Source organism: Streptomyces chattanoogensis, assembly GCF_001294335.1.
Classification (GTDB): domain Bacteria; phylum Actinomycetota; class Actinomycetes; order Streptomycetales; family Streptomycetaceae; genus Streptomyces; species Streptomyces chattanoogensis.
This window is the reverse complement of sequence record NZ_LGKG01000013.1, coordinates 1-57671: the sequence shown is the minus strand read 5'-3', so window position 1 is coordinate 57671 and position 57671 is coordinate 1. Positions and strand designations below refer to the sequence as shown.

General features: G+C 72.2%; 50 protein-coding genes and 1 pseudogene. 29 read left to right on the top strand and 22 right to left on the bottom strand.

The annotated features are described in order from the left end of the window. Positions 1-590 precede the first annotated feature (590 nt). Positions 591-791, top strand: coding sequence for an EF-hand domain-containing protein (locus tag ADL29_RS04445; RefSeq protein WP_053922440.1), 201 nt, complete (start codon positions 591-593; stop codon positions 789-791). 251 nt (positions 792-1042) lie between these two features. On the opposite strand, the gene ADL29_RS04440 is transcribed toward ADL29_RS04445, so the two are convergent. Both ADL29_RS04440 and ADL29_RS04435 read right to left on the bottom strand, forming a co-directional pair. Further along, entirely contained in the window at positions 1043-1261 is a 219-nt protein-coding gene (locus tag ADL29_RS04440; protein ID WP_157878387.1) for a hypothetical protein, read from the bottom strand. 225 nt (positions 1262-1486) lie between these two features. Beyond that, positions 1487-2362 (bottom strand): LysR family transcriptional regulator, encoded by an 876-nt coding sequence (locus tag ADL29_RS04435; RefSeq protein ID WP_053922438.1) that lies wholly within the window; start codon positions 2360-2362, stop codon positions 1487-1489. Between the two features lie 195 nt (positions 2363-2557). On the opposite strand from ADL29_RS04435, the gene ADL29_RS04430 reads away from it, so the two are divergent. Further along, positions 2558-3469, top strand: a complete 912-nt coding sequence (locus ADL29_RS04430; RefSeq protein ID WP_425424197.1) for an EamA family transporter — start codon at positions 2558-2560, stop codon at positions 3467-3469. A 79-nt stretch (positions 3470-3548) separates the two neighbouring features. Here ADL29_RS04430 and ADL29_RS04425 read toward each other — a convergent pair whose 3' ends face one another. Further along, complete coding sequence (locus ADL29_RS04425) at positions 3549-4088, bottom strand: hypothetical protein (protein ID WP_245689135.1); 540 nt, start codon at positions 4086-4088, stop codon at positions 3549-3551. Next, positions 4085-4330 carry a helix-turn-helix transcriptional regulator gene (locus ADL29_RS04420; protein ID WP_053922437.1) on the bottom strand — a complete coding sequence of 82 codons (246 nt, stop codon included), beginning with the start codon at positions 4328-4330 and terminating at the stop codon, positions 4085-4087. The genes ADL29_RS04425 and ADL29_RS04420 overlap by 4 nt, the downstream gene beginning before the upstream one ends. Positions 4331-4585: 255 nt before the next feature. On the opposite strand from ADL29_RS04420, the gene ADL29_RS04415 reads away from it, so the two are divergent. From ADL29_RS04415 to ADL29_RS04375, 9 genes are all read left to right on the top strand, one after another. Continuing rightward, entirely contained in the window at positions 4586-5395 is an 810-nt protein-coding gene (locus ADL29_RS04415; protein WP_053922436.1) for a TIGR03084 family metal-binding protein, read from the top strand. Next, on the top strand, positions 5392-7176 hold the full coding sequence (locus tag ADL29_RS04410; RefSeq protein WP_425424196.1) for an acyclic terpene utilization AtuA family protein: 1785 nt from the start codon (positions 5392-5394) through the stop codon (positions 7174-7176). The genes ADL29_RS04415 and ADL29_RS04410 overlap by 4 nt, the downstream gene beginning before the upstream one ends. Beyond that, the gene (locus ADL29_RS04405) at positions 7173-8771 is read left to right on the top strand and encodes an acyl-CoA carboxylase subunit beta (protein WP_053922435.1); all 1599 of its coding nucleotides are present in this window, start codon (positions 7173-7175) and stop codon (positions 8769-8771) included. The genes ADL29_RS04410 and ADL29_RS04405 overlap by 4 nt, the downstream gene beginning before the upstream one ends. Positions 8772-8867: 96 nt before the next feature. Next, on the top strand, positions 8868-10787 hold the full coding sequence (locus ADL29_RS04400; RefSeq protein ID WP_053922434.1) for an acetyl/propionyl/methylcrotonyl-CoA carboxylase subunit alpha: 1920 nt from the start codon (positions 8868-8870) through the stop codon (positions 10785-10787). Positions 10788-10857: 70 nt separating this feature from the next. After that, positions 10858-12021 (top strand): acyl-CoA dehydrogenase family protein, encoded by a 1164-nt coding sequence (locus ADL29_RS04395; protein ID WP_046926481.1) that lies wholly within the window; start codon positions 10858-10860, stop codon positions 12019-12021. A gap of 128 nt (positions 12022-12149) precedes the next feature. Next, entirely contained in the window at positions 12150-12941 is a 792-nt protein-coding gene (locus tag ADL29_RS04390) for an enoyl-CoA hydratase family protein (RefSeq protein ID WP_053922433.1), read from the top strand. Then, positions 12929-13552, top strand: coding sequence for a TetR/AcrR family transcriptional regulator (locus ADL29_RS04385; RefSeq protein ID WP_053922432.1), 624 nt, complete (start codon positions 12929-12931; stop codon positions 13550-13552). Before ADL29_RS04390 ends, ADL29_RS04385 begins: the two co-directional genes overlap by 13 nt. A 156-nt stretch (positions 13553-13708) precedes the next feature. Further along, positions 13709-14293 (top strand): hypothetical protein, encoded by a 585-nt coding sequence (locus tag ADL29_RS04380; protein WP_052687105.1) that lies wholly within the window; start codon positions 13709-13711, stop codon positions 14291-14293. Positions 14294-14470: 177 nt separating this feature from the next. Beyond that, the gene (locus tag ADL29_RS04375; protein WP_053922431.1) at positions 14471-15049 is read left to right on the top strand and encodes a hypothetical protein; all 579 of its coding nucleotides are present in this window, start codon (positions 14471-14473) and stop codon (positions 15047-15049) included. A gap of 28 nt (positions 15050-15077) precedes the next feature. Here the strand turns inward: ADL29_RS04375 and ADL29_RS04370 are convergent, their stop codons facing one another. Further along, entirely contained in the window at positions 15078-16187 is a 1110-nt protein-coding gene (locus tag ADL29_RS04370; RefSeq protein WP_046926477.1) for a citrate synthase 2, read from the bottom strand. 461 nt (positions 16188-16648) lie between these two features. Here ADL29_RS04370 and pdxH point away from each other — a divergent pair, with 461 nt between their 5' ends. After that, positions 16649-17344, top strand: a complete 696-nt coding sequence (gene pdxH, locus ADL29_RS04365; RefSeq protein WP_211274249.1) for a pyridoxamine 5'-phosphate oxidase — start codon at positions 16649-16651, stop codon at positions 17342-17344. 567 nt (positions 17345-17911) lie between these two features. Continuing rightward, on the top strand, positions 17912-19294 hold the full coding sequence (locus ADL29_RS04360) for a PAS domain-containing protein (protein WP_425424203.1): 1383 nt from the start codon (positions 17912-17914) through the stop codon (positions 19292-19294). Positions 19295-19309: 15 nt separating this feature from the next. On the opposite strand, the gene ADL29_RS04355 is transcribed toward ADL29_RS04360, so the two are convergent. After that, a complete protein-coding gene (locus ADL29_RS04355; protein WP_053922429.1) occupies positions 19310-20077 on the bottom strand; it encodes an SIS domain-containing protein in 768 nt (255 codons plus the stop codon). A 287-nt stretch (positions 20078-20364) separates the two neighbouring features. On the opposite strand from ADL29_RS04355, the gene ADL29_RS04350 reads away from it, so the two are divergent. The 3 genes from ADL29_RS04350 (at position 20365) to ADL29_RS04340 (ending at position 25015) form a co-directional block, all read left to right on the top strand. After that, positions 20365-21057: an iron-dependent transcriptional repressor DtxR gene (locus ADL29_RS04350; RefSeq protein WP_046926474.1), complete on the top strand. Its 693-nt coding sequence runs from the start codon at positions 20365-20367 to the stop codon at positions 21055-21057. Between the two features lie 575 nt (positions 21058-21632). Then, complete coding sequence (locus ADL29_RS04345; RefSeq protein ID WP_053922608.1) at positions 21633-22517, top strand: alpha/beta fold hydrolase; 885 nt, start codon at positions 21633-21635, stop codon at positions 22515-22517. A 173-nt stretch (positions 22518-22690) separates the two neighbouring features. Next, a complete protein-coding gene (locus ADL29_RS04340) occupies positions 22691-25015 on the top strand; it encodes a serine/threonine-protein kinase (protein ID WP_245689134.1) in 2325 nt (774 codons plus the stop codon). A gap of 57 nt (positions 25016-25072) precedes the next feature. Here ADL29_RS04340 and ADL29_RS04335 read toward each other — a convergent pair whose 3' ends face one another. Continuing rightward, positions 25073-25801, bottom strand: a complete 729-nt coding sequence (locus tag ADL29_RS04335; protein WP_245689133.1) for a hypothetical protein — start codon at positions 25799-25801, stop codon at positions 25073-25075. Positions 25802-26019: 218 nt separating this feature from the next. Between ADL29_RS04335 and ADL29_RS04330 the strand changes: the two genes are divergently transcribed. Further along, entirely contained in the window at positions 26020-26547 is a 528-nt protein-coding gene (locus tag ADL29_RS04330) for an LppU/SCO3897 family protein (RefSeq protein ID WP_053922428.1), read from the top strand. Positions 26548-26603: 56 nt separating this feature from the next. Here the strand turns inward: ADL29_RS04330 and ADL29_RS04325 are convergent, their stop codons facing one another. The 3 genes from ADL29_RS04325 to ADL29_RS04315 form a co-directional block, all read right to left on the bottom strand. Then, on the bottom strand, positions 26604-28220 hold the full coding sequence (locus tag ADL29_RS04325) for a GumC domain-containing protein (protein WP_053922427.1): 1617 nt from the start codon (positions 28218-28220) through the stop codon (positions 26604-26606). Continuing rightward, positions 28217-29080, bottom strand: coding sequence for an ABC transporter ATP-binding protein (locus tag ADL29_RS04320; protein ID WP_107094890.1), 864 nt, complete (start codon positions 29078-29080; stop codon positions 28217-28219). Before ADL29_RS04320 ends, ADL29_RS04325 begins: the two co-directional genes overlap by 4 nt. A 136-nt stretch (positions 29081-29216) precedes the next feature. Next, positions 29217-29885 (bottom strand): bifunctional DNA primase/polymerase, encoded by a 669-nt coding sequence (locus ADL29_RS04315; protein ID WP_078970730.1) that lies wholly within the window; start codon positions 29883-29885, stop codon positions 29217-29219. Positions 29886-30376: 491 nt separating this feature from the next. On the opposite strand from ADL29_RS04315, the gene ADL29_RS04310 reads away from it, so the two are divergent. After that, entirely contained in the window at positions 30377-31771 is a 1395-nt protein-coding gene (locus tag ADL29_RS04310) for an NsdA family TPR-like regulatory protein (RefSeq protein ID WP_053922425.1), read from the top strand. Positions 31772-31917: 146 nt separating this feature from the next. Next, the gene (locus ADL29_RS04305; protein ID WP_078970729.1) at positions 31918-33690 is read left to right on the top strand and encodes a hypothetical protein; all 1773 of its coding nucleotides are present in this window, start codon (positions 31918-31920) and stop codon (positions 33688-33690) included. 79 nt (positions 33691-33769) lie between these two features. Here the strand turns inward: ADL29_RS04305 and ADL29_RS04300 are convergent, their stop codons facing one another. After that, complete coding sequence (locus ADL29_RS04300; RefSeq protein WP_053922423.1) at positions 33770-35125, bottom strand: ABC transporter substrate-binding protein; 1356 nt, start codon at positions 35123-35125, stop codon at positions 33770-33772. 171 nt (positions 35126-35296) lie between these two features. Here ADL29_RS04300 and ADL29_RS04295 point away from each other — a divergent pair, with 171 nt between their 5' ends. Continuing rightward, complete coding sequence (locus ADL29_RS04295; protein ID WP_053922422.1) at positions 35297-35755, top strand: SCO4402 family protein; 459 nt, start codon at positions 35297-35299, stop codon at positions 35753-35755. Between the two features lie 32 nt (positions 35756-35787). After that, positions 35788-36681 (top strand): formyltetrahydrofolate deformylase, encoded by an 894-nt coding sequence (gene purU, locus ADL29_RS04290; protein WP_046926465.1) that lies wholly within the window; start codon positions 35788-35790, stop codon positions 36679-36681. Positions 36682-36737: 56 nt separating this feature from the next. Here purU and ADL29_RS04285 read toward each other — a convergent pair. Both ADL29_RS04285 and ADL29_RS04280 read right to left on the bottom strand, forming a co-directional pair. Next, a pseudogene (locus ADL29_RS04285) lies at positions 36738-38072 on the bottom strand (MDMPI N domain containing protein). Continuing rightward, positions 38069-38794: a sigma-70 family RNA polymerase sigma factor gene (locus tag ADL29_RS04280; protein ID WP_053922421.1), complete on the bottom strand. Its 726-nt coding sequence runs from the start codon at positions 38792-38794 to the stop codon at positions 38069-38071. Before ADL29_RS04280 ends, ADL29_RS04285 begins: the two are co-directional and overlap by 4 nt. A 470-nt stretch (positions 38795-39264) precedes the next feature. On the opposite strand from ADL29_RS04280, the gene ADL29_RS04275 reads away from it, so the two are divergent. Next, the gene (locus ADL29_RS04275; RefSeq protein WP_030067429.1) at positions 39265-39639 is read left to right on the top strand and encodes an STAS domain-containing protein; all 375 of its coding nucleotides are present in this window, start codon (positions 39265-39267) and stop codon (positions 39637-39639) included. A 75-nt stretch (positions 39640-39714) separates the two neighbouring features. Here the strand turns inward: ADL29_RS04275 and ADL29_RS04270 are convergent, their stop codons facing one another. The 4 genes from ADL29_RS04270 to ADL29_RS04255 all read right to left on the bottom strand — a co-directional run bounded on the left by ADL29_RS04270 (position 39715) and on the right by ADL29_RS04255 (position 43719). Then, entirely contained in the window at positions 39715-40851 is a 1137-nt protein-coding gene (locus ADL29_RS04270) for a sensor histidine kinase (protein ID WP_425424202.1), read from the bottom strand. Between the two features lie 83 nt (positions 40852-40934). Continuing rightward, on the bottom strand, positions 40935-41597 hold the full coding sequence (locus tag ADL29_RS04265) for a response regulator (protein WP_053922605.1): 663 nt from the start codon (positions 41595-41597) through the stop codon (positions 40935-40937). A gap of 462 nt (positions 41598-42059) precedes the next feature. Further along, positions 42060-43076, bottom strand: a complete 1017-nt coding sequence (locus tag ADL29_RS04260) for a hypothetical protein (RefSeq protein WP_053922420.1) — start codon at positions 43074-43076, stop codon at positions 42060-42062. A gap of 172 nt (positions 43077-43248) precedes the next feature. After that, positions 43249-43719: a hypothetical protein gene (locus tag ADL29_RS04255; protein WP_053922419.1), complete on the bottom strand. Its 471-nt coding sequence runs from the start codon at positions 43717-43719 to the stop codon at positions 43249-43251. A 111-nt stretch (positions 43720-43830) separates the two neighbouring features. On the opposite strand from ADL29_RS04255, the gene ADL29_RS04250 reads away from it, so the two are divergent. The 3 genes from ADL29_RS04250 (at position 43831) to ADL29_RS04240 (ending at position 49380) form a co-directional block, all read left to right on the top strand. Beyond that, entirely contained in the window at positions 43831-45711 is a 1881-nt protein-coding gene (locus ADL29_RS04250) for a serine/threonine-protein kinase (RefSeq protein ID WP_053922418.1), read from the top strand. A gap of 123 nt (positions 45712-45834) precedes the next feature. Continuing rightward, a complete protein-coding gene (locus tag ADL29_RS04245) occupies positions 45835-47490 on the top strand; it encodes a succinic semialdehyde dehydrogenase (RefSeq protein WP_245689132.1) in 1656 nt (551 codons plus the stop codon). Positions 47491-47514: 24 nt separating this feature from the next. Next, positions 47515-49380 carry a GMC family oxidoreductase gene (locus ADL29_RS04240; RefSeq protein WP_053922417.1) on the top strand — a complete coding sequence of 622 codons (1866 nt, stop codon included), beginning with the start codon at positions 47515-47517 and terminating at the stop codon, positions 49378-49380. Between the two features lie 71 nt (positions 49381-49451). Here the strand turns inward: ADL29_RS04240 and ADL29_RS04235 are convergent, their stop codons facing one another. Beyond that, positions 49452-50492, bottom strand: coding sequence for an LAETG motif-containing sortase-dependent surface protein (locus ADL29_RS04235; protein WP_053922416.1), 1041 nt, complete (start codon positions 50490-50492; stop codon positions 49452-49454). Positions 50493-51365: 873 nt separating this feature from the next. Next, positions 51366-51662, bottom strand: coding sequence for a chorismate mutase (locus tag ADL29_RS04230; RefSeq protein WP_053922415.1), 297 nt, complete (start codon positions 51660-51662; stop codon positions 51366-51368). Between the two features lie 251 nt (positions 51663-51913). Between ADL29_RS04230 and guaA the strand changes: the two genes are divergently transcribed. The 3 genes from guaA (at position 51914) to ADL29_RS04215 (ending at position 55180) form a co-directional block, all read left to right on the top strand. After that, positions 51914-53497, top strand: coding sequence for a glutamine-hydrolyzing GMP synthase (gene guaA / locus ADL29_RS04225; protein ID WP_053922414.1), 1584 nt, complete (start codon positions 51914-51916; stop codon positions 53495-53497). A 126-nt stretch (positions 53498-53623) separates the two neighbouring features. After that, positions 53624-54208 carry a Uma2 family endonuclease gene (locus ADL29_RS04220; RefSeq protein ID WP_053922413.1) on the top strand — a complete coding sequence of 195 codons (585 nt, stop codon included), beginning with the start codon at positions 53624-53626 and terminating at the stop codon, positions 54206-54208. Between the two features lie 87 nt (positions 54209-54295). Next, the gene (locus ADL29_RS04215; protein WP_078970727.1) at positions 54296-55180 is read left to right on the top strand and encodes a 2-hydroxy-3-oxopropionate reductase; all 885 of its coding nucleotides are present in this window, start codon (positions 54296-54298) and stop codon (positions 55178-55180) included. Between the two features lie 72 nt (positions 55181-55252). On the opposite strand, the gene ADL29_RS04210 is transcribed toward ADL29_RS04215, so the two are convergent. After that, a complete protein-coding gene (locus ADL29_RS04210) occupies positions 55253-55714 on the bottom strand; it encodes an SRPBCC family protein (RefSeq protein ID WP_053922412.1) in 462 nt (153 codons plus the stop codon). Positions 55715-55854: 140 nt separating this feature from the next. Between ADL29_RS04210 and ADL29_RS04205 the strand changes: the two genes are divergently transcribed. Beyond that, positions 55855-56640 carry a class II aldolase/adducin family protein gene (locus ADL29_RS04205; RefSeq protein WP_053922411.1) on the top strand — a complete coding sequence of 262 codons (786 nt, stop codon included), beginning with the start codon at positions 55855-55857 and terminating at the stop codon, positions 56638-56640. Positions 56641-56713: 73 nt separating this feature from the next. Here ADL29_RS04205 and ADL29_RS04200 read toward each other — a convergent pair whose 3' ends face one another. Continuing rightward, positions 56714-57472, bottom strand: coding sequence for a bestrophin-like domain (locus ADL29_RS04200; RefSeq protein WP_053922410.1), 759 nt, complete (start codon positions 57470-57472; stop codon positions 56714-56716). Between the two features lie 9 nt (positions 57473-57481). Further along, positions 57482-57671, bottom strand: a 190-nt coding sequence (locus ADL29_RS44420; protein ID WP_053922409.1) for a hypothetical protein, incomplete at its 5' end; no start/stop codon positions are given.

The window sequence follows — 57671 nt, the reverse complement described above, 5'->3', positions numbered from 1 at the left end:
GACGCGCCGGCTGAGGGGCGGCGAGCTACAACACCTCAGCCTGTCGGCTGGACGCTGGTAGGTGCGTCCTCAAAGCTCACCCCCCCCGCGAATGGGGTTGTGCTTTGGCCTCACCGGCTCCCCTTCCTTGCCGGTAGGGCTCCCCTCCATTTGACGCGGACCTGTCGTCGTAGATGCGGGACACGCGTGCAGAGCAGGGAGTGAAATGACACGACCCCACCACCACGCCTACGTCTGGCTCGGTCATGGTGATGTCCTCGTGAAACCGGGCGATGCTCATCGGCGGTCAGGGCACCCGGAGTTCCGCTCCGCGCAGGTGATGCCGCTGGAATGCGCGGACTGGCTGCTGAAGCCGGCCGTTCGGATCGCGGGGACCGCGCGGCGGCGTACCTGGAGGGGGGTACTTCTCGTTCTGACCCGCCGGGATCCTCAGGTCGGTGGCCGCTTATATGGCCAACTGGAACACCTATATGGCCAACTGGCACACCACGTTTCACGGCTCACCCAAACGCCGATTCGGCCGCCCGTGCCTGCCACGTGCGGTTGGTCGTTAACCGACGACGAGATCTACGGCTTGAGGGAGACCCCAGGTGAGTGACGACAAGCGCGCAGCCTTCGACAAGATCGACACCGACAGGGACGGATACATCACCGCCGACGAATTCAAGGCGTCTCTCCAGACCAGCGGCGGGAAGGTTTCGGATGATAATGCCAAGATGATCGTGCGGATGGCCGACGAGAACGGCGACAAGAAGATCGACTACGACGAGTACGCCAAGTTCGTTCGCTGAGTCGGCATGACGAGGGTGGCCCCGGTCTCATCGGACCGTGGCCACCCTTTGTGCTGCTGTGTGCCACCGGCAAGTAGCTCAACGGCAATGAAGGTCGCGATCTGCGGCTGGAGTATTGGGTGAGGAATTCTGGCATTCGCGGGTGCTGAATTCGCGTGCCGGCAATTCAGATACCGGCCGGGCGGAGGAGGTATTACCTGGGCGTATTTCCCGCCTCCTCCGCCCGGCTCGTGCCTATGCGGGATCAACCGTCACAGGCAGATGATGTTGATGACGGCGCTGCAGTCGTCACCGCCGCCACCGCCTCCGTAGCCAGCGGTTTTGGCGTAGTGGGGGGTGGTGGGCGGCTCGGCCGCGGCGGATGCGGCTGTCGCCGTGCCGGCCGCAAGGGCGAAGCCCAGGGCCGCGCTCACCGCGAGTATTCGGGAAACGGATTTCTTCTGGCGCTTGTGCTGTGTGGTGGTGTTCATGGAATCACCATGCATGCCCGGGTGGCCCATTTCGCCTCGGGTGGAGCCGTTCGGGTGAACGGTGAATCGAGCGGAATCGGGCGTCCCGGGTTTTGGGCGCCGGGGGTGTCTCCCTTTTGCGGCATCGGTATTGCGGGATCGCGATATTGCGGGATCGCGATATCACGGCATCGCGGGATCGCGGCATCGCGGGATTAATTCGGCTTGATATGGCGGGGACGTGCTTCAGCGCGGAGGCTCGTCGTCCGGCCCGCCCAGGGCCTCACGGGCCAGCCTGATCAGATCAGGGATCCGTGGATGCCCGGGGCCGTCGCGCCAGGCGATGACCACCGGGACGGGCGGGGTGTCGGCGAGAGGGACGTAGGCCATGGCGGGGTGGGGGTGCATTCCGGCGGTAGCGGAGGTGGTGACGCCGACCGCGCGGCCGCCGGTGATGGCGGCGATCCAGTCGTCGGTGTTGCCGATGGTGATGGTGGAGGCTGGGCGGGCGGCGGTGGGCCAGAGGTCCAGGGTGGTGATGCCGGAGACGGAGTTGAGGGCGAGGGTGCGGTCGGCCAGGTCGGCGAGAGAGAGGACGGAGCGCCGGGCGAGGGGGTCGTCGGCGGGGAGGCCGACGACCCGGGGTTCTGTGGTCAGCCGCTCGGTGAGCAGGCCCGGGGTCCGTACCTCGCCGCGGAGCAGGGCCGCGTCCACGTCGCCGCGGGCCAGGCCGGCCGTGCGGTCGTCGATGCGGAGGAGTTCGAGCGGGGTGTCGGGGTGCTCCTCGTGCCAGCGGCGGAGCAGGGCGGTGGTGTACGTACCGGCGGCGGACCAGGCGTGGCCCAGGCGCAGCGGCCAGGCGGCGCGCCGGGCCTGGCCGAGGGCGCGGTCGAAGGCGGTGACCGCGATGGCCGCCTGGTCGCGGAAGCTGAGGCCGTCCGGGGTGAGCGCGAGGTGGTGGGTGGAGCGGTCGACGAGGCGCACGCCCAGCTCCTGTTCCAGCTGACGGAGCGTACGGGAGACGGCGGGCTGGGTCAGATGCAGGCGTTCGGCGGCGCGGGTCACGCTGAGGGTGTCGGCGATGGCGAGAAAGCAGCGGAAGTGACGCAGCTCGACGGTCATGCGTGGGGAGCATAACAACGGGGGAAACCGCATTTCACGGAGCGGAAGGGTGGGTCTTAGCGTGGGGGTGTGCATCATGAGCCTGCCCCTTCCGAAGGTCGTATACCGGCCGGTCCCGTCTCCTCCGTCACCCCGCCCACGGGCGCCACTGCCGCCTCGTCCCCCCTCCCCGGCGACGGCGGAATCCCGCATCCCGTGCCGGCGTCCCCGGAGGTGCTGACGGCGGAGGCCGCGGCCGGCGCCGGCGGGGCGGCCGGAGCGCGCGGGCGGGTCGCGGCGGTGGCGCTGGTGATCGGCGGCATCGTCTCGCTGCAGTTCGGCGCGTCGGTGGCGGTGATGCTCTTCCCGCGGGCCGGTGCGCTCGGGGTCGTCACGCTGCGGCTGGCCGTGGCGTCGCTGGTGCTGATGCTCGTCTGCCGGCCGAAGCTGCGGGGATACACGCGGGGCGACTGGGGCACGGTCGTGGCCTTCGGTGTCGCCCTGGTCGTGATGAACTCCCTCTTCTACCAGGCGATCGACCGTATTCCGCTGGGCGCGGCGGTCACCCTGGAGTTCCTCGGGCCGCTGATCCTTTCGGTGGCCACCTCGCGGCGGCTGCTGAGCCTGGTGTGGGCGGCGCTGGCGCTGGGGGGCGTGGCGCTGCTGGGACGCGAGGGGTTCGACGGGATCGACCTCGTCGGCGCGGCGTACGCCCTGGCGGCCGGCGGGCTGTGGGCCGCGTACATCCTGCTCTCCGCCCGTACGGGACAGCGCTTCCCGCAGGCGGACGGGCTGGCGCTGGCGATGACGGTGGCGGCGGTGCTCAGCCTGCCGCTTGGGATCTTCAGCGCGGGGGCCGCGCTGCTGGACCCGGTCACCCTGGGCCTGGGCGCGGCCGTCGCCCTGATGTCGTCCGTCCTGCCCTACACGCTGGAGCTGCTCGCCCTGCGCAAGCTTCCGGCCTCCGGTTTCGCGGTGATGATGAGCCTGGAGCCGGCCGCGGGGGCCACCGCCGGCTTCCTGGTCCTGCACCAGGCGCTGGGCTGGGCCGAGGTGCTGGCCATCGGGCTGGTCGTGGTGGCGAGTGTGGGGGCGGTACGGGGCGCGGGGTCTTCCTCGCAGGGGTGAGACGGCGCGCGAGACGGACCCGCCCGGTGAGCCGTACGGTGATCCGGTCCGCCCGCCGACCCCCCCCCGGAAAACGGCCCTAGAGTTCCTCCTGCTCCTCAGTCGGCTCGTCCCGAACCGCCAGACCGGCCACCCACATCGGCATCAGCCAGTGCGCGACGAACACGGCGACCAGGACGGGAACGAGCAGGGTCCCGGCCTGTACGTGGCCGAACCACTTGCCCGCCGCGATGCAGACGACGGCGGCCGCCAGCAGGTAGGTGGTCAGGCGGTGTGCTTGTGCGCGTACCCGGTCCCGCTCCGCCAGTTGGCGTTCGTCCAGGGCGTGCGTCCTCAGTTCGAGGAGGCCGCGGGTGGCGCCGTTGATCACGCCGGTGGCCAGGCACCAGGGGGCGACCAGGGCGAGCATGACGTAGGCGAGCCAGGGCGTGTCGGTCACGTACATGCCGGCGCCTGCCGCCACGGTCGCCGCTGTGAGCGCCACGTGGGCCGCGACCGCCGCGCGGCGGCGGGCCGCCGTCGCATACAGGGGGGCCGCCGTACGGTCGTTCATGATGGCGAACATGCGCTCGTCGTAGCGCGTGCGCCGGGCTTGTTCGGTCGTGCCTGTGGTGGTCACTGCTTCCTCCCGTAAACCTCGTCCGTGAGCGGGCGGAACGGCCGGAGGGAGAAGAGAGCCTCCACCGGCAGATCGAAGAACTCGGCGATGCGCAGGGCCAGATCGAGGCTGGGGTTGTACTGCCCGCGCTCGATGTAGCCAATGGTCTGGTAGTGGGCGCCCACCGCTTCGGCCAGCGCCTGCCGCGACACCTTACGTTCCGCGCGCACCATCGCCAGCCTGTTGTGCACCTGCTCACTCATGTATAAGAAGTACTACATTGGTGAAGGGAAATGCAACGGGCGGCGCGAGGTGTGCGCCGATACCCGTGTCCGATGCCTCGGGGCCCGCGCCGCCCTCGTCCAGAAAATCATGCAGGCATGCTTGATTGTTTTTGCCGTCGCTGCCACGCTCGGAGCGCACCAGGACCACCCGTACCGCCGCGCATCCGTATATCCGTACGCCGATGTCAACGCGCCCTGCTCAAGCGGCAGTTGGCGTGATGAGGGGAGTGTCGCGTGTCCGACCCCGGCGCCGTACTGGCCGACCTCAGGGACGAGAGCGAGGAGCTGGACGCCCTCGTCGCCGGGCTTCCGGCCGGGCGGTGGGCGACGCCGACCCCGGCCGAGGGCTGGACCCTCGCCCACCAGATCGCCCATCTGGCCTGGACCGACCGGCAGGCGCTGCTCGCCGCCACCGACCCGGACCGTTTCACCCGGGTGGCCGTGCAGGAGGCCCTCGCCTCGCCGCTGACCTTTGTGGACGACGGGGCACAGGAGGGGGCGCAGGCGCCGCCCGCGGAGCTGCTCGCGGACTGGCGCACCGGGCGCGAGACGCTGTGGCGGGCGCTCGCGGCGTGGCCGGCGGGCGAGAAACTGCCCTGGTACGGGCCGCCGATGAGCGTGGCGTCGATGGCGACCGCGCGGCTGATGGAGACCTGGGCGCACGGCCAGGACATCGCCGATGCGCTGGGGGTCACGCGGATCCCCACCGACCGGCTGCGCCATATCGCCCGGATCGGGGTACGGACCCGGAACTTCGCCTTCGCGGTTCATGAACTTGCCCCGCCCGCCGACGAGTTCCGGGTGGAGCTGCGGGCGCCGGGAGGGCGGTCGGTCTGGGCGTACGGCCCCCAGGACGCGGCGCAGCGGGTGACCGGGGATGCTCTGGAGTTCTGTCTGCTGGTGACACAGCGGGCGCATCGCGCCGATCTGCCGAGCGTACGGGCCCACGGGGCGGACGCGGAGCGGTGGCTGGGCATTGCGCAGGCCTTCGCGGGGCCGCCGGGGAAGGGCCGGGGGCCGCGGGCCGAGGGCGGTGCCCGGTGACCGGCGGTCCGACAGCCGGGGCCCCGCGCCCCATAGGCGCCGACCCCGCCGTCCTCCGTATCGGCAACGCCTCCGGTTTCTACGGCGACCGCTTCGACGCCTTCCGCGAGATGCTCACCGGCGGCCCCCTCGACGTACTGACCGGCGACTATCTCGCCGAGCTGACCATGCTCATCCTCGGCCGGGACCGCCTCAAGGACCCCGGACGCGGCTACGCCACGACCTTTCTGCGGCAGCTGGAGGACGGCCTGGGGCTGGCCGTCGAGCGCGGGGTGCGGATCGTCACCAATGCGGGCGGGCTCAATCCGGCCGGACTGGCCGATGCCGTGAGGGAGCTGGCGCAGAAGACCGGCGTTCCGGTGCGGGTGGCCCATGTCGAGGGCGACGACCTGATGCGGCACCGGCCGTGGGGAGACGGGGTGCTGACCGCCAACGCCTATCTGGGCGGCGGGGGGATCACGGAGTGTCTGCGGGCCGGGGCCGATGTGGTGGTCACCGGGCGGGTGACGGACGCGGCGCTGGTCAGCGGGGCGGCCGCGGCCCACTTCGGCTGGCGGCCGCAGGACCTGGACCGGCTGGCCGGCGCCGTCGTCGCCGGACATGTGCTGGAGTGCGGCACCCAGGCCACCGGCGGGAACTACGCCTTCTTCGACACCGATGAGTCTTTCGGGACCCGCCACGGATCCGGACTTCTCCGCCCCGGACTTCTCCGCCCCGGCTTTCCCCTCGCCGAGATCGCCGAGGACGGCTCGTCCGTGATCACCAAGCACCCCGGTACCGGCGGCGCGGTCACCACCGGCACGGTCACCGCCCAACTCCTGTACGAGACGGCCGGCGCGCGGTACGCCGGACCGGAGGTGACGGCCCGGCTCGACACCGTACGGCTGACCGGGGACGGGCCCGACCGGGTCCGGATCGCGGGGGTGCGCGGCGAGGCGCCGCCGCCGACGCTCAAGGCCGGGCTGACCCGCCTGGGCGGCTGGCGCAACGAGGTCACCTTCGTGCTGACCGGGCTCGCCGTCGAGGCCAAGGCGGAGCTGGTCCGTGCGCAGATGGAGGCGGCCCTCGACGCCGCCGCCCACCGGCCCGACGAGGTGCGCTGGACGCTGGCCCGGACCGACCGGGCGGACGCGGACGTCCAGGAGGAGGCAAGCGCGCTGCTGCGGCTGGTGGTGCGGGACGCCGATCAGGACGCGGTGGGGCGCGCGGTCAGCGGCGCCGCGATCGAGCTGGCGCTGGCCAGTCACCCCGGCTTCCACGTCACCGCGCCGCCGGGCAAGGGCACTCCGTACGGCGTCTTCGAGGCGGTGGCGGTGGACGCGGCCGAGGTCCCGCACACGGCCGTACTGCCGGACGGCACCCGAGTTGCCCTTCAACCGGCCGGGAAGACGAGGGAGTTGGCGCGGCTGGCCGACCCGGCTCCGCCCGAGCCGCTCGACCCCGCCCTCCCCACCCGCCGCGCGCCCCTCGGACTCGTCGCCGGGGCCCGCAGTGGCGACAAGGGCGGCTCGGCGAACATCGGCGTCTGGGCCCGTACCGACGAGGCCTGGCGCTGGCTGGCCCACGCCCTGACGGCCGACCGGCTGCGCGAACTCCTCCCCGAATGCGCCGGCCTGCCCGTCGACCGCCATGTCCTGCCGAACCTCCGCGCCCTGAACTTCGTCGTCGACGGGCTGCTCGGCGCGGGCGTCGCGGCGCAGGCACGGTTCGATCCGCAGGCCAAGGCCGTGGGGGAGTGGCTGCGTTCGCGGCACATGGACATACCGGAGGTGTTGCTGTGACCGTGCTGGGAACCGCGCTCGATCCGACGAGCGCCGAGTATGCGGAGCGCCGTACGGCGATGCTCGCGAAACTGGCGGAGGTCGAGGCCGCACACGGCAAGGCGGTGGCCGGGGGCGGTGAGAAATACACCGCCCGCCACCGGGCGCGCGGCAAGCTCCTGGCCCGTGAGCGCATCGAACTCCTCCTGGACCCCGACACCCCCTTCCTCGAACTGTCCCCGCTCGCCGCCTGGGGCAGTGACTACGCGGTCGGGGCGTCCCTGGTCACCGGAATCGGGGTGATCGAGGGGGTGGAGTGCCTGGTCACGGCCAATGACCCGACCGTACGCGGCGGCGCCAGCAACCCCTGGACGCTGAAGAAGGCGCTGCGGGCGAACGAGATCGCCTACGCCAACCGGCTGCCGGTGGTCTCGCTGGTCGAGTCCGGCGGTGCCGATCTGACCGGCCAGAAGGAGATCTTCATCCCGGGCGGCGCGCTGTTCAAGGACCTCACGCGGCTGTCGGCCGCCGGAATTCCCACCGTGGCCGTGGTGTTCGGCAATTCGACGGCGGGGGGTGCCTATGTCCCCGGGATGTCCGACCACGTCATCATGGTCAAGGAACGGGCCAAGGTGTTTCTCGGCGGACCGCCCCTGGTGAAGATGGCGACCGGGGAGGAGAGCGACGACGAGTCGCTGGGCGGCGCCGAAATGCACGCCCGTACCTCCGGGCTGGCGGACTATTTCGCCGTCGACGAGCCGGATGCGCTGCGGCAGACGCGGCGGGTGGTGGCACGCCTCAACTGGCGCAAGGCACAGCCCGACCCCGGGCCCGCCGCACCGCCCGCGTACGACGAGGACGAGCTGCTCGGCATCGTCCCCGGCGACCTCAAGGCGCCGTTCGACCCGCGCGAGGTCATCGCCCGGATCGTGGACGGCTCGGACTTCGACGAGTTCAAACCGCTGTACGGGCCGAGCCTGGCCACCGGCTGGGCCGAGCTGCACGGCTATCCCGTCGGTATTCTCGCCAATGCGCAGGGCGTGCTGTTCAGCGCCGAATCCCAGAAGGCCGCGCAGTTCATCCAGTTGGCGAATCAGCGCGACATTCCCCTCCTGTTCCTCCACAACACCACCGGCTACATGGTCGGCAAGGAATACGAGCAGGGCGGCATCATCAAACACGGCGCGATGATGATCAATGCCGTGTCGAATTCGAGGGTGCCGCATCTGTCCGTCCTGATGGGAGCCTCGTACGGCGCCGGGCACTACGGCATGTGCGGCCGGGCGTACGACCCCCGGTTCCTGTTCGCCTGGCCGAGCGCCAAGTCCGCCGTGATGGGGCCGCAGCAGCTGGCGGGCGTGCTGTCGATCGTCGCCCGCGCTTCGGCCGCCGCCAAGGGGCAGCCGTACGACGAGGAGGCGGACGCCGGGCTGCGCGCCATGGTGGAGCAGCAGATCGAGTCCGAGTCGCTGCCGATGTTCCTGTCCGGGCGGCTCTACGACGACGGCGTCATCGACCCGCGCGACACCCGTACCGTCCTCGGCCTGTGTCTGTCCGCCCTCCACACCGCGCCGGTCGAGGGCGCACGGGGCGGCTTCGGCGTCTTCCGCCTCTAGTGCGCCTGAACCGGCGCCGCTCTCGCGGACCTGGTTGCTCGCCGTCGTGATTCCTCAATTGATGGTTGCGGTGATCTAGTGGAAAGAGACTCTCTCGTGATCAGAACCCTCCTGGTCGCCAACCGGGGCGAGATCGCCCGCCGTGTCTTCCGTACGTGCCGTGAGCTGGGCATTTCCACTGTCGCGGTGTACTCGGACGCGGATGCCGGCGCGGCCCACGTGCGGGAGGCGGACACCGCCGTACGGCTTCCGGGCGACGCCCCGGCCGACACCTATCTGCGCGGCGATCTGATCGTGCGGGCCGCGCTCGCGGCGGGTGCGGACGCCGTCCACCCGGGCTATGGCTTCCTCTCCGAGAACGCCGGGTTCGCGGCCGCCGTGGCCGGTGCGGGCCTGGTCTGGATCGGGCCGCCGACGGACGCCATCGAGGCGATGGCGTCCAAGACCCGGGCCAAGGAGCTGATGGCGGCGGCCGGGGTGCCGCTGATGGCGCCCGTCGATCCCGCGACGGCCACCGAGGCGGACCTGCCGCTGCTGGTGAAGGCGGCGGCGGGCGGGGGCGGTCGCGGAATGCGCGTGGTCACCGGACTGGCCGACCTGCCCGGCGCGTTGCAGGCCGCCGAGGCCGAGGCCGCCGCGGCCTTCGGCGACGGGGAGGTCTTCGTCGAGCCGTATGTGGTGGGCGGGCGGCATATCGAGGTGCAGATCCTCGCCGACGCCCATGGCACCGTCTGGACACTCGGCACCCGCGACTGCTCGCTCCAGCGACGTCACCAGAAGGTCATCGAGGAGGCCCCCGCCCCCGGACTGCCCGACGCGCTGCGCGACACGCTGCACGGGGCCGCCGCCCAGGCCGCCCGCGCCATCGGCTACCGGGGCGCGGGCACGGTGGAGTTCCTGGTCCCGCCCGACGGCCGGGTGTACTTCCTCGAGATGAACACCCGCCTCCAGGTGGAACATCCGGTCACCGAGGAGATCTACGGCCTCGATCTCGTCGCCCTCCAGGTGCAGGTGGCGGAGGGGCGGGCGCTGGACGCCGAGCCGCCCGCTCCCTCCGGGCACGCCGTGGAGGCCCGCCTCTACGCCGAGGACCCCGTGGCCGGCTGGCGCCCCCAGACCGGCACCCTGCACCGCCTCGCACTGCCCGACGGCGTGCGCCTCGACTCCGGCGTCACCGACGGCGACACCGTCACCGTCCACTACGACCCGATGCTCGCCAAGGTCATCGCCTGGGCGCCGACCCGCGACGAGGCCGTACGGAAGCTGGCCGGCGCCCTGGAGCGGGCCCGTATCCACGGCCCGGTCACCAACCGCGAGCTGCTCGTACGGTCCCTGCGGCACCCGGAGTTCGCCGAGGCCACCGGGCTGGACACCGGCTTCTACGACCGCCACCTCGCCGCGCTGACCAAGGCCGAAGCCGCCGGCGCCGAGCTCTTCGCGCTCGCCGCCGCCCTCGCGGACGCGCACGGCCGCTCCCGTTTCGGGGGTTTCCGCAACGTCCCCTCCGGGCCGCAGACCAAGACCTACGCCTGTGCCGGCGGCGCGTACGAGGTCCGCTACCGGCTGGGGCGGGACGGGCTGGCCGCCGAGGGATTCCCGGGCGTACGGCTGGCCGGTCTGACGCCGGGCGAAGTGACGCTCGAAGTCGACGGACTGCGGCGGCAGTTCACGGTCTCCCGCTACGGCGACCAGATCCATGTCGACTCTCCGCCCGCGTCCGGCGGCGCCCCCACGCCGGGCGCCCGCACCCTCACCGCCCTGCCCCGCTTCCCCGACCCCGCCGCCCGTACCGAACCCGGCTCGCTGCTCGCCCCGATGCCCGGCACCGTCGTACGGATCGCGCCCGGCCTCGCCGAGGGCGACCGGGTCGAGGCCGGCCAGCCGCTGCTCTGGCTGGAGGCCATGAAGATGGAACACAAGATCACCGCCCCGGCCGCCGGCACCCTCACCTCGCTGCCCGCCCGCACCGGCCGACAGGTCGAGATGGGCGCACTGCTCGCCGTCGTCACGGACTGAAGCCCGGGCACCCGCCCGGACCCTCCCACCGCAGGACGCACGCCCGGACCCCTCCCCAGAAGGAGCCATCATGCGCAACCCTGTGATCGAGACCGAGGAACACCGCGCCCTGCGCGAAGCCGTCGCCGCGCTCGGCCGCCGCTACGGCCGCGAGTACTTCGCCCGTGTCGTCGCCGAGGGCCAGCACACCGACGAACTCTGGACGGAGGCCGCCAAGCTCGGCTACCTCGGCGTCAACCTTCCCGAGGAGTACGGCGGCGGAGGCGGCGGCATAGCCGAACTCTCGATCGTGCTGGAGGAACTGGGCGCGGCGGGCTGCCCGTTGCTGATGCTGGTCGTCTCGCCCGCGATCTGCGGCACGGTGATCGCGCGGTTCGGTACCGAGGAACAGAAGCGGACCTGGCTGCCGGGGCTGGCGGACGGCTCCCGCAAGATGGCGTTCGGGATCACCGAGCCGGATGCCGGGTCCAACTCGCACCGCATCACGACCACCGCCCGGCGGGAGGGGACGGACTGGATCCTCAACGGGCGGAAGGTGTTCATCTCGGGCGTCGACATCGCCGAGGCGACGCTGATCGTCAGCCGCACGGAGGACGCCCGGACCGGGCGGCTCAAGCCGTGCCTTTTCATTGTTCCACGTGAAACATCCGGGTTCGGTCGCAGTCTGCTTCCCATGGAACTGGCCGCCCCGGAAAAGCAGTTCGAGCTGACCCTGGACGAGGTGCGGCTGCCCGCCGACGCGCTGGTGGGCGACGAGGACGCCGGACTGCTGCAGCTCTTCGCCGGGCTCAACCCCGAGCGCATCATGACCGCCGCCTTCGCGCTCGGCATGGGCCGCTACGCCCTCGACCGGGCCGTCGACTACGCCCGTACCCGCCAGGTCTGGAAGGAGCCCGTCGGCGCCCACCAGGCCATCGCCCATCCGCTCGCGCAGGCCCATATCGAGCTGGAACTGGCCCGGTTGATGATGCAGAAGGCGGCACACCTCTACGACGCGGGCGACGACATGGCCGCGGGCGAGGCCGCCAACATGGCCAAATACGCGGCGGCGGAGGCGGCGGTGCACGCCGTCGACCAGTCCGTGCACACCCTCGGCGGCAACGGCCTCACCCGGGAGTACGGCCTGGCCTCCCTGATCACGGCAGCCCGGGTGGCGCGGATCGCACCTGTCAGCCGCGAGATGATCCTCAACTTCGTCTCGCACCAGTCGCTGGGGCTGCCGAAGTCGTACTGAGGACGTACTGAGGACGTACTGAGGACGTACGGAGGCGGCGGGCCGGGGCCGCCATGACAGCGGGCCCGGCCGACCGGCTAGATTCTGCGGCGCGGACCGCGCGCCAGGGAAAGGAGCTCGACGTAACGATGACCGAGACATCCTCCGAAACGACCGGGGCACCCGCCGCCCCCCTCGTCACCCGCTCCCACCAGCGCGGTATCACCACCCTCACCCTGAACTCGCCGCACAACCGCAATGCGCTCTCCGCCCGCCTGGTGGCCGAACTCCACCGCGGGCTCGCGGACGCCGCGGCCGACGACGGCACCCGCGCCGTGGTGCTCACGCACATGGGCGGCACGTTCTGCGCCGGTGCGGATCTGTCCGAGGCCACCTCCGGCACGGCGAAGGACGGGCCGCTGGGGCTGGCCCGGCTGCTGCGCGCCATCGTGGAGCTGCCCCGGCCCGTCGTCGCCCGGGTCACCGGACATGTCCGGGCCGGGGGGCTGGGACTGCTCGGCGCCTGCGACATCTCGGTGGCCGGACCGGAGGCGACGTTCGCCTTCACCGAGGCGCGGCTCGGGCTCGCGCCCGCCGTGATCTCGATGCCGCTGCTGCCGCGGCTGGACCCGCGCGCCGCCGGCCGCTACTACCTCACCGGGGAGAAGTTCGGCGCGGCGGAGGCGGCCCGGATCGGGCTGGTGACGCTGGCGGCGGACGATGTGGACGCCGGGCTCGATCCCGTACTGGAGGGGCTGCGGAAAGGCTCGCCACAGGGGCTGGCCGAGTCGAAGAAGCTGGTCACCGCCGAGGTGCTGCGCACCTTCGACCGCGACACCGACGCGCTCGCCGAACAGTCCGCGCGGCTCTTCGGCTCCGCCGAGGCACACGAGGGCATGACCGCCTTCCTGGAGCGACGGGCCCCGGCATGGGTGCGCTGACCCCGGCCCGCGGCCCCAAGCAGCCCCAGCAGGAACGCAGCCGGGCCACCCGGCTCAAGCTCCTGGAGGCGGCCGTCTCCTGCCTGGCGGAGCGCGGCTGGAGCGGCAGTACGGTCGCCGTGGTGGCGGAACGGGCGGGGGTGTCGCGGGGTGCGGCCCAGCATCACTTCCGCACCCGGGAGGACCTCTTCACGGCGGCCGTCGAGCATGTCGCGGAGAAGCGGCAGGGTGCGCTGAAGGCCGTCGCGCACAACCTGCCGCCGGCCGGATCGATCGCCCGCACCTGGATCATCGTCGAGGAGCTGGTCGGTCTCTACACGGGACCGCTGTTCCGGGCCGCGCTCCATCTGTGGGTGGCCGCCTCCGACGAGGAACAGCTGCGCGACCGCGTCACGGCCCTGGAGGCTCGGGTCGGGCGGGAGGCGCACCGTACGGCGGTGGCGCTGCTGGAGGCCGACGAGACGGTGCCCGGCGTACGGGAAACCGTCCAGGGGCTGCTGGACATGGCGCGGGGGCTGGGCCTGGCCAATCTGCTGACGGACGACTCGGCCCGCCGGGACCGGGTCGTGGAGCAGTGGGCGAAGATCATTGACGGGGTGCTGAACCCCTGAGGCCGTCGGCCGGAGGCGTGGACGCCCCCGGCCCCGACCGGACCTGACGCCGTATCACGGGCAGCCCGGCATCGAAAACCGTGCCTCCTCCGACCTGCGACTCCGCCTATCATGTCCCGGTCAATCGCTCTCGGCGGGGGGAACGGGGGAGAGCAGATGGCTTTCTTCACCCTCGCGGCCGAGGCGCCGCCGCATCCGGCCGGTGCGTTCGGCTCGAAGCCTCATCTGCAAAGGAACGTCATGCGATTCCACCGATCACTTGCCATCGTCGGGACCCTCTTCGCCCTGGCATCGGTTTCCGCCTGTGGCGGTCTGCCCTCCGCGGGTTCGCCGGAGGACGCCGGGCAGTTCCTCAAGTCGACGCTCAGCTGCGAGGGCATCGACTTCGCCTCGCCCCGCGAGGTGCAGCAGGCCAACGCCATGGGGATGACGGGCATCAACGGCGGCGGCGAATGCGACGACCCGGCGGGCGGCGGCGGTGACGTCGACTTCCTGACCGTCGAGGACATGGAGGCCTTCCAGAACGCCGTCAAGAAGGACGAGGGCGAACAGGACGACCTCATGATCGGCGACGACTTCGCCGTCGACCCGAGCAGCGACGACCAGCGGCGGCTGCTCCTCAAGGCCGGTCTGGTGTTCCTCAACTGCGCCCCGGACTTCAAGGCACCGGCGAGCAGCTCGACCGACGAGGCCGAGATCGAGGGCTGCGTCACGACCGACTACTCGAAGGACCTCGACTGACGTCTCGGCGACGGATTCGCGCGGAGACCCACGGCGGGGGTCCGCGCCCCGGCCGCGGACGGGCCGACCGTCCGCGCCCGGCGGGCAGGCGGCCGGGCCGCGGGATTGTCAGTGGCCGTCCGTATCGTTTTCCGTGACGGTGAGGAACGGGGACAACGGGCGGGGGCACAGGGGATCATGGGGGACTACTTCGACACCGTCGTGGACGTCGACGCCACGGCGGAGGACGCACCACGGCTCGCGGCGGAGGTGCTGAGCTGGCTGGTGGCGGAGGGCATCGTGGAGCCCGAGCCCAGCGCGCCCGCGTTCGACATCGAGGGCGACGGCTATGCACCCGGACCGCAGTGCGGGAAGGCGTTCCGCGGCGATCCCGACCGGGCCCTCGGGCTGTCCCTGCATGTCGGCCGGACGGTTTTCGACGCCGGCCAGGGCGATCCCGAGGCCGTGACCTGCCCGCACTGCTCGGCGCGGGTCGAGCTGATGGACGAGGACCGGGACCTGGACGACGAGGCCTGGGGCCTGTTCGCGGAAGCCGTCCAGACCTGGGCCGGGTCCGAGGACCCCGCGCCCGTGCGCTGCCCGTCGTGCGGCACCTCGGCCCCCGTGCACCGGTGGATATGGGCGGACGACCACTTCGCCTTCGGCCACCTCGGGTTCGCCTTCTGGAACTGGGACGCCCTGCGACCCGAATTCGTCGCGGAACTCACCCGGCGCCTCGGCGGACACCGCAGCGTGGAGCTCGAGGGCAAGCTCTGACAGCCCCCGAGCCCCGCGGCCGAACGGATCAGCGCGTGCCGGCGGCGATGTCCTCGTATCCCTCGATCTCGCGCGGGTTGCGGGCCGCGGGGCCCACATAGCGGGCCGAGGGGCGCACGAGGCGGCCGGTGCGCTTCTGCTCCAGGATGTGGGCGCTCCAGCCGGCCGTACGGGCGCAGGTGAACATCGAGGTGAACATGTGGGCCGGGACCTCGGCGAAGTCCAGGGTGATGGCGGCCCAGAACTCGACGTTGGTGGCCAGCACCCGGTCCGGGCGGCGGTTGTGCAGCTCCTCCAGCGCGGCCTTCTCCAGCGCCTCGGCGACCTCGAAGCGCGGCGCACCCAGCTCCTTTGCGGTGCGCCGCAGCACACGCGCACGCGGGTCCTCGGCGCGGTAGACGCGGTGCCCGAAGCCCATCAGCCGCTCGCCGCGGTCCAGGGCCTTCTTGACGTACGCGGTGGCGTCACCGGTGCGCTCGATCTCCTCGATCATGCCGAGGACGCGGGACGGCGCGCCGCCGTGCAGCGGGCCGGACATCGCGCCGACCGCACCGGAGAGCGCGGCCGCGACATCGGCGCCGGTGGAGGCGATGACCCGGGCGGTGAAGGTGGAGGCGTTCATGCCGTGCTCGGCGGCCGAGGTCCAGTAGGCGTCGACGGCCTTGACGTGCCGGGGGTCGGGCTCGCCGCGCCAGCGCTTCATGAAGCGCTCCACGACGGTCTCCGCCTTGTCGATCTCCCGCTGCGGCACCATCGGCAGGCCCTGGCCGCGCGCCGACTGGGCAACGTACGACAGCGCCATGACGGCCGCTCGGGCGAGGTTGTCGCGGGCCTCCGCCTCGTCGATGTCCAGGAGCGGTTTCAGGCCCCACACGGGCGCGAGCATGGCCAGTGCGGACTGCACATCGACGCGGATGTCACCCGAGTGCACCGGGATCGGGAACGGCTCGGCCGGCGGCAGACCGGGGTTGAACGCCCCGTCGACCAGCAGCCCCCAGACGTTCCCGAAGGACACCTGACCGACGAGATCCTCGATGTCGACGCCGCGATAGCGCAGCGCGCCGCCTTCCTTGTCCGGTTCGGCGATCTCCGTCTCGAACGCGACGACTCCCTCAAGTCCGGGTACGAAGTCGGACATCAGGCGGCTCCTCATGAATGGGGACGGCACTCGGCCTGGGACCGGATGCCGTGCAGTCGACTCTGGTACGGGCGGCGGCGCGGTTACGCGGCTGCGCGGGCAGCTCGCGGTCCGTACCGGTCGCCCCGGTGATGCCCCGCCAGGGCATGGGTCACGCGGGGGTGCCGCTCGCGGTGGGTCGGGCCGCGGGCGGGCACGGTGCGTGTGGTGCGTCGGTGTGGTGCTGTGGTGTTCGGTCTCTTTCTTCAGGGCGCGCGGTGCATGGCTGCGCGTCCCTTCAGGCCGGACACGATAGCCGCCGATGTCCACAGGCCACAGTGGGCGGGCCCGCGATTTTGGCCGGTTCGTCACCTGCCGGGCGGCGTGACATCCGGCACACTGGTCGATTCTCTGACGAGAGGGTTACGTGCGGTCGACGGCGGGCAGACTTCCGCCCCTTCCGGCTGCCCCGGGCGGACCCGATGCTGCAAGATGAGGCCGTGCACCCTGCCGACGCGCCCTTTTACGAGACCCCCGACCCGTCACCCATGCGCGCGCACTACCGCGCCGAGGGACTCGCCGAAGCCGATCTCGCGGCCGATCCGTACGGTCAGTTCGCGCGCTGGTTCAAGGAAGCGGTCGCGGCCGGTCTGCACGAGCCGAACGCGATGGTCGTCTCGACGGTCGGGCCCGACGGCCGGCCGAGTTCAAGAACCGTCCTCCTGAAGGCGTTCAACGACCGCGGCTTCGTCTTCTACACCAACTACACCAGCCGCAAAGGCCGCGAACTGGCGGAAAATCCCCATGTCTCGCTGCTGTTCCCCTGGCATCCGCTCGCCCGCCAGGTGATCGTGAGCGGCACCGCGGAACGCATCGGCCGCGACGAGACCGCCGCCTACTTCCGCACCCGCCCGCACGGCTCCCAGCTGGGCGCCTGGGCCAGCGACCAGTCCGCCGTCGTCACCTCGCGCGCCGAACTGGAGCATGCCTACGAGGAGTTGGCGGCCCGCTACCCCGAAGGGGAGCAGGTCCCGGCGCCGCCGCACTGGGGCGGGTACCGGGTCGTCGCCGAGGCGGTGGAGTTCTGGCAGGGCCGCCTCAACCGGCTGCACGACCGGCTGCGGTACGTCCACGACGCGCCCGCCGACGGCTGGCGGGTGGAGCGGCTGGCGCCCTGAGGCGCGGCCGGCGTACGCCCCGTAACCGGGCAGCTGCCCGTGACCGGGCGCGCACGCAGACGACCCGCGGGCCGTGTCCTCCGCGCTCGGTGGCGCGAAGGGCCGGTCGGACGAACCGGCGGCCCGCGGGTCGGGTGACTGCTGGGAATTGGGCCGGCTGCGCACCAGCGTTCCTGGTGTGCGCGGGTCCGGCACCGCACTTCGGTGAAGCGACGGGCCGCTAGCCCGCAGCCACCTCACGCGTCCGGTACTTGATCATTGGCCGAACCACCTCCCTTCTCGTGTGCCCCACACGTTAGGCAGCCGCCCGGCCCCGGACAACCGAATTTCCCGCACACAACGATTTCCGTGAATCGGGTGTGTGCTGAGTCACGTTCCAGTTGAATAAGGCGAGGTACAGCACGTGCGGCGGCGTAAATGAGCCGTGGTCTCGAGCGGTGTTCCTAAGGGGTGCCAGTGACCGCTTCGTCAGCTTCTTCTGCCTCGTCCGCGTCATCCTCCGCCCGGCCGGCCGACGAGAGCGACGGATCCGACGACTCCGCTCTGCTCACCGCGCTCCTGGACGGCATGGACGCGGCCCTCGCCGCCTTCGGGCCCGACGGCACGCTCACCCACTGGAACCACGAGGCCGAGCACATCCTGGGCTGGACCGCGGCCGAGGCGGTCGGCCGCCGCGGTCTGGCGGGCTGGGCGGCCCGCAAGGAGGACGCCGACGAGATCCAGGCGGTGCTCACGGCCGCGATGCGCTCCCCGGGCCGCCAGGTGCGCGAATTCGCCCTGTTGACCAAGGACGGCCGCCGGGTCCTGGTCCGTACCCAGATCTCGGCGGTCCGCGGGCCCGGCGGCCGGGCGGGCGGGGTGTACTGCGCCTTCAGCGAGGTGCACGCCCAGCTCGACCTGGAGCGTTCCATCGCGCTCAGCGAGGCGCTGTTCGACGACGGTTCCTGGGGCGTGGTCCTGGTGGACGCCGACCTGCGGCTCGCCGTCCTGAACGCCCACGCGGCCCGCGCCCTGGGGGTCGGGCGTACGGCCCTGCTGGGATGCCCGCTGGGCGATCTGCTGACGCAGGGCGTGGAGGAGCTGGAGGGCGCACTGCAGCATGTCCTCGCCGAGGGCGCGCCGCCGGCCGCCGCCGAGCTGTGGGTGACGCTGCGCTCGGAGGACGCCGGCCGGGCGCGCCGGTGCTGGCGCGGCGGATTCGTCCGGCTGGCGTCGCCGCTGGCCGAGGAGCCGGTGCCGCTCGGCGCCGCCTGGCTCTTCCAGGACGTGACGGATGTCAAGCGCGCCGAACAGGACGGCTCCCTGCTGCGGTTCCGCGCCCACCAGCTGCACCGTGCCGGACGGGCAGCCGCGGAGTGCCCGGACCCGGCCGAGGCCGCCGCCGTCCACCTGGATTTCGCCCTGGCGGGGTTCGCCGATCACGGCCTGGTGGACCTCGCGCCGGTCCCGGCGGCGGCGCCGTACAGAGCGCTGGAGGAGGCCGCGGACATGGACGGGGACAGGGACAGGGACGGGGCCGAGGACGGGGACCGCTGTCCGCGGCCCGCCTCCGCGGCCGGGCGGACGCCACGGCTGGTGCGCGCACTGGCCTCCCCGGCCGGGGCGCCGGGGCCCGCCGAGGCCTTCCCGGCGACCGGCATCCCGATGGCGTACCCGCCGGGCCATCCGGCGGCCCAGGCGTACGAGCGGCGCGGATCGGTGCGCACCAGCGCGGGGCCGGGCGCGGCCGACGACTGGGCGGCCGCCCGCAAATGGCCGGACGGCACGGTGCACGGCCTGTGCGTGGTCCTGCGCAGCCGCGGCCGGACGCTGGGCGTCGTGACGTTCCTGCGGGTGCCCTCGCGCCGCCCCTTCGACCGTGCGGACGCGGACTACGCCGAGGAGGTCGCGGCCCGCATCGCGGCGGCGCTGGACCTGGCGGGCGCGGGGAGCGGCGCGGCGGGCGGCTGAGCGGACACGACTCCGCTACTGCCGGTAGAAGATCCGGTCCGCGTAGTCGCTCATCACCCGGGCGTTCCAGTCGTGCCCGCCGTCGACGTTCCCGGAGCGCAGCAGCGGCGGTTCGATGCCCCGTTCGGCGAGCGCCCCCGCGGCCGTGGCCACCATGGCCTGCATGATCGCGCTGGTGACGACGGTGGAGGCGGGGGCGAACGGCGCACCGATGCCCGGCGCGGTCAGTTCGGCGTCGCCGACCGTGATCGCGCTGTCCAGGACGATGTCGCAGTGGTCCTTGAGGAAGCTGCCCGAGGCGTGCCGGGACGTGGTGCCCTCCGCGTACGCCACCGATGTCACGCCGATGACCTTGATGCCGAGCGCCCGTGCGTTCATCGCCATCTCCACCGGCAGCGCATTGCGCCCGGAGAGCGAGATGATCACCAGTACGTCGCCGGGCTCCAGCGGGCTGGTGTCCAGGACGGCCGCGGCGAGTCCGTCGACCCGCTCCAGGGCGCTGCCGAGCGTCGCGGGCCGCACGTCCACGCCGACGACCCCGGGGACCGACAGCAGGTTCATGACGGCCAGGCCGCCCGCCCGGTAGACGGTGTCCTGGGCGGGCAGCGAGGAGTGCCCGGCGCCGAAGGAGAACACCCGCCCGCCCGCCTCGACGGTGTCGGCGATCAGCTGCCCGGCGGCGGTGATCCGGTCGCCCGACCCGTCCCGTACCCGCCGCAGCAGGCCGATCGCGGCGTCGAAGAACTCCCCGGCCAGTTGGTCACTTCGGTCGGTCTCGGGCATTGCCGCGGTCCCCTCTCGTCGGATGTCACCGGACGTCGCCGGATCCCCTCGCGCAGCCGCACACGACGGCATCCCGCGTCCGGGCAGGTCGGTGGGCCGGGCGCGGCGGTCGTGGCGCGGATCACGTTGCGGTCTGGACCAGCGCCGTGTCAACACGGGCGCACCTCGGTGCGCGGGGCCCGGTGCGCGCCGGTGCACGTCCGGTGTGCGGACGGGACGGCACCGTTGTCGGTGGGATGCGTCAGAATTGAGTTCAGGGCCACCGCACCACACATCGAGGGGCACGCATGTCCGGACTGATCGACACCACGGAGATGTATCTCCGCACCATCCTCGAACTGGAAGAGGAAGGTGTGGTCCCCATGCGCGCCCGCATCGCGGAGCGGCTCGAACAGAGCGGCCCGACGGTCAGCCAGACCGTCGCGCGCATGGAGCGAGACGGCCTGCTGACGGTCGCGGGCGACCGTCATCTGGAGCTGACGGAGGAGGGCCGCCGGCTGGCGACGCGGGTGATGCGCAAGCACCGCCTCGCCGAGTGCCTGCTCGTCGACGTCATCGGGCTGGAGTGGGAGCAGGTGCACGCCGAGGCCTGCCGCTGGGAGCATGTGATGAGCGAGGCGGTCGAGCGCCGCGTCGTGGAGCTGCTGCGGCATCCGACGGAATCGCCGTACGGCAACCCCATCCCGGGCCTGGAGGAGCTGGGCGAGAAGGCCGAGGCCGATCCGTTCCTGGACGCCGGGATGGTGAGCCTGATGGATCTGGACCCCGGGAGCGACGGGAAGACGGTCGTGGTGCGCCGTATCGGCGAGCCGATCCAGGCCGACGCCCAGCTGATGTACACCCTGCGGCGGGCCGGTGTGCAGCCGGGCGCCGTGGTGAGCGTGACGGAGTCGCCGGCCGGGGTGCTGGTCGGCAGCAGCGGTGAGGCCGCCGAGCTGCATGCCGATATCGCCTCGCACGTGTTCGTCGCCAAGCGCTGAGGCCGTCCGGGGTGCCGGGGCCGGCCTCCCGCTTCCCCGCCCTCCCCGTGCTTCGTTTTGAAGCAGTCTTTTGCTTTTCCCCACGAGCCCGCTGAGCTGCGCCGATGCGCCGTCGGCGGGCTCGTCAACTGTTTGTGCGTTGAACGAACTTGTGGGAACCCGTGCGATTCGGCCGGTGTCGTGCCACGCTGGCGCTGACGCGGTGGCATATGTCGGCATGAGGCGTTGCCCGGGTGCGGAGTGTCGGCTCTCCGGGGTGGGGAGGGGCTCGGATGCGTCGGACAGCTGTGTCCTGGGACGGCCAGGGCCCCGGCGCTGCGAGCAGCCGGGGCCCTGCCTCCCCATGTCCCCCCGCCAAGACCCGGAGCCCCGAGCTCCCAGGGTCTTGCTGCCCCACGGGCCCCCTTCCCGGTAGGGCCCGCCTCCCGGCACATGTCTCCCCCCGCCGGGCGCGGTCAATCCTTGGGCGAGGTCACTCGAACGAGGGGTGTTGGGGCCGAGAACGGTGCGTTCGAATAAAGGTTCGATAGTGTGGGTGTGGGGCTCACCAAGGACGAATGGGGGTGCCGGGGCAGATGGTGCGACGCATCGATGTGGCAGGGGCCGGCGGGGTACGGCTCGCTGCCTGGGAGTTCACCGATCCGCCCAAGAACGGCGGGGCGGAGGGGGCCGCGCGCGGCCCGGGCGTGCTGATGCTCCACGGCCTGATGGGCCGCGCGGCGCACTGGGCGGACACCGCCCGCCGGCTCAGCGCACGCCACCGCCCGGTCGGCCTCGATCAGCGCGGCCACGGCCGCAGCGAGAAGCCGGGGGAGGGGCCGTACGACCGGGAGGCCTATGTCGATGACGCCATTGCGGCCATCGAGCAGCTCGAGCTGGCCCCGGTCGCCCTGATCGGACATGCCATGGGCGCCCTGACGGCATGGCAGGTCGCGGCCCGGCGGCCGGATCTGGTGAGCGCGCTGGTCATCTGCGACATGCGGGCCTCGGCCCTGGGCGGGGCCTCGCAGCACGAATGGACGGAGTGGTTCCGCTCCTGGCCGGTCCCGTTCGCCACGCTCGCCGATGTCCGTAAGTGGTTCGGCGAGGACGACCCGACGCTGGAGCGGCCCAGGCCGGTCCGCGGGGAGTTCTTCGCGGAGGTGATGGCGGAACGGGCCGACGGCTGGCGGCCGGTCTTCTCACGCCGTCAGATGCTCCGGGCACGCGAGACCTGGGTGTACGACGCGCACTGGGAGGAGCTGGCGCAGGTGCGGTGCCCGGCCCTCGTCGTCCGCGGCCTGGACGCCGAGCTGGGCCGCGCCGAGGCCCAGGAGATGGTCCGGGTGCTGCCGCGCGGCGAGTACGCCGAAATCCCCGACGCCGGCCATCTGCTCCCCTGGGAACAGCCCGACGCCTGGTGCCGCGCCATCGAACCGTTCCTCCGCACGGCCACGGCCACGGGCACGCCTTTGGACTGACGCGCGCGCCGCGCGCCGTACGACTCGCCCGGCGGCAATGCCGTCTCGCGCACTCGCCGCCCACCGGACCTCGGCAAGTGGCCTCCGGAAGCGCGACGTTACGATGCGGCGTCCTGGCCCGGCCGTCCCGCAGCCCTTGCGGAGTGTGCGCAGCGTCGTGCCACGTTCGCTCGATGGGGGAGACCGAGATGGACCCGTTGCTTCCGGATGACCCGCAGTCCCTCGGGCCGTACCGCCTGCTGGGCCGGATCGGCGCCGGCGGCATGGGCCGGGTCTATCTGGCGCGGTCGACGGGCGGGCGTACGGTCGCGGTCAAGGTCGTACGGCCGGATCTGGCCCAGGACACGGCGTTCCGGGGGCGGTTCCGGCAGGAGGCCGAGATCGCGCGGGCGGTGTCCGGCCGCTATACGGCCCCCGTCGTCGACGCCGACACGGACGCCGCGCTGCCCTGGCTCGCCACCGCCTTCGTCCTCGGCCCCTCGCTGACCGAAGTGGTCGACGGCCACGGGGCCTTGCCCGAAGACAGCGTGCGCGCCCTCGGAGCCGGGCTGGCCGCGGCGCTCACCGAGATCCATGCCGTCGGGCTGGTGCACCGCGACCTCAAACCGTCCAATGTGCTGCTGGCCGCCGACGGCCCCCGGGTCATCGACTTCGGCATCGCGCGTGCCGTCGACGGCGACCGGATGACCCAGACCGGCGTGGTCGTCGGCTCGCCCGGCTATATCCCGCCGGAGCAGGCGCTCGGGCAGCAGGTCGGCACCGCCGGTGACGTCTTCGCGCTCGGTGCCGTCCTCGCCTATGCCGCCACCGGCCACACGGCCTACGGGGACACCACCCCGGCCGCCGTCCTCTACCAGGTCGTCCACGGCGAGCCGGACCTGACGGGCGTACCGGAGCAGCTGCACGAGCTCATCGCCTCCTGTCTGCACCGGGAACCGGCGGGGCGGCCCACGCCGCAGCAGGTACTGGAGACGCTGGCGCCGCAGGGGACGGAAGCGGTGTTCGCCAACTGGCTGCCGGGGGCGGTCTCCTCGACCATCGCCACACATGCGGCGCGCATTCTGGACCTGGAGACGCCGGAGCACGGCACGCCCGCCGTCGCCGCGCCCGGTGCACCGGGGACGCCCGCTGCGCCCGCGACGCCTCCGGCCGCCGGGCAGGGCGGGTTCGGGACCGCGCCCACGTATGTGCTGGGCGTGCCGAAGGCCACGGCGGCGCCGACGGCCGGTGCCGGGGCCACCGTGGCGGACGTCCCCGGCGCGACCGCCGCCGCCCCGGCCGTCGCTCCCTCCCGCCGCCGCTTCCTCGGGCTGGCCGCGGGCGCCGCGGTCGGTGTCGGGGTCGTCGGCGGGGCAGGCGTCTGGGCGTTCGGGGGCAAGGACAAGGACCGGAACGCGGGCAAGGGCGCGGCCGGTGACGGCAAGGCACCGGGCACGCCGCAGGAGACGTTCAGCACGCCGCCGCCCGGCACCGCCCCGCAGGTCCTGTGGCACCGCACCGCCGAGACGGACAGCCTCGCCACCGGCCGCCCACTGCTGGCCCACAACGGTCTGCTGCTGGCCAGCGGCGATCCTCTGGTCGCCCGGGACGCCGTCACCGGCAAGCGGAAATGGACCCGCAAGGAAGTCGCGCCCGCGGGCGCCCCGCTGATCCTCGCCGCCGGCAAGCTCTTCTTCGTCAGCACGGAGTACGACGGCGATGTCATCGGCCTCGACCCGGACACCGGCAAGGAGGCCTGGCGCAGCAGGCTGGGCGGCAAACTGACGGTCGAGGAGATCCTCGCCGCCGATGAGCAGCGCATCTATGTCATCGCCTCGGTGCGCACCGAGGACATCAGGGTCCATCTCACGGCGATCGCCGCCATCGACATCCGTACCGGCAAACCGGAATGGCAGAAGCCGCGGGACAAGGGCACCAAGGACTACGACCTCGAAGGCGTCGTCGCGGACGGGCGGCTCGTCTACACCGATGCCCGCCGCAATGTCACGGTGCGCGATACGGCGACCGGCCGCCAGCTGTGGACGCAGAAGATCGGCGACGACATCGCCTGGCGTCCGGCCGTGCACGCCAAGCGGATCTTCCTCGGCGGCGACCGGCTGCGTGCGGTGCACCTCGACACCGGCAAGCCCGCCTGGTCGCTGCCCTCCGGCGGGCGCCGCAGCTTCTACCAGCCCATGGTCGTCGGCGGCGTCCTCTACGCCGCGGACCACAGCGGCGGTGTCTGGGCCGTGGACCCCGTACGCGGCAAGAAGCGGTGGCTGTGCGAGGACCCCGGCGCGCGCCGGGCGCCCACGGAGTTCGTCCTCGTCGGCGACACCCTCTACGGCGCGTCGTACGACGACGAAGGCGGCATCTTCGCCCTCGATCCGCGGACCGGCAAGGCCCGTTGGCACTACAACGACAACACCGAAAGAATGGAGGAGTGGCATATCACCGCCTCCGGGCAGCGGCTGCTGGTCACCCACGGCGACGAGATCTACGGGCTCCCCGCGGTCTGACCACTCCGGACGCGGTCTGACCACTCCGGACGTGCCCCCTCCCGCCAGGTCATCCCGCTATGTCAACGTCCGTGTGAATTCCCCTCGCTGGACGCGGGCGGCGAGGGAGTCACCGCCGAGCAGCGAGCCGTACCCGGTGGCCGCCCAGAGGCTTTCCTCGGCGGGCACCTCGAAGTACGGGACCGGCCGGCCGTCCCGCCGGTCGACGAGGACCTCCGGCGCGCGGCGGGTCCGTATCGCCCGTATGCAGGTCTCGCACGCGGCCACCCGCTGGAGCTCATGGCGGCCGGGCGCGCGCCAGGGTATGCGGCGGGCGGCGGGGCCGTGCAGCGGATGGAAGAAACACAGCGGCAGCGCAACAGGGGTCCCGGACAGCGCCGCGCGGCCCTCGGCTATCAGCGCGAACACGCCCGCCAGATCCGGGACTCCGCGGGCGTCGTCCAGGACCGTGCCCGCCGCGGCACAGGCCTCCAAAGCGCGTTCGACGCCCGCCGGCTCGCCCCCGGCCGTGCGGGACTCCTCACCGAGCCGTACGACCTCTTCGGCGGCGCGCTCCCGGAGCCCGGCCTCGTCGGCGCCGTGCGCGGCGTCGAAGACCGAGCGCGGCAGGGCGAAGGGGGCGGCGAACTCGCCGCGCAGCCGCGCCCGGCGGCGCAGCAGCAGCCCCACGGCCGCAAGCAGCAGGGCCGGCCCGATGACGAGCGCCAGCATCCGCGGCAGCGGGGCACCCGGCGCATCGGGCACCGCCAGCCATCCCGCCGCCAGCACCGATCCGGCTCGCTGCATCGCTCCACCGCCCCGTCGTTCGTCCGTTCCCATGACGCTACCGCTCACGCCGGAACCGCGCGGAACCCTGTGGACAACTCCCCGGCACGGCCGGGGCACTGGCGTGGAGGTCCATGCAACGGGACCACTGACCGGCGGAGAGAGGCCGGACGGTACCCTGCACCGGTCAACATCGCATTGACCTTCGTTCACGCAGTCAACCATGGGGGAGTAAAGCCGTGTCCGCACCGCCGCCCTACCAGAACCAGCCGCAGCAGCCGTACGGATACCAGCAGCCCCCGCAGCAGCCGTACGGGTATCAGCAAGCCCCGCCGCAGCAGCAGTACGGCCAGCCGCAGCCGCCGCGCGGCCCGCAGCGGCCCCAGCGCCCGCAGCCGACTCTGTTGCAGCGACTGCGCGGCGTCATCATCGTCCTGGCCGTCGTCGTCGGCGTGGGCTGGTACATCTGGGACTACAACACCAACCCCCACGGCGGCAAGGCCAAGGCGGAGGCCGCGGCGTCCGCCTCGGCCGCCGCGGACGAGGCGTACGACAAGAAGCACAACCCGAAGGCAGGCGACTGCGTCAAGATCACGGGCCCGGACGACAGTCCGGAGGTGACGATCGTCGGCTGTGATTCCGCGGAAGCCCAGTACAAGTACGGCAAGACGGTGTACGGCGGCGAGAGTTGCGGGGCCCCGTACACCACCTCCATCACGACCACTGGGCGGCACACCCACTACACGAGGTGCTTCACCAAGGTCTGACCCCCGGTGCACTCCCCGGCCGCCGCCCGCACCCCGGGCGGCGGCCGCCGTCATGCTCACCCCTTGCTGACCGCCGCCAGGATCTCCGGCAGCCGCCCCGCCACCCGGGGCGCCGCCACCCGCAGTCCCGCTTCCGCCACGCCGAGCCCGTAGACCGCGCCGACCGGCAGCAGCACCCACAACAGGCCGTGCAGACCCGCCACATGGAGCCAGATCGTCAGGCCCAGCAGAGGCAGGCACAGCACGACGCCCACCAGGAACCCGCCGAACAGACTGAACCAGGCGATCGCGCCTTGCCCCGGGGCGACGTTCTTGTTGCCCTCGGAGGGGATGGAGTACGGGAAGAGCGCCGAGGTGACCGCGCCGGTGGCCAGCAGCGTGCCCAGCAGGGCCAGCGAAAGGCCGTACACCTCGAGGAAGGCCGACCAGGGACCGATGAAGGCCGCGGTGCCGATGACGACCAGCGTCACATAGGGCACGGCCACCAGGGCCAGCGTCAGCGCGCGGGCGCGGAGCTCCTCATAGGCGTCGCGCGGGGTGGCGATGGCCGAGGCGACCATCCAGAAGGCCGAGGTGTCCTGGCCGAACTGGTTGTACATCTGCATGCCGAGCAGCGCGGACGCCGAGAAGGCGGTGTAGATGCTGCCCCTGCCCTGGACCGACGACACGATCGGGACCAGGAGACCGATGGCGAGCGCCGTGGCCCAGGCCATCTTGGACTTCGGGTCGCGCCAGGCGTAGCGCAGCGTACGGAGCATCACCGTGCCGGTGCGCCCGCCGGGCAGGAGGCGGGCGAGCCCCCGGTCACCGGCACCGGACCCCCGTGCGCTGTCCTTCTCGACGGCCTGGAGCGTGGAGGCGTCGGGGGAGGTCATCAGAGTGGTCAGCGTGCGCTGCCACCAGTGGAGGAGGAGAGCCAGGGTCAGTGCGGTGAGCGCCAGACCCGCCGCCGCGCGCCCGTACGCGCCCCGGCCCGCGTCGTCCACCGCGCCGATCGCGGAGGCCGGCGGCACCCAGCGCAGCACCTCGCCCAGCGGTTCCAGCACGGACAGGCCGTCCGGCCGTCCGAGCCTCTGGGCGGCGATGTTGACGCCCTGTGCGCCGATCGCGACGAACAGGCCGCTCAGTACGGCGAGATCGCGGCCGCGGCGGCTGGTCAGCAGCCGTACGGAAGCGGTGGCGACCGCGCGTGCCAGGGACACGCAGACCAGCACCACCAGGACGACGGCCAGTACGCCGGCGACCGCGGCGGCCGTGCCGTGGGCGAGCATGATCACCGAACCGGTGACCAGCGCCAGTGTGAAGACCGGGCCGATACCGACCAGCGACGCCGCCAGAAGCGAAACGATCAGCGGGCGCGGGCGCAGCGGCAGCATGACCAGCCGCGTCGGGTCCAGGGTCTCGTCCCCGGAGGGGAAGAACAGCGGCATCACCGCCCAGCCGAGGGTGAGGATGCCGGTGAGGAGAACGGCCAGGGCGCCGGCGTGGGCGTTGCCGCGCAGCGCGATCAGGCCCACGGCGACGCCGGCCGCACACAGCAGGCCGACGACGATGGAGGCGACGTAGGCGAGGGCGCGGCCCGTCGACTGGCGCAGGCCGTTGCGCAGCAGCGAGAGCTTGAGGCGTAGGAAGACGGGGGTCAGGGAGGGGGCGGCCGGGGATTCGGTGGTCATCGGGTGCCGCCGCCCAGCCAGTCCAGATTCTGGTCCGCGCCGCGGTCGCTCGCGCCGACGAGTCCGAGGAAGGCCTCCTGCAGGGAGGACGCATCGCCGCGCACCCGCTCCAGCGGGCCGTCCGCGCGGATCCGGCCGGCGGCCATCACCGCGACCCAGTCGCAGAGCGACTCCACCAGCTCCATCACATGGCTGGAGAAGATCACCGTCGCCCCGGAGGAGGTGTAGCGCTCCAGGACGCCCCGGATGGTCTGCGCCGACACCGGGTCGACGCCCTCGAAGGGCTCGTCGAGAAAGAGGATTTCGGGGTTGTGGAGCAGCGCCGCGGCCAGGCCGATCTTCTTGCGCATACCCGTGGAGTAGTCGACGACCAGTTTGTTCCGGGCGCCGGAGAGGTCCAGTACGTCCAGCAGCTGGTCGGCCCGCTTGTCGACCTCGTCGCCGGGGAGGCCGCGCAAGCGCCCTGTATAGGCGAGGAGTTCGCGGCCGGCGAGCCGCTCGAACAGGCGCAGTCCCTCGGGAAGCACGCCGATGCGGGACTTGACGGCGACCGGGTCCCGCCAGACGTCATGGCCGCCGATCTCGACCTGCCCGGCATCCGGCCGCAGCAGCCCCGTCACCATCGACAGCGTGGTCGTCTTGCCCGCGCCATTGGGGCCGACCAGGCCGATGAAGCGGCCCGCGGGGAGGGTCAGATCGATGCCGGAGACGGCGACCTGCTCGCCGAACTTCTTCCACAGGCCCTGGATGCGGACGGCGGGCGGCGGACCGGCGTCAGTGGCCTCCGCGGCGGCCCCGGCGGTCCGCTCCTTGCCGTCCTGGGGCCCCACAGGCCCGCTCCGCTCCGGTTCGTTGGCCACCGGCCCCGCCTTCCGACGTCCCCGCAGGGGCCCCGGTCACGGCCCCCGCCCGACGCCCCCACGATACGGGCGGCCACTGACACCGCCGCTCCGGGCCGCGCGTTCGGCGCCGGCCGGACCGAGCGCCGGCCGGACCTCAGCGCCCCCGGAGCTTCGCGTCCCGCCCGCACGCGTACGCCAGCGGGCTGATCAGATCCTCCGCGTCCGGCAGCCAGCGGTTGGTGGCGGTGGGGCGGCGCACCCACTGCACCGAGCCGTGCGGCGCCATCCGGGTCGGCGGGGCGGCGATGTACTCGCCCTCGCCGCGGCAGATCAGATCCAGCGCGGCCGGCGGCCAGCCCAGATTCCGGATCAGATCCGGCACCTTCGCCGAGGCGCCGGGCAGGACGAGGAAGAGCATGCGGCGGTCGGGGGTGCGGGTGACCGGGCCGAGCGGCAGCTCCATCCGCTCCATACGGGCCAGCGCCAGGCAGCCCGAGATCTCGGGTACGTCGAGCGCTTCGAAGGCGCGCCCCGTCGGCAGCAGGATCGATGCGTGCGGGTGCTTGGTCCACATCCGGCGCACGGCCGTGGCGCTGCCGCTGGCCTGTCCGGCCCAGCCCGGCGCTATGGCGTGCGCGCCCGGCGCGGTGCAGTCGGCGGCGTTGCACGAGCAGCGCGGGGTGTCCCCGTCGTGCTCCAGCCATGCGCCGGCGAACACATCCCAATGCCGCTCTTCCGCGTAACGCACCGCGGTCTCGAGTAGCTGCTCGCCGCGCTGCTGGGGGATCGACGGGGCTCCTGTGACTCCTATGGTCTCTTCCACGCCCTGGACAACTTCGCTTGTCACCAAGGGTTACGGCCGAATGGGGGACACCCCCGGCGCATCGTTCTTGCACCTGGGGCGCATGGGTGCATGGGCGGGGGCGCATATGCGGCGATCCACCGGGGAGCGGGTAGCCACCTGCGTGACGGGCGGAGAGGCCGCCCACGCGGCGGTCCGCGGTGCGCACCGGAGAGTCCGGGCCATGGCGTCGTCGTGATCCGCTCACGGGCACCGCGCGCCATTCTCCGCTCCGAAACGCCCCGGGATGTCCCGGAATTGCGTCCCCATGGGCCGGCTCCCGCGCCGTCCTGTGGACCAGCACCGCGCACCGGCACCGCACACCCGGACGCATCTGGCATCGCCCGCATCGCGCACATCCAGGATGTCTGCTCAGGTATCCGGGATGTCTCGGATATCCGGCATATGTCTGGGGAATTGATCACGGGGAACGGCGTTCGACGGTGAACGCGCAGCAGCACAGGGGGTACAGCATGGCCGCCAGGCCACTAGTCGCGCGGCAGCCCAATGAGAGGCTGCAGGCGCTGATCCAGGAAGCCGCCTGCTCCAATGCCGGGCTCGCCCGCCGCGTCAACATGTGCGGTGCGGAGCACGGACTCGACCTGCGGTACGACAAGACCTCCGTGGCCCGGTGGCTGCGTGGGCAGCAGCCGCGCGGCCGTGCCCCGGCCGTCATCGCGGAGGCGCTGGGCCGGAAACTGGGGCGTACGGTCACCATCGACGAGATCGGGATGGCCGACGGCAAGAATCTCGCGTCCGGGGTGGGGCTCCAGTTCTCCCCGACCGTCCTCGGGGCGATCGAGCAGGTCTGTGAGCTGTGGCGCAGCGACGTCGGGCGGCGCGACTTCCTCAGCGGCTCCACGGTGGCGGCCTCCGCCCTGGTGGAGCCGAGCCGCGACTGGCTGATCACCGGCGCGGACACCCAGGTCGCGCGGAGCGCGGGGGCCCGGGTGGGGATGGCGGACGTGGCGGCGGTGCGGGCCATGACCGCGGCGCTCAGCGATCTCGACCACCGTTTCGGGGCGGGACACGTCCGGCCGGTCGTGGTGCACTACCTCAACAGCGTCGTCTCCGGGCTGCTGGCGGGCTCGTACCGCGAGTCCGTGGGGCGTGAACTCTTCGCCGCCGTCGCCCGGCTGACGGAGCTCGGCGGCTACATGGCCGTCGACACCGGGCAGCCGGGCCTGGCGCAGCGCTACTACATCCAGGCGCTGCGGCTGGCGCAGGCGGCCGGCGACCGCGGTTACGGCGGCTATGTGCTGGCCGCGAGCATGAGCCATCTCGCCGCCTCGCTCGGCAATCCGCGGGAGATCGCCCAGCTCGCGCGGGCCGCGCAGGAGGGCGCGCGCGGGCATGTCACACCGCGGGCGGAGGCGATGTTCTACGCGGCGGAGGCGCGCGGGCACGCCCTGATGGGCGACGGCCGGGCCTTCCAGGCGGTGGCGGGCCGGGCGCTCGCGGCGATGGAACGCGCCGCGGCGGACGGTGACTCGGGCGACGACCCGGCCTGGATCGGCCACTTCGACCAGGCGTATCTCGCTGATGAACTCGCCCACTGCCACCGGGACCTGGGGCAGCCGGGCCCGGCCATGCAGCGGGCCCAGGAGGCGCTGGACGGACACCCGGAGAGCCGGGCGCGGCGCCGCGCCATCGGGCTGGTGCTGCTGGCCGGTGCGCAGGTGCAGCAGCGCGAGATCGAGCAGGCCTGTCATACGGGCACCCAGGCCGTGGAGCTGCTCGGCGGGCTGCGTTCGGACCGGGGCGCGGAGTATCTGGAGGACTTCCGGCTGCGCCTCGAGCCGTACCGGGACGAACCGGTCGTACGGGAATTCAGCGCACGGATAGAGCTGCGGGCCGCGGCGGCCTGACCGGCGGCGGGGCGGGGCGGATGGTCCGTCCCGCCCGATGCGGCCAGGGGCCGGCGGGGTGGTGACCAGGGCTCGTGGTCGAACGTTGCTGCGACCCGGTAGCGTGAGCCGACGGTTTCGTAGGTTGCACGATGGTAGGAGTCCCGGTGACGCAGAGCGGACAGGGGCACGACCCGCAGAATTCTGCGGCCGGCCCCGCGCGAGAGGGCATTGTGCTGCCCGCCAACGGTGAGCCGTGGGTTCCCGACCACCAGGCCGCGCCGCCGGCCGGCCAGCCGTGGGGCCAGCCCTGGGGGCCCGGCCAGCAGGGCGGTCAGCCTCCCGCCCAGCCGCAGGGGTACGACCAGGCCCCCGGCCAGGGCTACGCGCCCCAGCCCCAGCAGGCGCTCCCGCCGCAGGGCGAGGCCTTCCCGCCGCCTCAGGGGCAGCCGCCCCTGCCGCCGCAGCAGCCCCCGGCCGCTCCGCTGCCGCCCGGGGGCCCGTACGGAGCCGGTCAGCCGCAGCCGTACGGCGGTCAGCCGCAGCCGGAACCGTACGGGCAGCAGGCTCCGCAGCCGCAGCCATACGGCCAGCAGGCCCCGCAAGCCCAGCAGGCCCCGCCCCAGCCCCCGGTCTCGCAGCCCCAGCCGGAGCCCCGGCCCTTCTCCCTGGAGAAGCAGGCGCCCCCACCGCAGCCCTACCGTCAGCAGCCCCCGCAGCCCCAGCCCGAGCGGTCCGGGGAGCTGGTGCGCGCGACCCCGCAGGCCGGCGCCCCGCTGCCGCCCACCGAGGGCGACGCGGACGCGACCGCGCTGATATCCCCGATAGCCGACCGGGCGGGCGCGCCGCTGCCGCCCCAGGCGGCCGCGAAGCCGGAATCGCCCGGCGAGTCCACGACCATGCTGCGGGTGATCAAGCCGCAGGCCCAGGGGCCGGGCGGCCAGGCCCAGCCCATGCCGCAGCCGCAGTCCCAGCCGATGCCCGGCGCCGCCCCGCCGGGCGACTCCGAGGCCACCCAGCTGATCTCCCCGGTCGGCGCGGGGACGCCGGCTCCGCCGCCCGGCGCACCGTTCGGGATCCGTCCCGGTGCGCCGGAGGACCGTCCGACCCCCGCCGAGTTCGAGGGCCTGTTCCGTGACGGGCCGGGGGTGCCGGGCGCGCCCGCCGCACCGGACGCCACCGCGCAGCTGCCGCGCTTCGAGGACCCGGGCCGGCAGCCGTACGGCCAGGGATACGGCCAGCAGGGCTACGAGCAGCAGGGCTATGACCAGCCCTACGACCAGCCGTACGACGACGACCGGGGCGGCCGTCGCCGGGTGCCCGCCGCCGCGGTCATCGGCGTGGTCATCGTCGCGCTGCTGGGCGTCGGTCTCGGCGTCGGCTGGATGCTCAGCGGCGGCAGCGACGACGACACCGCGAAGAAGAAGGACACCGGCACCACCAAGCCGGCGAAGGAGAAGACGCAGCCCAAGCCGTCCGCCGACCCGGCCGAGGCGCAGGCCAAGGGGCTGGACGCGCTGCTCGGCGACAGCGGCAACAGCCGTACCTCCGTGGTCAACGCCGTCCGCAACATCGGCTCCTGCGACAACCTCGGCGGCGCGGCCAAGGATCTGCGGGACGCGGCCAAGCAGCGCAACGACCTGGTGACACGGCTCCAGCAGCTGCCCGTCGACAAGATCCCGAACCATGCGCAGCTGACCGCCGCGCTGACCAAGGCCTGGCAGTCCTCGGCCGCCGCGGACAACCACTTCGCGGCCTGGGCCGGCCAGGTGGGCGGCAAGAAGGGCTGCCACAAGGGCAAGGCCCGGAACACCCGGCAGTACGTCCAGGGTGTCGCGGCCAGCGGCGCGGCGACCAAGGCCAAGCAGCAGGCGGCCAGGATCTGGAACCCGATCGCCCAGCAGTACCACCTGACGGCGCGTCAGCCGACCGCGCTGTGAACGGCCGGGCCGGGCGGCTCACCGGCCGCCCGGCCCCGCTCGGCGGATGCGTCCGGCCCTTGCCGCACTGCGGACGCGCTCAGCCCTCGCCGTCCGTGTCCCGCCGCTCCAGTGTCCTCGTCACATTCACGAAGCCGTCCTGCGCGGCGACCAGCTCCCCGTCCCGTACGACCTGATAGGTCACCATCCCGTTCACTATGCGCGGGAAGTTCTGGACGGCGAGCATGTCGGTCTCGCGCCAGCGCAGCTTCGGGGTCAGGCCTCCGGTGCCGATGGCGCGTTCGCCGTCGTCCAGGGTGGTCTGCAGGGCGTGCGGGGTGATCTCCTCGACGCCCGCGTCGTCGAGCTGCTCGATCAGCGCGCGCAGCACCGTATAGGCGATCCAGGTGGTCTGGACGCCCTGGTCGGCCGGGTCGATGCGGTTGTCGCCGAAGGCGAAGTCGTTGATGACCTTGCGCATCGGCTGCCAGCGGGGATCGCTCGCGACCGGGTACCAGCCGGTGAGATACGCGCCCTCCAGCGGGCCCGACCGGCCGCCCGTACGGTTCACCAGCGACTGGCTGACGCTGCCCAGGACGGAGGCGACATGCACCCGGGGGCTGTCCTCCTGGAGCCGCCGGAAGGAGTCGAAGAACGCGTCCGTGTGGTCGCCGAGCATGGCGGTCACACACGAGCCGGGCGCCTTGCCGCCGTTCGCCGCGGTGCCGTGGACCGCCGGGTCCGCGCCCACCCGGTCCAAGGCGGCGGTCACCTGTGGCGTGTAGTCGGTGCCGTCCTCGGGCGCCTTGATGTCCTCGGCCGATCGCCGATGGCCGTTGTGCAGACCGGAGTTGAGCAGCGACGGCATCTGGTCGCCCGAGATGGTGTCCGGCCGCACCAGGGCGACGCGCGTGCAGTTGCCCGCCAACTGCCGCCCGTTTCCGGCGAGAAGGGAGGCCTGGCCGCCGTTCACCGGGTAGGAGAGGGGGCTTTCGAACTCCTCGTCGGAGGCGCCGTAACCGCCGATGAACGGGACGCCCTTGACCTCCAGCGGCGACATGAACGAGCGGCCGAACTGGCTGTAGGAGCCGACGACCGCGACCGCACCCCGGTCCACCGCACGCTGGGCGCACTGTGCGGCGGCCACCGTGTCGTTGCGTTCGTTGCAGGTGAGCACCCGCAGGCGATGGCCGCGGATACCGCCGCGGGAGTTGACCCACCGGGCGTAGGCCTGCGCCATGGCCGGCATGCCCGGCATATTGGTCGCCTTGGTGCCCTCGGGCGCCCAGGTCATGACGGTGACCGGCTCCTTCTCCCCGGGATCCCCCGACCCGGGGAGGGAGCCGCAGCCGGAGAGCAGCGACGCGATGACCGCCGTACATGCCACCGCCGAGGCGATCGCGACCGCGGGAGCATGGGAAAAGGGGCGGGGGGAGGAGCGTCGCCGTCCGGTCATGGCGCACCACCCTTCCGTTCCGCCTACAACGGATGAGTGACGTCACGGCAACGGTTGGTGACGTGGAGGTGAACTCCGGGGGCCCTGGGGAGATCATCGTCGAGGAACGTACGATCGAATACTGTGCAAGGTTCGGAGAAGTCTTCCCGTCGCGGCCGCCGCTCGACCACCATGGGCGGTATGCCACTCAACGACATGCCGTGGTGGCGCTGGCGCCGCAATGTGCGCTCCGCGCTGCACATGCTCTCCGACCCCGTCTTCCAGCAGGAGACCTGGCTGGCCGGCCACCCCGGGTACGGAGACGTCACCGATGCCGTCTACCGGCTCGTCGAGGACACCTGGCTGGACAACTGGTCCGCCGACAAATACCTCGGCACGGTCTTCCGCGACGCCCAGGAGGCGCAGCTGGTCGACGCCGCCGTGCTGAGCGTGCTGCGGATCATGCACCAGGTCGGCGCGGACGCCCCGGTCGCCGCGTACATGGAGCATCAGGCCTGGCCGGAGGCCGTACGGGCGGCCCGGGAGGCGCATCTGCGGCTGGCCGTGGCGGACGGCGAGGACCCCGACGTCCCGCCGCACTCGCTGGAGGTGCTGGCCATCATGACCGGTACGGCGGACGCGCCGGCCTGAGCATCCCCGCAGGTGTGCGACCCTATGAGGTCATGAACGAGTCCCAGCCCACCCAGCCGTCCGGCCGCCGCGACCGGAGCGATCAGTACGTCCTCACGCTGTCCTGCCCCGACAAGCAGGGGATCGTGCACGCCGTGTCCAGCTACCTCTTCATCACCGGCTGCAACATCGAGGACAGCCAGCAGTTCGGCGACCGTGACACCGGGCTGTTCTTCATGCGGGTCCACTTCGGCGCGGACGCCTCGGTGGACCTGGAGAAGCTGCGGGCCAGCTTCTCGGCGGTGGGCGACTCGTTCGCGATGGACTGGCAGATCCACCGGGCCGACGAGAAGATGCGGATCATCCTGATGGTGTCCAAGTTCGGGCACTGCCTCAACGATCTGCTCTTCCGTTCCCGGATCGGCGCGCTGCCGGTGGAGATCGCGGGTGTGGTCTCCAACCACACCGACTTCGCCGAGCTGGTCGGCTCGTACGACATCCCCTTCCACCACATCCCGGTCAGCCGCGACAACAAGCCCGAGGCCGAAGCGCAGCTGCTGGAGTTGGTGCGCGAGGAGCAGGTCGAGCTGGTGGTGCTGGCGCGCTATATGCAGGTCCTCTCCGACGACCTCTGCAAGGCGCTCTCCGGCCGGATCATCAACATCCACCACTCCTTCCTCCCGAGCTTCAAGGGCGCCAAGCCCTACCACCAGGCGCATGCGCGCGGGGTGAAGCTCATCGGGGCCACCGCGCATTACGTGACCGCCGATCTCGACGAGGGCCCGATCATCGAGCAGGAGGTCGAGCGCGTCGGGCACGACGTCAGGCCCGACCAGCTCGTGGCGATCGGCCGGGACGTGGAGTGCCAGGCGCTGGCGCGGGCCGTGAAGTGGCACAGCGAGCACCGGGTGCTGCTGAACGGCAGCCGGACGGTTGTCTTCGCCTAGCGCCTGACGGGCCGCCCGGCCCGGGCGCCCGGCCTGCCGGCGCCCCGCCGGGCGGTTCAGAGCCGCGACAGCGATGCGGTCGCGAACAGCACATCGCGGATTGCCTCGCGCTCACCGTCCTGGCCCGCGGCGGCTTCCTCCGGGGACACATGGCCCGCGGCCAGCTGGCAGAACTCCGTGCTGTCCAGCGCGATATGCGCGACCGTGTGCTCCTTGGCGCCGAGGGCTGCCGGGGAGTCCAGCGGTATGTACCAGTGCCCGCCGCCGCTGCCCTCGACCTCCAGGTGGAGGGTGCGGCCCGGGGCGCCCGCCTCGACCAGCTTCTGCGCCGGTGAGGCGAGCCCGGCCCGGCGGCGGTGGGCCAGGGTGGTGGGCAGCAGCCGGGTGGCGAGGTCGATCAGCTGGTGGACATGCCGGGCGGACGGCGGCTCGTACGGGTAGTCCACCGCGTCCGCGATGTCCCCGGCGTGCACCCAGCACCCGAAGGCGCGGTCCAGGAAGGAATCGCACATCGGGAGCTGCAAGCTGCCGTAGGGGACGAGGAGTTCGCCGGCGCCGCCGCCCGCGAAGGAGACGGTCCTTATCAGCGCATAGCTCTGTTCGCGCCACGGCCGGTGCGTGGCGAGCCGGCCGGGCTCCTTGCCCGCCGCCCGCCAGTAGGCCTCCGTACGGCGCGTCGGCCCCGGGGTGCCGGGCGGGGCGTCGGCGCCCAGCGGATCGGGCAGGCCGAGCGCCGTCGCCACCAGGCCGTCGACGGTCATCAGATGGCCGATGACACCGGCGACGGTGGTCTCGCGCTCCACCGCCCGCTCGTCCTCGAACCAGCGCAGCCGCACCGGAGCGCGCCACTCCGACTCGCCCATGTCGTGCAGCAGCGCATCGAGCTTCGCGGTCTCCGCGTCGTACGGCGTCGCCCACTCCGGCACGGGGATACGGGCCGGGCGGCGGCCCAGACAGCCCTCCAGGACGCGGGAGCGCAGCAGCGGGTCGAGATCGAGGCTGTCGGCGGGATGCAGCAGGCCGACGGCGTCGCGCAGCCGCAGCGCTTCGTCCGCTCAGGAGGCGCAGTCGGTGAGATGCGTCTCCACGGCGGCGGTCTCCTCGGCGCTGCAGGCGGCCAGCGCCCAGGCACCGAGAAGCGACTTGAGGACCTTGTGCGGCGGGGCGGCCGGGGCGGGGTGCGAGGGCTCGGGCGGGGTCTCCCCGGGGGCCGGGCCAGTGGCGTCGGTCGTCATGGAATCCGGTTCGGGTTTCGCTTCCGGTTCGGGGGCGGGCCGGAGGTCCGGCAGCGGTCCGCGGTCCTCGGCGGCGGCGCGCGGAGCCGGTATCCGGGGCCGTTCACCTGGCCCGCCGGGCCGTTCGGGGCCCTCCCACTCGTCGGGGCCGTTCACAGCGGCCGTCCGTGGCCCGTGCCGGGCGGGGCGTTGCCCGGTCCGGCGGGCTGCGACGTATGGGGTGGGCGCGGGCCGTGGGGTCTGTGCGGCGGCTGGGATGTGTGGGAAGGCGTACGGGAGCCGGGCGCCGTCCGGGGCAGATGGGAGGACCGGGCCGCGGAGGGCGGCAGGGCCGGGTGGTTGTGGGCGGTGGAGAGCAGCTGCAGCCCCAGGCGGAGCCGCCGCCGGGCCTCGTCCTCGGTGACGCCCAGGTCGGCGGCGGTCTGACGGTAGTCCCGGCGCTGGAAGTACGCCAGCTCGAGCGCCTTGCGCAGCGGCGCGGGCATGGAGGTGACGATGTAGTCGGCGCGGGCAGCCGTGGAGGCCTCGCGGATCTTCTGCTCCATCTCGGCCTGCGCGGGCGCCTGCGGACCGCCGTCCCGCGCCGAGGCGGCCTCGGTCTGGCGCAGCCGCTGGACGGCCTGATGGCGGGTGACCGCGGCGATCCACGAGCGCAGCGAGCCCTGTTTGGGGTCGTAGGACTGCGGGTTCTCCCAGAGGTAGCCGAAGACCTCGCGGGTGATGCGGTCGGCGGCGTCCTCGTCGTCCAGGACGCGGTGCGCGAGGCTGTGCACGAGGGAGGCGAAGCGGTCGTAGAGCTCGCCCAGCGCGGCCGCCTCGCCGCGGGCCAGCCGCTGCTGCATCCGCCTGTCCCAGCGCGGGGGTGTGTCGTTTCCCATCGGACCCCTATTCCTGTCCGTCGTCGCTGTGCTCACACCTCAGTTGCCTCGTCGGTCACGCCGCCGTTCACATCGAAGCCGTACGCATCGAATGTAATGCGAGGGTCTGACAACGCACGCTCCTTTGCCGCAAACCACGTTCTTCAGGGGGATACGGATGGTAAGGGAGCTGTCACTACGGGGTGGTGTCCCCCGATCGACGGGGATCGAAAGTGATCGATTGACGGGGGTAATGCGCATCGTTCGCGCCCACATCTCCCCTGTATCCGCCGAGGTGTTACCCGTGTGTGACCGGATATCGGGGAATAGTCACCGCCCACTGGGCATAGCCTTGGGCAGAACGGCCTGTTGCGCCAAGGATTCGGAAGAGTTTCAGGGGAGAGAGGCCGGGCAGTCGAGCCGGGGAAGGGTGTGTTCCGGACAGATCCGGGGCGCATCCGGTCCGAAAGCGAGCGAAAGGCTTCGAGCGCGTGTCGTTGAAGGTGGCAGAGGGCGAACAGGGCCGTTGGGCGGTGCTGCAGGTTTCCGGCGAGATGGACCTGGTCACGTCGCCCGCGGTGCGCCAGCATGTGCACGACGCGGTGGCCGACGGCCGGCGGAGTCTGGTGCTCGATCTCTCCGAGGTCCGGTTCTGCGACTCCAGCGGCGTCGGCGTACTGATCGCCGCCCGCAGACTGATGCGTTCCTGTCAGGGACGGCTGCGGCTGATCCTCCCCGCACAGGGTGCCGTCGACGGCTCCCACGTCAACCGCGTCCTGGCGGCGCTCGGCGTCCGCCGGCTCTTCGAGGTCTACCCGGACCTGCACACGGCCGTGGACGAGGCGGCGGCCCCGCTGTCGGCCTGAGCGGCCCCGCCGCCGGCCGGGGGCCGGGACGCGGCGCCGCCCTCGCAGGAACCGCCCTCGCAGTGACCGCCCGCCTCACCCCGCCCCGTTGGGCGTCCCCCCGTACGGAAACTCCGCCCGTACCACGAACCCCCCGTCGGACGTGTGCCGCGCCTCCAGCGTCCCCCCGAGGCTCTGGGCCCGCTCGCGCAGCCCCACCAGCCCGTGCCCGCCACCAGGGAGCGCGGGGGCCATGGCCGACTCGTCCGGCGGCCCGTTGCGTATCTCGACCCGCAGGCGTTCGCTCTCCCCGGAGCCGCCGGGCCCGACCCGCACCCGCACTTGCGCCCCCGGTGCGTGCTTGCGCACATTGGTGAGCGCCTCCTGGACCGTACGGAACGCCGCCCGCTCCACCGCCTTGGCGCCGCTCGCGCCGGCCACCACACCCCCCTCGTACGTCACATCCAGAGCACTCATCTCGATCAGCCGCGGCAGCTCCTCCAGGTCCGGCTGGGGCGCCAGCCCCTGGAGCTCCGCCGCCTCCCCGCCGTCCGCCCGCAGCACCCCGACCATGTGCCGCAGCTCGTCCAGCGTCCGTACGGACAGCTCCCGGATCGTCCGCGCCCCCGCCCGCGCCGTCTCGTCCTGCGTACTCACCTGCACCGCGCCCGCCTGCAGGCTGATCAGGCTCACCTGATGGGCCACGACATCGTGCATCTCCCGGGCGAGCCGCGCCCGTTCGGTGGTCTTCACCCGGTCCGCCAGCAGCCGGTCCTCGCGGCGCAGGCTGCGCGTCAGGTCCTCGACCCGGACGGCCAGCTCCCCGCGCGTACGGACCAGCAGCCCCATGGCGATCGGCGCGGCGGAGGAGACGCAGGCGTCGATCAGCACCAGAGTGTTCTCCCGGTAGTGGGTCGGCTCGAAGTCCGCAATCGGGTACGGGAAGAAATGCGCGGCGATCAGCAGTACGGCGCAGATCCCGAGCCGGGTCCGGACGGGCCGGCGGGCGGCCAGCGTGTACAGCGCGATCATCGGCGCGAACCAGATGTAGCCGATGTAGAGACCGGGGAGGGTGAACAGGAAAACCGGCAGCGGAAACCGGCGGCGCAGCAGCAGGGCCGTCGCGGCGACCACCGAAACCCCCAGCTCCAGGGCGAGTTCCACGCCGTTGACCAGCACCGCGTCGGCGATGGCCAGCAGGACCGGCACCACCACCGGGGCGATCCGCCGCACCCGCTGCCCCAACGCCCCCCGCGCAAGCGCCCGCCTCCGCGCCGCCGCCCGCGCCCGTATGCCCTCCGGGCTCCCCGAGGCGCTCACCACGACCCCCGCGGTCCGCCGGCCACCAGGCCCGCCCGGTCGGCCACGATCGCGGCCTGTATGCGGTTGATCCCGCCCAGTTTCCCGAGCAGCGCCCGCACGTGGTCCTTGACCGTGCTGGGCGCCAGCCCCATCCGCCCCGCGATCTGGGCGTTGCCCAGCCCCTCCCCGAGCAGCGCCAGGACCTCCGATTCCCGCGGCGTCAGCCCGCTCACCGCCCGCGCCGCGGCCGCCTGGTCCTCGGCCGTCAGATAGCCGCCGATCACCGCTCGCGTCACGCCGGGGTCCAGCACGCTCCCGCCCGCGGCCAGCGTCCGTACGGCCCGTACGAGCTGCTCCGGATCCGAGTCCTTGAGCAGAAACCCGGCCGCCCCCTTCCGCAGCGCCGCGGTCAGGTACTCCTGGGCGTCGAAGGTCGTCAGCATCGCCACCGCGGGAGGTTCCGGAGTCGCCCGCAGCCGCTGCAGCACGGTCAGCCCGTCCACGTCCGGCATCCGGATGTCGAGCAGCACCACTTCCGCACCGCTGCGCAGCACGGTGTCCACGGCCTCCGCGCCACCGCAGTCCGCGACCATCTCGATATCCGGGGCGGTCCCCAGAATCATCCGCAACCCGGATCTGACGAGCCGCTCATCGTCCACCACAGCGACACGGATCACCGGCGCCCCTTTCTCCTCCGCACCCATACCGGCCCACGGAACCACCCGGCGCTGCGCGGCTCCGTGCCCTGTCACCGGGGTCCGCCCCAAGACGGCCCCGCACCCCCGCCGACCGGCGGGGGTGATCCCGCGACCTGCGAACGATGCCATGGAGTGGTCCGCTCCGGCAGAGTGGTCCACATGCTGCACCACTGAAGAGGCCACAAGCCCACGACGCGTTGCAGTTCACATCGGCGACCGCCGCGCCCCCCACACGCGGCGGCCGCCGATCGGCGTGCGGGGGCGGTTCGGAGGGGGATCTCCCCCGCACCGCCCACCCGGCCCTTTCACCCCCCACATCACCAGCGGCCTCGACGCCCGGCCGGCCAACTGCCGCCACGACACCGTCTGGTACCCCTCCCGCAGCGCCCACGCCGAAGCCGGTGTGGGCGCTGCTGCTGCGCCGCCGGCCTCCCGACGCCGTCAGCTCGCGGAGGCGCTCAAGGCAGGCGACCGATCGGGAGCCCCGAAACTCCGCCCCGTGACCAGCAGCACCACCGACGTCATCGCCGCCAGCTCGTACGCCGTCGTCGCCACCGACGTCGCCCCCTCCACCGTCTCGGAGGAGAGGCTGAAGAAGTCCGTCACGGCCAGCCAGACCACCGTCCGCACGGTCAGATACAGCTCGACGGCGGCGAACAGGAGCAGCGCGCCCCGGATGTCCCGGCGCCCCCGGAGGGCGATCACGCCGAGGACCAGGAGGACGAGGACCGAGCTGACGTTCGTGAACTCGGAGGAGGCCGAGAGGTCGAGGGTGCTGAGGAAGGAGCCGTCGAACGCGCCGCGCAGGTAGCGGCCGGTGTCCATGTTGCTGGAGGCGAGGTCCCAGACGGTCCAGCCGGTGCGGGCGGCGGCGGTGATCAGGAAGAGGACGCCGCAGATGCGGAAGAGGCGGCGCCGGCGGGGTTCGAAGCCGGGAGCGGGGGAGGGTGCGGAGCCGTCGCGGCGTTCCGTGGCCGGCGACAGGACGGTCGGTACGACCAGGGCCGTCAGCAGACCGAGCCCGCGGGTGGCGAGGGCCCAGCCGCCCAGGGGGTCGTTGCTGTACTGGTCGCGGTAGGCGGCGTTCAGCAGTCCGACGCCCTCGCGGAGGGAGACGGCCAGAAGGAGGAAGGCGCACAGCAGGGCGCCGCTGCGCGCGGCGCGGCGCTGCGCCAGGGAGAGGCCGCCGACGGCCAGGAAGGCCACCGTGAAGGCCCATTCGTAGGGGCCGAGCGCCTGGGGCGCGGGGGAGGCGCCCGGGTTGAAGAGGCCCTCGACGAAGTCCCAGCCGGTGCCCTCGCCCTGGGCGATGCCGTAGAGGGTCCAGGCGAGCAGCGCGCCGCCGTAGAGGACCAGGCACAGCCCGGCCGCCAGATAGGCGCCGCTGTGTTCGGGGGCGGCCCGGACCGGGTCGGCGCCCGGACGGACGTCCACCGTTCCGCCGTCCTGCATCACCATGGCCGCCCCCGTTCCGTCGTACCGGCCCGCCGCACCTGCCGGCCGCCGTTTCCGTACGACGGCCTCACCGGCCTCACTGTGTCAAGGACGGCCGTAAGGGCGGGGGAGGTTCCCTCCGTGTGTCGTGCGCGGCATGTGCCGTGAGCGGCCAACTGGCCTGCTGCGGACGGTTTCAGCGCACCCGGGGCGCGGTGGCCGCGACGAAGTCGCGGATGCCCTGCCGGGTGGCGGCCCGCAGGGCGGTCAGGGTCTCCCGGTCCTCGGCCCAGTGCAGCTCGGTGACATCGGACATCACCTGCTCGGCGCGGGCGAGCACCTCCGCGTCGTCGGTCACCATCTGCGCCCGGAACATGGCTTCTTGGGCCGTATAGCGGGTCTTGTACATCTCCTCGCGCAGCGCGGGGGAGTCCTCGTCGCAGCGGTTCTCGTCGTTGAGGACGAACCAGCGGTGGACGAGGACCCGGCGGTAGTCGAGAAGGGCGCCCGCGTACGCGCAGTATGCATCGATACGTTCCTGGCGGAGCCGCTCCGCGCGGGCGAACCGCTCGCTGCGGTCGGCCGCCCGGCTCTGGAAGACATGGGTGACGGCGGAACCCAGCAGGGTGCCTATGACGGCCACGATGCTTGCGACAACTGCCTCCATGAGGGCAGTGGATCACACCGTTCCCAGGTCAGGGGCGCATCCCGCCGAACCCGCGGTAACTCAAGGGGGACCGCCCCTCCCGGCCCGGCGGCGGTGCGGCAAGATGGCCCCATGGGGATATTCGGGGGCGAGGGCCAGCTGGTGGGTGGCCGGTATCGCCTGGACATACGGCTGGGCCGCGGCGGAATGGGGACGGTCTGGCGGGCCACGGACGAACTGTTGGGTCGTCAGGTCGCGGTGAAAGAACTGCACTTGGACGAGGCGACGGCCGAACCCGAGGCGCGGGTGCAGCGGGAACGGGCGATGCGGGAGGCGCGCACCGTCGCCCAGGTCAAGCATCCGAACGTGATCGTCGTGCACGACGTCGTCGAGCAGGACGGCAGGCCGTGGATCGTGATGGAGCTGGTGGACGGCCCGTCGCTGGCCGACCGGCTCTACAGCGGCGGACCGCTCGCCCCGCTCGAGGCGGCCCGGATCGGACTCGCGCTGCTGGGTGCGCTGCAGGCCGCGCACGCCCGCGGGGTGCTGCACCGGGACATCAAGCCCGCCAACGTCCTGATGGAGTCCGGGACGAACCGGGTCGTCCTCACCGATTTCGGTATCGCCCAGGTACCGGGGGCGACGACCCTGACCGAGACCGGCGGGTTCGTCGGCTCGCCCGAATACACCGCGCCGGAGCGGATGGCCGGCCGCGGCACCGGACCGGAGGCGGACCTGTGGTCGCTCGGGGTGCTGCTGTGTGCCGCGCTGAGCGGTGAATCGCCGTTCCGCCGGGACTCGATCGGCGGCGTCCTGCATGCCGTCGTGTACGACGAGATCGAGATCCCCGAGGCCGCCCGGCCGCTGCTCGCCGTCATCGAGGGGCTGCTGGAGCGGGACCCCGGGCGACGGCTGGACGTGGCGGAGACGGAGCGGCTGCTGGAGGGGTATCTGCGGACGGGGCGCGCCCCGGAACGCGGTTCCGCCGGGCACTGGGGGCGCGGCCGGTCCGCGGCCGCGGGCTTCGGCGAGGCGGCCGCCGCGGGCGCGCCACCGGCCGGCCCCCGGCCCTCCGTTCCCGGGGCCCGCGATCCCTTCTACGACGGCCACAGCGACGACCTCCCCGGTGACGGCCTTCCCGGTGCCGACGCTCCCAAGGGCGGCCTTCCCGGCGGCGGTACCCCCGGCGGGCGCCCGCCCCAGGGCACCCCGGCCGATGCCGACCCCCCGTCTCCCGGCAGCACCCCCGTCGCCCCCACCGGCTACCACGACCGCCGGGCACCGGCGGAACCGGGCTCCGGTCGCCCCGGCCGCGCCCGCACCCTGCTGCTCGCCGCGCTCGCGGTGGTCGTCCTCGGCGGCGGGGGCGCGGGCATCACCGCCCTGGTCATGGACCAGAACGGCGACAGGACCGACCAGGGCAGGGCGGGCACGCCCGGTGCGTCCCGGTCGCCCTCGCACGCGCGGTCCCACCCGGAATCGGCGGTGGGGTCGCAGTCCGGAAGCTCCGCGAGCGGCACGCCCGGACCGGGCGCGACCGTCACGAAGCCCAAGGGCGTCAACGCCCCCAACGCTCCCGCCGGTTACCACGTCGTCCGCGACCCGGTCGGCTTCGCGCTCGCCGTCCCGGACGGCTTCACCCGCTCGTACGAGAACCCCCGGGTCTACTTCTACTCCCAGGGCAAGCGGTTCCGGATCGGCGTCCAGCTGCAGCGGCCGGTGCCGGAGGGGCCGATCGGCGCGATGCGCAAGGCCGATGCGAAGCCCGACTACGCGGGCTATCGCCAGGGCAAGGTCACCGAGACGACGCACAAGGGATACCAGGCCGGGCTCTGGGAGTTCGTGTGGGACGGCAGTAAGGAGGACGGCGGCTCCCGGTACACCTACGACCTGAGCTGGAACGAGGGCGGAAAGATGATCGACGTCTGGATCTCCTCACCGGTCGCCTCGCAGGCGGAGGCCAAGCGGTACTTCGACACCGCACTGAACTCCTTCCGGCTCATCGGGGTGTAGATCACCGAAAACGCCCTGACCAGAGCCTTTACGGCCAGCAATCACTGGCGTGATGACGGGCGCCGCGAAAATCTCGTTACTCCCGGGTACACAAAGCGTCCCGGGAGGAATACGCTCCCCCGCATGACGGACTCGCAGGACACCACGGACCGGCAGGACACCCAGGACACCGCCCAGGACGCCGCAGCGACGCCCGCCGGGAACCCCGTGGCGCCCCCCGCCGCCGGGACCCGTACCGCCGCCGATGTGGTCACCCCGGAGGTGGCCGCCCGTCTGACCCGCGGTGTGGTCGGCACCGGCAAGACCGCCAACCACACGCCGTTCACCGGCGAGAAGCTCGCGGACCTGCCCGAGTCCACCCCCGAGGACGTCGCCACCGCCTTCGAGCGTGCCCGCGCCGCCCAGGAGAGCTGGGCGCGCGTCCCGGTCAGGCGCCGCGCCGCCGTCCTGCTCCGCTTCCACGACCTCGTCCTCCAGCGCCAGGCCGAGGTCCTCGACCTCATCCAGCTGGAGACCGGCAAGGCCCGGCTGCACGCCCACGAGGAGGTGCAGGCGGTCGCCGTCGCCGCCCGGCACTACGGCCGCAAGGCGCCCTCGTACCTCAGGCCGAAGGGCCACACCGGCGTCGTACCGACCCTCACCAAGGTCACCGAACTGCGCCAGCCGAAGGGCGTGGTGGGACAGATAGCCCCCTGGAACTACCCCTTCGAGCTCTCCGTCGGCGACGCCCTCCCCGCCTTCGCCGCGGGCAACGCCGTCGTCATGAAGCCCGACACGGAGACCGCGCTGACCGCCCTGTGGGCCCGCGAGCAGCTCATCGAGGCCGGACTGCCGCCCGAGGTGTGGCAGGTCGTCATCGGTGACGGCCCGGTCGTCGGCCCCGAGGTCGTCAAGCACGCGGATTACGTTTCTTTCACCGGCTCCACCCACACTGGCCGCGAGGTCGCCCAGAGCGCCGCGGCCCGCCTGGTGGGCTGCTCGCTCGAACTGGGCGGCAAGAACGCCATGCTGGTGCTGCACGACGCCGATGTGGAAAAGGCGGCCGCCGGCGCGGTCCGCGGCTGCTTCTCCTCCGCCGGCCAGCTGTGCATCTCCATCGAGCGGCTCTACGTCCACGAGTCCATCGCCGACGACTTCGTCCGGCGCTTCGCCGCCCGTACGAAGGCCATGCGCCTGGGCAGCGCCCTCGCCTACGGCGCCGACATGGGCTCCCTGGTGGGCGAGCGGCAGCTGGAGAACGTCACCCGGCATGTCGAGGAGGCCGTCGCCAAGGGCGCCAGGCTCGTCGCAGGCGGCCGCCCCCGCCCGGACATCGGCCCCCTCTTCTACGAGCCCACCATCCTGGACGGCGTCGAGGCCCCGATGGCCGTGTGCGCCGAGGAGACCTTCGGCCCGGTCGTCTCGGTCTACCGCTTCAGCGACGAGGACGAGGCGGTAGCGCTCGCCAACGCCACGCCGTACGGCCTGAATTCGAGCGTCTGGACCAAGGACGGGCGACGGGGCCGGGCGGTCGCCGCGCGGCTGCGCACCGGAACCGTCAACGTCAACGAGTCGTATGCGGCGGGCTACGGCAGTGTGCAGTCCCCGATGGGCGGCATGGGCGACTCCGGACTCGGCCGCCGGCACGGCTCCGAGGGCATCCTCAAGTACACCGAGGCCCAGACCGTCGCCCACCAGCGGATCATGCCGCTCGCACCGGCCTTCGGGATGGACGACGAGAAGTACGCGGCGTTCATGTCGCTCAGCCTGCGCGCGATGAAGGCGTTCCGACTCCGGTAGTTGCCCCGACCCCAGGGAGAGCCAGTGCCCCAGGAGAACTCTGCCCAGAATCAGGACCCGGAGCCGAACCCGTCACCGGACGACGGATACGGGGACGAGTACGACTACGACTACGACGTCCTCGTCATCGGCTCCGGCTTCGGCGGCTCCGTCTCCGCGCTGCGCCTGACCGAGAAGGGCTACCGCGTCGGCGTCCTCGAGGCGGGCCGGCGCTTCACCCGCGAGACCCTTCCCAAGAACTCCTGGGACCTCAGGAACTACCTGTGGGCCCCGGCGCTCGGCCTCTACGGCATCCAGCGCATCCATCTCCTGGGCAATGTGATGGTCCTGGCGGGCGCCGGAGTCGGCGGCGGTTCGCTGAACTACGCCAACACCCTCTACGTACCGCCGAAGCCGTTCTTCGACGATCCGCAGTGGAAGGACATCACCGACTGGCAGGAGGAGCTCAAGCCGTACTACGACCAGGCCCAGCGGATGCTCGGCGTGCGGCTCAACCCGACGATGACGCCGTCCGACGTCCACCTGAAGGCGACCGCCGAGGCCATGGGTGTCGGCGACTCCTTCCACATGGCGCCGGTCGGGGTGTTCTTCGGGGACGGCAGGGACGCCGTCGGCGGGGACGGGGCCGGGAGCGCCAAGGCAGCGCCCGGAGACGAGGTCGCCGACCCGTACTTCGGCGGTGCGGGCCCCTCCCGCAAGGCCTGCACCGAGTGCGGTGAGTGCATGACGGGCTGCCGCCACGGCGCCAAGAACACCCTCAACGAGAACTATCTCCATCTCGCGGAGCGGGCCGGAGCCGTCATCCACCCCATGACCTCCGTCGTCACCGTCACCGAGGACTCGCGCGGCGGCTTCGCCGTCGGCACCCTCCCGACCGACAACAAGAAGAAGGGGGCGGGCCGGACGTTCACCGCCCGCCGCGTCGTCATCGCGGCCGGTACGTACGGGACGCAGACCCTGCTGCACCGTATGAAGGACTGCGGCCTGCTCCCGTACCTCTCCGGGCGGCTCGGCTCGCTGACCCGAACCAACTCCGAGGCCCTGGTGGGCGCGCAGAGCGACAACCGCCGCTACCGCAAGCGGCACGGTGCGGACCGGGTCGACTTCACCAAGGGCGTGGCGATCACCTCCTCGATCCACCCCGACGAGAACACCCATATCGAACCCGTCCGTTACGGCAAGGGCTCCAATGCGATGGGCTCGCTGACGGTCCTTCAGGTGCCGTACCGTCCGTCCGGGCGGGTCGCGGGCTGGCTGGCGAACATGGCCCGGCATCCCTGGCTCGCCGTCCGTTCCCTCTCCAACCGCCGCTGGTCCGAGCGCACCATCATCGGCCTGGTGATGCAGTCGCTGGACAACTCCCTGACGACGTACCGGAAGCCGAAGGGGCTCGGCAAGGGCCTGCTCACCGCGCGCCAGGGCCACGGCGCCCCGAACCCCAACCAGATCCCCGAGGCCACGCAGGCGGCCACCCTGCTCGCCGAGGAGATCAACGGCTTCGCGGGCAGCAATGTCGGCGAGCTGATGGGGACGCCGCTGACCGCGCACTTCCTGGGCGGCTGCCCGATCGGCGCGGACGCGGACCACGGCGTGCTCGACCCGTATCACCGCCTCTACGGCCACCCGGGGATCTTGGTGGTCGACGGCGCCGCGGTCAGCGCCAACCTGGGCGTCAATCCGTCCCTGACGATCACGGCCCAGGCCGAGCGCGCGATGTCCCTGTGGCCGAACAAGGGCGAGCCGGATCCGCGCCCCGCACCGGGCCGGCCGTACCGGCGGGTGGCACCGGTCGCGCCGGTGCGGCCCGCGGTCCCGGAGAAGGCGTTCGGCGCGCTGAAGCTGCCGTTCGTGCCCGTCCCGCAGGTACCGCCGAGGAAGTCCCTCACCTAGCGCGCACAGAGCGCGGCAGATGCGACGAGGGGCCGCACCCGGGAAACGGTGCGGCCCCTTGCCCTCACTCGTTACGCGGCGGCCGCACCGTCCGTCTTGCGACGGCGCACGACGAAGATCGCACCGGCGCCCACGGCCATGGCGATGCCGCCCACCATGCCGATGACCGGCAGCGCGGACGACGAACCGGTCTCGGCGAGCTTGCCGGTGACCGGCAGCTTCTGGAGCTCACCCTGCGGCGCGGGCTTGTTGCCCTTGGCCTTGCCCGGCTTGCCCTTGGCCGGCGGCACGGTGCCCGGCTTGCTGCCCGCGGCCAGGATGTCGAAGTCGTACTCCGCGACGTCGGAGTAGCCGCAGACGTCGTCCTCGTCGTGGTACGCGCCGATGGTGAACGCGAAGCCGTAGCTGCCCGGGGTGGCGGCGTCGACCTTCAGACGCAGCTTGGCGTCGGCGTACTCATCGGGCCCCAGGTCGTAGATGGTGCCGAAGTAGCCCTCGTCGTCGGTGGCGGCCTCCCAGGTGCCGGAGTCCTCGTTGAACCACTGCACCGTCAGGTGCCGGGAGACGTCATCGAAGGAGCCGCCGCTGATGGCGCCCAGCGCGAGGTACGCGTCGACCGACTTCATCACCTTGTCGGAGGTGTTGGTGGCGCGGAAGGTGAAGTTCTTCCAGCCGGAGCCTGCCACGACCTTGCTGGGCAGGCCGCGCAGCTCGGTGGAGATGGCCAGCTCGTCCGAGTCCTTGGCGCACTCCGGCTCGTCGGAGGGCTCCGCGGTCGGCTTCGCGGTGGGGGAGGCGCTGCCGGTCGGCTTGTCCGTCGGCTCGGCGGTCGGCTTCTCGCTGGGGGCGCCGGTGGTGGGCTCGTCCGCCGGCGCGGTGGGCTCAGCGGACTCCGCGGGCGCGGTGGTGGACTCGTCGGCGGGCGCGGTGGCGCCGCCCGTCTGCTCCGCATCGGGGGTGGCCGGCGCGGGGTCGGCGCTCGCGCTGGACTCGGTGCCGGTCGCGGTCCCGGTCTCGGGGTCGCTCGCGTACGCGGCGGGGGCCGCCATCAGAGCGGCGGGGGTGAGGACTGCCGCAGCTGCGGCAGCCGTCAGGGCACGGCGAAGCTTCATCGAGAAGACCTCTCGGGTCCAATGTGCCGCGGGGGCGGCACAGGTTGGTGCGGGCCGTCGCGGTGGGGGGCGCGGTAGGGCCGTGCGATTGCAGGTACATGACCAGCCATGGCTGAAAAAGGTTGTTCGACGGACCGGGAAGGGCGCCGTGATGCCCGTCACATCTCTCACAGGGGGCGCACAGGCATCACACAGGGGGCACACAGGCCCCGGGCGGGCACAGCGAAGGGCCCCGAGACGCCGTCCGCAAGGGGGGGAGTGCGGACGGCCACGGGGCCCTTGGCTTTCGGCGCCGGCGTCAGGGCAGCGCCGGCACCGAGGGGCGGCGCTGGGGGGGGGTAGCGCCGCTGGCTATGGGATGGTGCGTGATGTTTCGCGGTGGTGCGCCCGCGCTGCGGTTGGACCAATGGCAATGCCGAGGGCCGTACCGGGCACGGGAAGCGGTACGTCAAGCATCGTCCTGGATGCGCCTCACCCGGCGCAACCGTTTCGACCGGATGCGGTCGGTCCCGGGCGTCCCCAGGACCGACCACCCCATCGGATGTGACCGGGCTGCTGTCCCCTGCTGACCGGCCACGGCACCAAAGCGAGGTCCCACGACGCGGACCGCTGCAAGCGGCCGGCGTCTCATCGCTCCGGCTTTCCGCCCGTGGGGCGGCGTCTACGCGTAGTCCTGCAGGCCGCGCCTGGCTGGCGTGGCACCGGGAACAACGAACCCCCGCGGCGGCCGGTCACGCGCCGTACGGGTGAGTCGCCAACCGAACTCAGATTTGGCCCCTGCGCCGGTCGCCCGCCGGGGTTCCGCGCGCCCCCGGCGGACGGTGATATCCAGCCATGCCGGAGAGGGTGTGCCGCGGAGGCGGTAGGCGTGCCTCAGATCTGCCCCCGCGACAGCTCCAGCAGGGTCATCGCCAGCGCGGTGCCCGGCCTGCCGAGCTGATCGCGGTAGTGCGCCAGGATCTCCATCTCCCGCGTGAGGTTCACCCGCCGCCCGCCGGAGGCGATCCGCTCGCGCTGGATGACGGCGGAGACGGCCATCCGTTCCTGCACGAGGCCGATGATCCGGCCGTCGAGATCGTCGATGCGGCTGCGGGCGTCGGTGATCAGCTCCGCCGCCTGCGGGGTGCGGGCGCCGGTGTCGGGGACGGCGGTCGCGGTCTCGGTGCTCATATCCGTATCTCCTGGGGTGTGGGTGCGGGCCCCGGAGCCGACGTGATCCCGAATGCAGAACGCCCCGGGCCTTGTCGGCCCGGGGCGCCTGGGAAGTCGCTTGTCAGTCGATCAAGCAGCACGACCATGGCAGCCGGACGGGCCGGTGCCATAGGTAAAGACGAAGGTCAGCTGCTGGAACATGGGCCACAGTATGAGCCGGTTAGAATCGAAAGTCCAACCCCGCTCCACACCGCCGGAAGGCCGCCGAAGTGCCATCAGCGCCCCCTGCCGCCGCCCCGGACGTCGTCCTCGTTGTCGACTTCGGCGCTCAGTACGCCCAGCTCATCGCCCGCCGCGTCCGCGAGGCCCGGGTCTACAGCGAGATCGTGCCGTCCACCATGCCGGTGGCCGAGATGCTCGCCAAGAACCCGAAGGCGATCATCCTCTCCGGCGGTCCCTCGTCGGTCTACGCCGAAAGCGCCCCCAGCCTCGACCGCTCGCTCTTCGAGTCCGGCGTCCCGGTCTTCGGCATGTGCTACGGCTTCCAGCTCATGGCCACCACCCTCGGCGGCACCGTCGACAACACCGGTGCGCGCGAGTACGGCCGTACCCCGCTGACGGTCTCCAAGCCGGGCTCCACGCTCTTCGAGGGCACCCCCGCCGAGCAGTCGGTGTGGATGTCCCACGGCGACGCGTGCAGCGCCGCTCCCGAGGGCTTCACGGTCACCGCGTCGACCGACGTCGTCCCCGTCGCCGCCTTCGAGAACGACGAGAAGAAGCTGTACGGCGTCCAGTACCACCCCGAGGTGCTGCACTCCACGCACGGCCAGCAGGTCCTGGAGCACTTCCTCTACCGCGGTGCGGGCATCGTGCCGAACTGGACCACCCACAACGTGGTCGAGGAGCAGATCGCCGCGATCCGCGAGCAGGTCGGCGAGAAGCGGGCGATCTGCGGGCTGTCCGGCGGCGTGGACTCCGCGGTCGCCGCCGCCCTCGTCCAGAAGGCCATCGGCGATCAGCTGACCTGCGTCTATGTCGACCACGGTCTGATGCGCAAGGGCGAGTCCGAGCAGGTCGAGAAGGACTTCGTGGCCGCCACCGGCGTCCAGCTGAAGGTCGTCGACGCCCAGGAGCGGTTCCTGGCCGCGCTGGCCGGGGTCTCCGACCCCGAGACCAAGCGGAAGATCATCGGCCGCGAGTTCATCCGCGTCTTCGAGCAGGCCCAGGCCGAGATCGTCGCCGAGGCCCCCGACGACCACCCCGTGGCGTTCCTGGTCCAGGGCACGCTCTACCCGGACATCGTCGAGTCCGGCGGCGGCACCGGCACCGCCAACATCAAGTCGCACCACAATGTCGGCGGTCTGCCCGACGACATCGAGTTCGAGCTGGTCGAGCCGCTGCGGCAGCTGTTCAAGGACGAGGTCCGGATGGTCGGCTCGGAGCTCGGCCTGCCGGACGAGATCGTCCACCGCCAGCCGTTCCCCGGCCCCGGCCTGGGTATCCGCATCGTCGGCGAGGTCACCAGGGACCGCCTCGACCTGCTCCGCGAGGCCGACGCCATCGCCCGCGAGGAGCTCACCGCGGCCGGCCTGGACCGCGAGATCTGGCAGTGCCCGGTGGTCCTGCTCGCCGACGTCCGCTCGGTCGGCGTCCAGGGCGACGGCCGCACCTACGGCCACCCGATCGTGCTCCGCCCGGTGTCCTCCGAGGACGCGATGACGGCGGACTGGACGCGGATGCCGTACGAGGTGCTGGCGCGCATCTCGACCCGCATCACGAACGAGGTCCCGGACGTGAACCGGGTGGTGCTGGATGTCACCAGCAAGCCGCCGGGGACGATCGAGTGGGAGTGATCACCATTCGGTGACCTCCCGCTGAGGCAAGCGAAACGCCGTCGCTCATTCGTTTGAGTGGCGGCGTTGTCGTTTGCCCTCGCTACGCTGGCGATACGGCCCAGAATCCCGTCCATGGGAGGACTTATGACCGCTGAGACCGCGCACCACTGGCCGGTGCCGCCGCAGGACGGTTACACCGTGGACGACCTGCTGACGCTGCCCGACCTCCCGCCGCACACGGAGTTGATCGACGGGAGTCTGGTTTTCGTGAGTCCGCAGCGCATTTTCCACAGCGACACCATCGACTTGCTGGTGAGCGGGCTGCGCCACACCGTACCGCCCGAGCTGAAGGTCAAGCGGGAGATCACCGTGGTGATCGACAGGCGCAACGGCCCGGAACCGGATGTCTCGGTGGTGCGCGCTGCGGCGGTGCGCAGCCGGACCCAGACCCACTTCCAGGTCAGGGATGTGATGCTCGCCTGCGAGGTGGTCTCTCCCGAGTCCGAGGCCCGCGACCGTGACACCAAGCCGCACAAGTACGCCAACGCAGGGATCCCGTATTTCTGGCGGATCGAGATGGGTGGTGCGGATGACCACCCGGTCGTCCATGTCTTCGAGCTGGATGCGGAGGCGCGCGTCTATGTCCCCACTGGCACCTACCGCAACCGCCTCAAGCTCTCTGTCCCCTACGACATCGACATCGATCTGACCGCCATCGACGAGCTCTGAGGTTGACGCCCTACTCCGCGCCACACATCATGGATTTCGAATAGCGATAGATTAATTCTGTCATGCGGAAGTGAGTGGGGTGGCGCAGTGAGCACCATCGGCTTCATCGGCCTCGGCATCATGGGCAGCCCCATGGCCGTCAACCTCGCCAAGGCCGGGCACACCGTCCGCGGCTGGAACCGCAGTCCCGGGCGGGCGGATGCGCTGATCGCGGCCGGGGGCACAGAGGCCGGGTCGATCGCCGAGGCGGTCCGTGAGGCCGATGTCGTCATCACCATGGTTCCCGCATCGCCGCAGGTCGAGGCCGTCGCCTACGGCCCCGACGGCATTCTGGAGAACGCCCGGCCGGGCGCGCTGCTGATCGACCACTCCTCCATCACCCCGCAGACCTCCGCCGACCTGGCCAGGGCCGCCGCGGGAAAGGGCATCCGGGTGCTGGACGCCCCCGTATCGGGCGGTGAGGCGGGCGCCGTCGAGGGCGTACTGTCGATCATGGTCGGCGGAGACCGGGCGGACTTCGACGCCGCGGCGCCCGTCTTCGAGGCCGTCGGCACGACGGTGGTGCACTGCGGGCCGCACGGCGCCGGGCAGACCGTCAAGGCCGCCAACCAGCTGATCGTCGCGGTGAATCTGCAGGCCGTCGCGGAGGCCGTGGTCTTCCTCGAGAAGTCCGGCGTCGACCTCGCCGCCGCGCTGGAGGTCCTGGGCGGCGGACTGGCCGGTTCCGCCGTCCTGGCCCGTAAGAAGGACAACCTCCTCACCCGCGACTTCACCCCGGGCTTCAAACTGGAGCTGCACCACAAGGACATGGGCAACGCCCTCGACGCCGCCCGCGCCGTCGGCGCCCCGCTGCCGGTCGGGGCCGCCGCGGCCCAGCTCATCGCCTCCGCCGTGGCCCGCGGCGACGGCGCCCTCGACCACTCGGCGCTGCTGCGCGGTGTGGAGCTGCTGAGCGGTTACGGGCGGGACTAGCCCGCCCCCGGTCCCGCCCGTTGTCCGCGTCCCCCGGTCCCGTACGTCAGACCCGTACGTCAGACCCGTACGTCAGTCCCGTACGGCGGCCGCCAGGCGTTCCAGCGTGGTGGCCATCGCCGGGCCCATCCGCCGCGGGTAGCCGGGGAGTTCGATGACCAGGCGGGGGAAACGGGCGCGGGACCAGTCGTAGGTGTGGGTGACGTGCGTGGTGTCCCCGCCGTCGGCGCTCAGCTCGTAACGCCAGCGCTGGCCGCCGACGAGCCGCCGCCCGCGGAACTCGCCCCAGGTCTCCCAGGCGATCAGCCGGTCCTTCTCGTACTCCACCACGACATTCACCGATCGGTAGGGGATCCGCCCCTGCTGCATCCCCATGCTGAACCGGTCCCCGGGACCCAGGGGTGACGGGCCGTCGGGGCGGCCGCGCAGCATGCCCGAGCCGTCCAGGCCGGCGTGGCGGGCCGGGTCCCGCAGGACGGCGAAGAGCCGTTGCGGGGTGGCGGCGATGTCCCTGCTGACCGATATCGACCTCATGGTGTCCCCTTCCGGGCCGGGCGGCGTTCCTGTGGTCGGGCACCGATGCCCGTCACAGGCCTGGCCCTCTGTAGTACCGGAGGGTAGCTTCCGCCCCTAGGGGGAGCGCTGTGAGCCTTATGTGCCAGAGGAGAGCCGCGATGCCCGAGCCGACGCCCATACCCACCGAGCTGCTGCAGTTCGCGCTGCCGCCGACGCACGAGACCGTCGACGACGAGCGGCGCTATCGCAAGGAGCGCCTGGTCGCGGCGCTGCGCCTGTTCGGACGCTTCGGGTTCGAGGAGGGTGTGGCGGGCCATATCACCGCCCGCGACCCGGAGTTCACCGACTGCTTCTGGGTCAATCCCTTCGGGATGTCCTTCCGCCACCTCACGGTCGGCGATCTGATCCTGGTGAACGCGCAGGGCAAGGTCGTCGAGGGCCGCCACCACGTCAACCAGGCGGCGTTCGCCATCCACTCCCAGGTCCACCAGGCCCGCCCGGACGTGGTCGCCGCGGCCCACAGCCACTCCACGTACGGCCGGGCGCTGTCCTCGCTGGGGGAGCTGCTGGACCCGATCACCCAGGACGTCTGCGCCTTCTACGAGGACCATGCGCTCTTCGACGACTACACGGGCGTGGTGGTGGACGAGGAGGAGGGCCGCCGGATCGCGGCCGCGCTCGGGCCGCACAAGGCCGTGATCCTGCGCAATCACGGGCTGTTGACGGTCGGCGATTCGGTGGACGCGGCGGCCTGGTGGTTCATCACGATGGAGCGGTCCTGCCAGGTGCAACTGACCGCGAAGGCGGCCGGCAAGCCGGTGCTGATCGACCACCACCAGGCGGTGCACACGCGCGAGCAGCTCGGCAACGATCTCGTCGCGTGGATCAACTACCAGCCGCTCTACCAGCAGATCGCACGGAGCGAGCCGGAGCTGTTCACCTAGGGCCTGTCCGGCGGCCGGACCTCTTCGCCCGGACGGGGGCGCCCGCCAGGGGCGCCCCCTCAGGCGGGCTCGTTCACACGTGCGGGAACAGATCGGTCAGGGCTTCGGAACCGGCCGAGATGCCCCGGCTGAACGGGGCGTCGAAGTCCCAGACCAGGAACAGCAGAAAGGCGATCAGCGCGCTGAAGAGTCCGGCCATCAGCAGCTCGCGCGCCGAACGCCGGATCTGCAGCGTGAAGATGAGGCCGATGGTGATGGCGGCCCCGGCGATCAGCCCGAACCACACCACACCGGGCAGCGTCGAACCGGCCGCGTCGGCACGGCTGTTCCGGGCGTCGTCGGCCACCCCGACCTGGTCGACGAGCGGCTGGTAGGACTGCCCCTCGTAGTCGTTGCGCGGGTGGTAGCCGATGACATCGGCGCGGACCTTGGCCAGCAGATCCGTACCGCGTTGCGTGAGCTGCTGCTGCTCGGTCATCACCGGCCATTCCTTGTGGACGACATAGCCGACATAGGCGTCGACGTCCGAGCGGATCCGGTCGCGTACCGGCGCCGGATAGGCCGCCGCCCGCGTGCCGACCTCGTGCAGCGCCTGCGCCTCGGTCCGTACGGTGTCCTCGGCGGCGCTCCGGGCCTCCCAGACGCCGGCGATGGCCAGCCCCAGGACGATGGCGTAGACGACGCCCACCATCATCGTCATGTACTCGATGACATCGGGTGTTTCGGACGGGTCGTCGTCCTCGCCGATCCGGCGCTGTTTGAGGACCGTGATGGCCAGGACGACGCTGCAGGCAGCGGCCATGGCGATGGTCAGTACCAGCCATTGCGACATGGAAACCTCCTACGAGGAGCGGCGCCCGGCGGAACCGGACGAGGAGCTCGAACGGGGACGGAGCGCGGCGCCGGCCAGCACGGCCGGGGCGGTGACCAGCAGGGTCCGGGTCACCATGGAGCGCCCGGAGCGGGGTTTGTGGGCCACCGGGGGACGGCTGTGCGGCAGGGCGGGGGTGGGGGGGGGCCGGGGAAGGCGT

What these genes read in the sequence shown, in the direction of transcription:
- ADL29_RS04440 (WP_157878387.1), bottom strand. Translation starts at nt 1,261, where the DNA reads ATGAACACCACCACACAGCACAAGCGCCAGAAGAAATCCGTTTCCCGA.
- ADL29_RS04435 (WP_053922438.1), bottom strand. Translation starts at nt 2,362, where the DNA reads ATGACCGTCGAGCTGCGTCACTTCCGCTGCTTTCTCGCCATCGCCGAC.
- ADL29_RS04420 (WP_053922437.1), bottom strand. Translation starts at nt 4,330, where the DNA reads ATGAGTGAGCAGGTGCACAACAGGCTGGCGATGGTGCGCGCGGAACGT.
- ADL29_RS04395 (WP_046926481.1), top strand. Translation starts at nt 10,858, where the DNA reads ATGCGCAACCCTGTGATCGAGACCGAGGAACACCGCGCCCTGCGCGAA.
- ADL29_RS04390 (WP_053922433.1), top strand. Translation starts at nt 12,150, where the DNA reads ATGACCGAGACATCCTCCGAAACGACCGGGGCACCCGCCGCCCCCCTC.
- ADL29_RS04385 (WP_053922432.1), top strand. Translation starts at nt 12,929, where the DNA reads ATGGGTGCGCTGACCCCGGCCCGCGGCCCCAAGCAGCCCCAGCAGGAA.
- ADL29_RS04380 (WP_052687105.1), top strand. Translation starts at nt 13,709, where the DNA reads ATGGCTTTCTTCACCCTCGCGGCCGAGGCGCCGCCGCATCCGGCCGGT.
- ADL29_RS04375 (WP_053922431.1), top strand. Translation starts at nt 14,471, where the DNA reads ATGGGGGACTACTTCGACACCGTCGTGGACGTCGACGCCACGGCGGAG.
- ADL29_RS04370 (WP_046926477.1), bottom strand. Translation starts at nt 16,187, where the DNA reads ATGTCCGACTTCGTACCCGGACTTGAGGGAGTCGTCGCGTTCGAGACG.
- pdxH (WP_211274249.1), top strand. Translation starts at nt 16,649, where the DNA reads ATGCTGCAAGATGAGGCCGTGCACCCTGCCGACGCGCCCTTTTACGAG.
- ADL29_RS04360 (WP_425424203.1), top strand. Translation starts at nt 17,912, where the DNA reads ATGGACGCGGCCCTCGCCGCCTTCGGGCCCGACGGCACGCTCACCCAC.
- ADL29_RS04355 (WP_053922429.1), bottom strand. Translation starts at nt 20,077, where the DNA reads ATGCCCGAGACCGACCGAAGTGACCAACTGGCCGGGGAGTTCTTCGAC.
- ADL29_RS04350 (WP_046926474.1), top strand. Translation starts at nt 20,365, where the DNA reads ATGTCCGGACTGATCGACACCACGGAGATGTATCTCCGCACCATCCTC.
- ADL29_RS04345 (WP_053922608.1), top strand. Translation starts at nt 21,633, where the DNA reads ATGGTGCGACGCATCGATGTGGCAGGGGCCGGCGGGGTACGGCTCGCT.
- ADL29_RS04340 (WP_245689134.1), top strand. Translation starts at nt 22,691, where the DNA reads ATGGGGGAGACCGAGATGGACCCGTTGCTTCCGGATGACCCGCAGTCC.
- ADL29_RS04335 (WP_245689133.1), bottom strand. Translation starts at nt 25,801, where the DNA reads ATGCAGCGAGCCGGATCGGTGCTGGCGGCGGGATGGCTGGCGGTGCCC.
- ADL29_RS04325 (WP_053922427.1), bottom strand. Translation starts at nt 28,220, where the DNA reads ATGACCACCGAATCCCCGGCCGCCCCCTCCCTGACCCCCGTCTTCCTA.
- ADL29_RS04310 (WP_053922425.1), top strand. Translation starts at nt 30,377, where the DNA reads ATGGCCGCCAGGCCACTAGTCGCGCGGCAGCCCAATGAGAGGCTGCAG.
- ADL29_RS04300 (WP_053922423.1), bottom strand. Translation starts at nt 35,125, where the DNA reads ATGACCGGACGGCGACGCTCCTCCCCCCGCCCCTTTTCCCATGCTCCC.
- ADL29_RS04295 (WP_053922422.1), top strand. Translation starts at nt 35,297, where the DNA reads ATGGGCGGTATGCCACTCAACGACATGCCGTGGTGGCGCTGGCGCCGC.
- purU (WP_046926465.1), top strand. Translation starts at nt 35,788, where the DNA reads ATGAACGAGTCCCAGCCCACCCAGCCGTCCGGCCGCCGCGACCGGAGC.
- ADL29_RS04280 (WP_053922421.1), bottom strand. Translation starts at nt 38,794, where the DNA reads ATGGGAAACGACACACCCCCGCGCTGGGACAGGCGGATGCAGCAGCGG.
- ADL29_RS04260 (WP_053922420.1), bottom strand. Translation starts at nt 43,076, where the DNA reads ATGGTGATGCAGGACGGCGGAACGGTGGACGTCCGTCCGGGCGCCGAC.
- ADL29_RS04255 (WP_053922419.1), bottom strand. Translation starts at nt 43,719, where the DNA reads ATGGAGGCAGTTGTCGCAAGCATCGTGGCCGTCATAGGCACCCTGCTG.
- ADL29_RS04250 (WP_053922418.1), top strand. Translation starts at nt 43,831, where the DNA reads ATGGGGATATTCGGGGGCGAGGGCCAGCTGGTGGGTGGCCGGTATCGC.
- ADL29_RS04245 (WP_245689132.1), top strand. Translation starts at nt 45,835, where the DNA reads ATGACGGACTCGCAGGACACCACGGACCGGCAGGACACCCAGGACACC.
- ADL29_RS04235 (WP_053922416.1), bottom strand. Translation starts at nt 50,492, where the DNA reads ATGAAGCTTCGCCGTGCCCTGACGGCTGCCGCAGCTGCGGCAGTCCTC.
- ADL29_RS04230 (WP_053922415.1), bottom strand. Translation starts at nt 51,662, where the DNA reads ATGAGCACCGAGACCGCGACCGCCGTCCCCGACACCGGCGCCCGCACC.
- ADL29_RS04220 (WP_053922413.1), top strand. Translation starts at nt 53,624, where the DNA reads ATGACCGCTGAGACCGCGCACCACTGGCCGGTGCCGCCGCAGGACGGT.
- ADL29_RS04210 (WP_053922412.1), bottom strand. Translation starts at nt 55,714, where the DNA reads ATGAGGTCGATATCGGTCAGCAGGGACATCGCCGCCACCCCGCAACGG.
- ADL29_RS04205 (WP_053922411.1), top strand. Translation starts at nt 55,855, where the DNA reads ATGCCCGAGCCGACGCCCATACCCACCGAGCTGCTGCAGTTCGCGCTG.
- ADL29_RS04200 (WP_053922410.1), bottom strand. Translation starts at nt 57,472, where the DNA reads ATGTCGCAATGGCTGGTACTGACCATCGCCATGGCCGCTGCCTGCAGC.